The sequence below is a fragment of the Paenibacillus dakarensis genome (assembly GCF_001373415.1).
In the GTDB taxonomy this organism is placed as follows: Bacteria; Bacillota; Bacilli; order Paenibacillales; family Paenibacillaceae; genus Paenibacillus_AQ; species Paenibacillus_AQ dakarensis.
Genome location: NZ_CDSE01000097.1, coordinates 1 through 57,671 on the forward strand (window position 1 = coordinate 1; position 57,671 = coordinate 57,671).

A 57,671-nucleotide genomic window follows, 5' to 3' on the forward strand; every position below is an offset into this window, starting at 1 on the left:
ATGCGAGCCCGGTTCGCTTTAGACCTCTTGTTCTGGTGGCAGCTGGAATCACATTCTACTACTATTATGCTGGCCCGTTTATTATCCTGCTGCTTCTGGAAGCTGTAGTTGCATTCGTGCTTATCCAGGCAGCAATCCAAAGAACAAGCCGGTGGATTTACGCAGCGACTATTATTGGCGTCATTCTTGTTCTGGGTTATTTCAAGTACAGCAATATGCTGATCATGACGATCAATGATTTATTAGCTTTTTTTCATCAACCATTTCTCCCAAAAGCTGAGGACATCGTATTACCACTTGGTATATCCTATTTTACCTTTGAATTAATTCATTATCTTGTTGAGCGAAAACGCGGAAACCTGCCTGAGCATAAGCCGGTCAGTTTTTTTTCGTTTTTATTCTTCTTTCCGACAATGGTGGCGGGACCAATCAAGCAATTTCAGATGTTCTACCCGCAGTTGACTGCACGTTTACATATGGAACACGTCATTACCGGGGTAACCCGAATTGGCATCGGCCTTTTTAAAAAGCTTGTCCTGGCAGGCTCCATCGACTTGTTGGCACAGCCAGTGTATTCCCGAGCAGGGATTGTCGGCTCCGATATGGAGACGCTTTGGATTTCACTCATAGCATATACCTTTGTCATTTACTTTGATTTCTCCGGTTATTCAGACATTGCAATTGGTACGGCACGATTATTCGGCATCGTGGTACCTGAGAACTTCCGCTTCCCGTACCTGGCGCGAAGCATAGCGGAATTCTGGAACAGATGGCATATCTCGCTTGGTTCTTGGTTGACTCGTTACATCTATTTTCCGCTGGGCGGCAGCAGAGTTCCACCGCTTCGTATTTATTTTAACCTGATGTGTACGATGACCGTTTCCGGCTTATGGCACGGTGCTGCCTGGAATTTTGTCGTGTGGGGAATGTTCCATGGTGTCATGCTATGTATTCACCGGTTCTATGCAAAAGAATTGAAGCCTAAGCTGAAACCAGTACCGAAGTGGCTGAAGCCAGGAACGACCCTGTTAGCGATTGGGGTTACTTTTTTCGGAGTGACCTTAAGCCGGGTATTCTTCGTTCTGCCCGTAATGGACGGCTGGGATTTGATGTTAAGACTGTTTGGTCTGAGATAAGGCTCAGAGAGTGAGGTAATTGAAATAATGGCTAGAAAGCTTCCCGTAAAAAGACTTATTCCAATCATGCTAATCCTTGCGATAATTGGATTAATCGTAATAACCCAATGGGCCGGCTCGGTCGTGAATACGATGAAACAAGATGTTGTATCGCATGCTGAGAAAGAACTGCGTGTCCCTCAATATGATTCTATTGTATTAACTCCGCTATGGATTGAGCATATACAAGAGCAGGGATTCGATAAGCCTGTCGTAGGTATGTTCGGCGCCTCTACTGTATTTGGAACAACGGTTAAAGAAGCACAGAACACGCCTTCCGGTATTTTGCAGGTGCATTTAAAGGACAAGCAGGTGCTTAATCTCGGATTATCCGGGGGGCGTCTCGTTGAAACCTATGCAATCCTCGCCTCGGTTATCGATAAGGTAGATTTCGTTCTGTATGAGATTAACTACGGCATACTGCCTGCAACAGATAATGATGCGGCGGTAGCTGTGTATCCGACCCTTATGAGCAAGTTAAATCAAAATATTCCTAGAGCATGGCTGGATGGGTTCAGCAGAAAAGACAAGGAATCCGTGCCAAGCAGCGTACACAATGCCGTATCAACCGGGGTCTTGAATCATTGGACCCTGTATCATGATCGCGATGCTCTCAGCTATCGCTTCTTCAAAACTCGCTCAACAACCGAGAAGATGCGCCGTGAGATTCAAAAAGCACGTGATGCCAAGCAAGGGGTTAAAGAGACATATATTCCACCGTTTCGTGCCTTTGAAAAGCTGAAGGAAGATCAACAAAAGAATGTCGTCAAGCACTATAAATCATTGTATACATGGGAACAACCTTTTGATCCCAATAACAGTTTCGGACTGTTCATGATGGAGAAGACACTGGATCTGCTAGAGAAGCATAAGAAGCAGGCTGTATTCTACACCGCTCCGCTGGACAAGCAGATGATTGCAGAGCATAACATGCTTGAGTGGCAGGACTATCACAAGGTAATGGGAGCCTATCAGACATTAATTGAATCCCGTAGTTATCCATTCATTGAGTTTAATGATGAAGAGAACAATCTCATTCCTCATGAATATTATCATGACGCATCCCATCTGATTGATGATGGAAGCACCATTTTTGGTGAAATTCTATATGAAAGGTTGAAGACATATGGAATTACAGACACGCAGCAAGGAACAAGAAAGCAGCCCTGAGGTATATTCGCTTGGCAAGCGGATCGCTCGCGTACTGTATATGGGTCTAGTTACGGTCGCAGGTGCCATTGCCATGATTGCCGTTGTCTTAGGCATTCTATTCTTCTCGGGCGAAACGTCATCATTTATTTATATGAACTTTTAATAGCGAAAAGGGAATCCTTACAGGTTCGTGGGCCTGGGGATTCCCTTTTTAGTTCGCACAACTTAACTTGCAAGATTTATTTTGTTACCGGAAACATTCTTTCGAATGATAGCCTTGAGCTGCTCCGTTCCCTGATTTACTTGGTTATCTATCATATCTATTGGAAGGACAAGCGCCCTGCCTTTCCCTGTATATAGCGCTATAATATGTTTAGATTCTGCAGCCTTATAGATTTCATTCCATTGAATATGCGCTGTACCGGAGTCAGATGACACGGATATTCCGGAATCGCTGATTTCATAGTTTTGTTTTTGCTGAAGTAATTTATCTGATCTAAAATGCTTAAAGGATTGATATTGTGTTAAGAAATACATGCAGATCAATACGATCGTACTCGTGATTATTCCACCGACAAGGCCTATGACAACTATAGCGGTCTCAAATTCAAAGTCATTTCTACTCAACATTACCGCGATAAAGAGTAATACATAGAAAAAGAAGCTAAATATAAGTGATTTCTTCTGGTGCAGCCTTATAAAGTAGGCATAATGCTTCTGTGTTAGCTGAATGACTACTGATAGGGTTTCAGAGTTGTTCATTTGAGGTTCCTCCTGCGGGTTAGTTATATGATTTGATGGATAATACGGATCAGAGCCACATTAAAGTGTCCATCCTAGTGCAACTTCAATTTAAACTGTCTTCGCCTATCTGTATTTCTTTTCTTTCCTAGGCTCTCTTTTCTTGAAGTTCCTTCCAAAATAAATATGCTTTATCAAGAATTGTCTTATCGCGTAAAATCATAAACCTAGTTGAATAATCTGTACAGGTTATTAAAGACTCATTCATTACTTCTATTGCCTCTTTAAAGGTCATCCAATTCACGCTCATTCCGAGTTGCTGTTCACTCTCGCTAAGGTTTACATCGGTAACTTTTCTTTGAGCTCTGGCTATCCAACAATATGATAACTGCATGAAATCATTTTTGCTTTTATGTTCTTCAATATACCCCAGTTCATGAACCACCTCTGCTTCATAACCTGTCTCTTCTCTTATTTCTCTAAGAAATGCCTGAACTAATGTTTCTTTACCTTCAACTCCTCCCCCAGGCAGTTTATATAGATTTAGTTTGGACATATACATCATCGCTACATTCATTTCATCATCCACCAATACACCTCTTGACGCATATCTTGATACCGCTCCCAAAAATTCAGGGGTGCCTCCTAAAATATCACGATCTGTTATTCTTCCAATCAACCTCATTTTATCCATCCTTTTTTGGTTAAAGCTAAATCACATCCAAATTCGGTTTAATGCTATTCCCTTATCTTCAACTCCAATAATATAAACATCTGGGTTACTAAGCTTGCTCCATTCCTCAAACCCTATACGATGATCAAAATACTTTAAGATTAATGACATCAAATTACCATGTGTAACGACAGCCGAATTCTTAAATGGACTATTTATTAGCTCATTTATTACTTCAATTCCTCTATTCATTGCTTCCCGGGATGTTTCTCCGCCTTCATATTTCAGGTCAAGGTTTATGTATGTATCCTTTAATTTATCCATCCAATCAGCAAGATCAACCGTACTGAGTAATCGCTCTTGCAGTCTTTCGTCGACAGAATAATTTAAGTTTAGTTTTTGACATAACGGCGATATCGTTTCAGTCGCTCGCAGGAATGGACTGGAGATAACGAATTCAATATCTTCGTGTTCTAAAAAGATTGCAAGTTCTTGTGATTGCATTTCTCCTTCTAATGTTAATCTGGCCGAGGGATCTTGTCCCTCGGCCTTACAATGTCTAATAAGAAAGATCTTTTTCATTATTTCCCCCTGCAATGTGAAGGTTATCGCAAAATATCTTATGATAAAACAATTACTAAACATAATATAAATGCAATGCTCGATAGTGGCGTCATTATAAGTCTTTCTTTCTTACTCTGGGATATTAAATTTGCTAGTGTATTTATACCGAGAAAAACGGTTATAATCCAAACTAATATGTGTGTTGGTAAATTGCTAATTCCATCAAAGACATTAGTATGCTGCAGAAAAACTAGGCCCATAAATAAGAGAATTATCGCATTTACTGCACTAACAACGCGTAATTTTGTTGGTAATACTTTATGGTACCCACCGAGTGCAAATTCACCTAATGGAAAACCAAGTGAAAGTAAGACCTGGAATACTGCTATGGAGACAAATATAATGGATACCATAATAGTTATTATGTAAACAAAGTCAGTTTCCATGCAACACCTCCTCATTTCAAACCGTATTGTTATGCCCCCCATATATGTACGACCCTGACCCTTATTAATATGATTTGCCCGTTAATTATATACTGACAGGTGTTCGGGAAGGCACTCTATTCCAATATCGCAAACTCTTCCTCTCCCTCCAAAACAGGTAAATCAATGATCGTCACATTCTTTACAGACGCCCGCTTCAATGACTTCATGCAATGGATTAAATAATCAATTTTCAACTCTTCACCTTGTATTTCTGCGTCCACACTTCCATCTTCTAAATTTCTCACCCATCCGGTTAACCCTATTTTTTGGGCAATACAATAAGTTTCGTAGCGAAACCCTACCCTTTGTACTTTACCTGTAAAAGTAACCTTTTTTCTGACTACACTACTTGATTTGACGCTCGGAAGCTTAGTGCGATTAGCATGCCATTCTACATAACTATTTCTTAATTTCTTTAAAAGTCCCATTATCCTGCAACTCTCCTTAAGATGCTGTGTTATTATTTTTCAACATAGTACACGATAAGTAAGAGAAAAATCTCTTACGATTGATTACCCGGTGTACATTCCCTCTAATATCGTTCTGGTAATTACGAAATACCCCAATTACTAATTCATCAACTCAGATATTCATGCTTTAAAATACTCATCATTATACAATCCACATACTGACCATTTTTATAAACTTCGTCTCTAAGTATGCCATCCTTCATGAAACCTGACTTTTCATAACTCCGAATACAGCATATTTCCCCCTCAGCATACCAGAATTCGTACTTATTTTTGCATATAAGGTTCTTCACGTGAATGATACATCTTCATGGGATAACTCTCTTCTTATGCCTCTGTTATTTCGATTCTTTGAAAATTTCTTAAGATCTTTAGATTATTTAGTGTAATAATCCCCTTCCATTCCTCTTTTGCCATTTCCCATTCTTCCTCGAAACGATACCAATTCCAATTTGGTTCCCATGACCCTTCATCCGTTTGTTCATCAATTAAAGCGTCAAGTTCTTTAGATATGACATCTTCATATTCAGAATAGTACCTTGCATTCGGGTGATTAATAATCTGTAATGGCGTTGCTCCATATTCCTTTCGATCAACTGTTTCTTTTGGGACACAATTCAATACAAATTGATGAAGTCTTTCTTCAATCAATCGGTATTGCAGTTCATTCAATTTTTCAGATAAACGCAAATAACAGAACAGCTCATGCATTTCCGATAGATCACAATCATGCATTAAATATTGAACTGCATATTCAACGAGTTCATCAAGCATTTCAACTGGAATTATTGAGTTATATGTTATCAAATAGCCTACAACTTCGGCACTGGGATTTCCCCAATGATTTCGAAATGCACCATAATCCCACCATACTGCTCTAGGTGAATGTTCAGCTTCTCTGGGGATAATATCCCATCCATTCCGTTTTTCATTATATGTATGCAATAAGTAATCTATAGTTTGTCTAACCATACTCTTGACATTATCATCCAATACTTTACCGTCAAGTATTTGTAATGCAACCGTTGTAGCTAAGACTGAGGATTCTGGACATCTAAGATCAGGTTCTAGTGCATTACCAAATCCCCCATCGTTATTTTGATATTGAAGCAGTGCATCAATAACAGATTGAAAAGAACCTGTTTCAAATTCATATTCAAATAATGCTTTCTCAAGTGGCCTTGCTTTGCTCTTTATAAATTCTCTGGCTTTGTTAAAGTCTATCTTTGATAGCTGCTTCATGATCGTTCCTCCTTAATTTTATAACCGTTCTCTCACAAAATTAATTACCGGGCAGTTTTATACCGCGCCAGCCGCCTACATCACATTGGCCATATGTATTATCGCCCACAGCGACCACGGTACCGTCCGATTTAAGGCCAACGGTATGGCGACGGCCCGCCGCTATCGTATTTTTAGGCCAACGTATCACTTCTATCGGTGCTTTTTTCTGTGAAGGGCAATCCTTATTTACCTCATTTCAATATAATCGATAAGTGGACTAAATAAAGTATACTGTTGAATAAGACTATTGAAATCACTTTTTTTGGCAGACCAAGTGAACCCACCCTAGTAGGTGTTAACGCTTTGTTAACTGATGCCTGTGTGCTTATGAGATACCTCTATCGTCTTACTACTCCATAAGATATCTTCATTCCAGGTGTATAAGTCAACCCTGAATTTAATTTAAAATTTTTAGAAAGGGATTCTTCTGCTTCGTACTGGGTTCGAGCCTCTTCTCGGGACAAACCCCTTGCCATTAATCTCTCAATTACTTCATTCCATTCACCTGGCTCCTGTCCAAGTCCTTCTTCTTTGAGTGCTGAATAAAGAGCTTCTTTATCCTCAAACTCTGTATTCTGATCAAAAATATTTACCTTATCACTTACTCTGCATTCTACATCTCTCAATCCCAGCTGACTAAGCATTATCGGTACACGAGGTCCAATATTTCCGTCCTTACCATTACGTTTTGAATCTGCCTCATACAGCTTTTGCAAGACCCCTAAATTCACTATTTGAGATTGTTCAATTCCATCCAAATAATAACTCGCCATATTTGATATCCAATGTGGTTCAAAACAAATCACTCTCCCTCCATCAGATACACTATCTATCATCTTCTGTATGATCTTTCGTGCGTCCGTCATATGTAACAAAAAAGCATGACACACTGCTACGCCATACTTACACTCAATGTTGATCTCTTCAATATCACCTTGAATAAAGTTTGCTTCCAAAGACGTATGGTTGAATATCTTCTTCGCTTGGCATAGGAGCTCTTCTCCTTTATCTACTCCTGTATAGGTTGAACCTTCAGGAAGCATAGGCAATAACTTAAGACCTAGAAATCCATATCCGCACCCAAAATCTATTATATTTATTGGATTAGTAATCTTCCAAACCATCTTGATCAAAAACTCTAAATAATCATCATTATAATATAATTTCCGCGTATTCCTAAGATAATCAATTTGATTATCCCAATAGTAATCAGTCATTATAGGTTCTCCTTACTTCTAAAAGACATTAACATATACTTCCATCATCACACGTTCAGTGGGTCAATTCATCGCATCTCTAGACCCTAATTTAAACACACTCAATAATTTCTTGAATTTGTTTAATATGTCTTTGCTCATGTAAGTACAGTGATTTAAGCCAATCCATTAATAACATCTCTTTGAAGACAGGATGAACATAATATCTTTTACTCAGCACAGATGGGTCTTCTATTGTATCTAATAGTTCATGCAACTTTTGTCTCGATAGCTTTAAACTCTCAATAATCTCTTGATATTCTAAGAATTCATCCGTTGGTTTAGCAATGTCGGGAGCATTTAACTTTTTAGTTCGATCAAGCAGTAAATCTACTGGTTTAGTTTCTATAAATGCATCTTCGCTGCTCTTTAATCCTCTCTTTAGTGCTACAACATATAATTCTTCAGTCTTAAATAAGTGGTAGCAAACCTGACTAATACTCCAACTATCTATGTCTTTCTGTTCGTTTAATTGATCTCCGCTCAACTCGTTAAGAATTACAAGCAATTCGTCCCTAGTCTCTTTTAATTGTTGTTTAATTTCTTGAAGTTCCATAGAAAACTCCCTTTCTTAAAAAGATAGGCTCCCATGATCCGTTGCATGATTAATGACTTTTAAGGGTTAAGTAATGCTCCGGATCCTTCTGATTCGCTGAATTCCTATAACAATTCCGTATTCACGAAACGACCCAGCCATAGATAACTTATTATCTTAGGTTGGGTCGTTAGTTGATTAAGCTTCTTCCATGATTATACATCTGCCAAGCGGAGAACGATAGCCCTATCACGCGTTTGTTGTTTAACAATAACATAATGATTAGGCAAGGATTCCCTACATTATTATGAGGCAAATGGGAAACTGGCCACCTTAAGACTTTCCGTTTTATATTCCCTTAGTGCCTATTCGCTTCGCAAGATCCGCCAAGTCATGCCCTTTAAGGGCACCTTCTACCAGCTGGGGAAGAAGCGCGGGAGTACACGCGAAGCATGGTGTACCATCACGTGTCAATAATTTGGCTACCTGTTCATCATAAAACGGTTTGCCTTCATCAGACAATGCGAGCAGACACATCGTCTTGACTCCCGCTTCCCGCAGCTCACGCATCCGCCGGATCAGACCGGCCTGATTGCCGCCTTCATAGAGATCTGAAATTATGATGAACAGTGTTTTTTTCGGTTCCTCAATAAACTGTTCGCAATAAGCAACCGATTTATGAATATCCGTACCGCCGCCAAGCTGTATGCCGAAGAGCATATCCACCGGGTCATTAGCACACTGCTCGGTCAGATCAACGACTTCCGTATCAAACACCACGACGCGGGTGTCAAGCGATGGAATGCTGGCGAAGATGGAACCGATAACCGAGGCCCAGATGACGGATTCTGCCATCGAGCCGCTCTGGTCGATATCCACGATCACCGTCCATTCCTTGCTGCGTTTGGCCCGGTCAAAATAGTAGAATCGCTCCGGCACCACCTGTCTGCGGTCAGTATCATAATTTTTCAGGTTGCGCTGGATCGTCCGCTTCCAGTCGATGCCGCTAAGCGACGGGATCGGTGTATGATGTCTGCGGTTCAGAGCTCCGGTCACAGCCCGCCGTATATCATCCTGCAGAAGCTGGATTAGCTCATCCACAACCGCCTTCACCAGCTGGCGTGCAGTGTCCTTCGTTTTCTCGGGAATTTTCCCTTTAAGTGACAAAAGTGTGCCGACCAGCTGAATATCCGGCTTGACTGCAGCCAGAATCTCCGGTTCGAACAACAGCTGCTTCCAGCCCTTTCGCTCCATAGCGTCATTCTGAATAATGGACACTACATCTTCCGGGAAATAGGTGCGCACATCACCAAGCCACTGTGCTAGCCGAGGGGCTGACTTCCCTTGCCCTGCACCACGCTGCCCGGTGGCGGCTGCACCGCTTTCTGCTGCTCCGTCCGTATTGTCATAGATCGCGGCCAGCGCACGATCCATGATCATCTCTTCCTCTGTAAGCGATAATCCTCCGGGACTATTGGACGCGAGCTGCTGCTCCGCCGACTGGCCTAGAATGAGCCTCCAGCGCGACACCATCTTTGTATCCGTCATGTCACTCATACGCTAAAAATCCTCAAAATCAAAATCGTTCAATTCGTCTATCATCTTCGTTTCTTCCTCCTTCAGCTCACCGGTCAATACTTCGGCAGCCTGTTCCGTATTCACGCCCCAGATTTCACCTAACAGCTCTGCGATCATCGTCTTCTCGCTTGCGGAGAAGGTGCTGAATGCCCGGCGCAGAAAAACAAGGGCACGTGAAAAGTCATCATCCTCAAGCGAATGGATATATTCATTGAGCTGCTCCCACAGACTCAGCCTCGACATCAGCGAATACCGGTTGCGCATCGACAAGCCTTCGAACCAGCCGGCTCCAAGGTCAGCAGGTATGCCCGGGGACAGCCTCCTTGATACTTCTTCTGCGCACTGCTGCGGAGACAGGGCGTTACGCTCCATGAGAATCGCACAAGCAAATCCGGACAAGCGCGGATTTAGATCATCCCTCTCTGACAGTTGCTCAAGCTGCTGAATCCACAGATCTTCAGGCACCTGCTCCACATGCTCCACCGCAACCGAATTCAGCTCATTCAATGCGCCAAGCATGGAACCGGCTGCTTCATCATTGCAGCGGCTTCCGTCGACGAGAAATAAGCATGCCCGCAGAAACAGCTGCTGCAGCATCGGCACCAAAGGCTCCATATTCATCCGGCGGATGCCGCCGTAACGGATCAGCACTGATAATTCCCGCGATGCGGCTGCAATCTGTACCACATCCTGGCTGTCGACCGCAAGGCGCTGCATGGTCTTACGCCCTTCTTCCATCTGGTGAATCATCCCGCATTCGTAGGCTGTGCGGATCAGCTCGGAGGCTTCGGCAATGGTGGCGCATGCAATCAGCTTCTGATGAAGAGTATAAGCTGCGGCTACCTCAATCGTCTCTCCCAGCAATGTCGATTCGACGACCTGAATTTCAATCTCCGGCGTCCATTGCAGAACCCAATGCTCCGCCCATGCCCCCTGCTCCTGCCCGCTCGGTCTATGGCTGACAAATTGAATGCCAAGCAGCTTCAATCGGTGAAACAAAAACGATCGGTTCAAATCGAGAAAAGCTGATTCTTCCGAAGCTACCCTCCGGTTCTCGCGGAGATCCAGTGCGAGGTCGTTGGCTACAACGGATTTGTACTTCTCCAGCTTCAGCTTCTTGAGCTGGCGGTTCAGGTCATCCTGAATCGGTGTTTGACTGACACCCTCGGCCAGCTCACCGATGGCTGTACCAATATCTGTACGGGCAAGCTCCTCGGCTACAACCTCCAGGTCACCCCGACCGAGTAACGTCTGGGCGGCGTCCCTTAGATCCCTGAGCACCGGAGCGGCTCCCCCGTGCAGAGCTGCGAGAGATTCCGCCAGCCGTACTGCTTCAATGATTTCCGCAGTTGATCGGTATGTCCCCTTTTCCCTCAGAAGTCCTGCAACCATAGACAAATAATGATGAGGAATATCCGATACGGAACCCGACTGCATACGCTCCCACATCATCTCGAAATACTGGGGAGCCGCATTCCCGGCGCCATAGCCAGATAAAGACGACAGCTTGTAATAGGAATACGGCATCAGTGTCAGCTTCGTCTTCCGTGAAGGAAGAGTTTTCATCTCCGCATCGCTCATGGAATCCGACAGATTGCCGAGTGCGGAGGCATGGTATGCTCCGCATACGACCACAATGCGATCCGGTTGATGACCAGCCTGTATGGCTTCCTTAATCTGCCGCCGCATATAGGATTCTCGGACTGCGTTGTAGGCATATTCCCAAGTATCCTCAAGCCGCTCCTTTTTCTCTGACAGCTCCCGCATCTCCCCGGAAAAAGCCAGTATAGACTGCAGGTAAGAGCCCGGATTCAGATTATGTTCATAGCTGCGCTCCCAGTACATATCATAGTCGCTTTCGCCTGCGATCGCGGCGATCTGCTCATAAACGGACTCTTCTGCAGGCAGACTTTCGTGATCAGGCTCTGCAATCCCCGGCTCTGAAGCTTCAGCTTCATCGGCTTCTTCTGCGGTGCGGGCAAGCTTGGCTCGCCGCATATCCTGCAGGCATACTGTTGAAGATGAAGGCAGGTCTATAAATGCAGCGTAAGCCCCGTGCTTCTGTGCCCATTTCATCGCCTGGAATTCGGGAGAATACACCGCATAAGGCCATAAAACCGTTCTGACAGGCAGGTCCTCGGTAAACGCCAGAATAGCGACAGGCGGTTTAGTCGCGATATGGGTCAGATGGCGGATTTCTTCGCTGGCGTCTGACGGGCCTTCAATAAGAACGGCCGTCGGGTGAATCTCATCCAGATAATCCAGCAGATGTTTCGCACCGGCTGGCGACAAATGCCGGACTCCGAATATATGTACGCCGCCGGCATTCACTGATTGATCTCCTTGCAGGCGTTATACAGGCCTCGCCATTCCGCGCCGCGCTTCTTCATAATATTGTCCAGGTATTCCTTCCACACCAGCCGGTCTTTATCGTCGTCCTTAACGATCGCGCCTTGAAGTCCTGCAGCCAAATCCTCATCCGTCAGCTCGCCGCTGCCGAAGCTCGCGGCAAGCGCCATGCTGTTCGTCAGAAGTGAAATAGCTTCCGCAGTTGAAATGACACCCGCAGGAGACTTTATCTTCTCCTTCTTATCCAGCGTCATGCCGCTTCGAAGCTCCCTGAATATCGTAACAACCTTCAGAAGGGCTTCATCCGCGGGGGCGGCAGCTTGAAGGTCGTAAGATGCGGCGATCTCGGAGACTCGCTTCTTGACGATTTCGATTTCCGTCTTCAGATCAGCTGGAGCTGGCAGGATGATAATATTGAAGCGTCTCTTTAAGGCCGTAGACATCTCGTTAACCCCGCGGTCCCTTGTGTTCGCTGTCGCAATGATGGAAAAACCTTTGCGGGCGTTCATTTCTTTTCCTAGCTCAGGCACCGAGATGGTTTTCTCGGACAGTATAGAAATAAGCGCATCCTGCACTTCCGAGGCGCAGCGGGAAATCTCCTCAAACCTGGCTATTCCTCCCGCTTCCATCGCGCGCATGATCGGACTCTGTACAAGCGCTTCCGGAGTTGGACCCTGTGCAAGCAGCATTGCATAATTCCAGGAATACCGGACATGCTCCTCGCTCGTTCCGGCGGTTCCCTGCACAACCAAACCGGAATTTCCGTAGATCGCTGCCGCCAGATTTTCTGAAAGCCATGACTTGGCTGTTCCGGGTTCCCCGATCAACAGCAGCGCACGGTCCGTTACCAATGTAGCGACAGCCATCTCAACTAGACGTTTGTTTCCGATATATTTAGGTGTAATTTCCGTATTTCCTGCCATGCCGCCCACAATGAATTTGAGCACCGCTTGAGGCGACATTTGCCAACCTACCGGAATTTTACCGGTATCCTCCTGCTTAAGTGCGTCCAGCTCATGACGAAACAGTACTTCCGCAGGCTGACGCAAAATATCCTGTAATTGCTCCTCGCTTGAAGCCATCCGTTCCACTCCCTCAATTAAAGTATTATTGCTCTTTCATTTGCTTCAGGATGAACCTCAGCTGATCCTCTGCGGTATCCTCGTAATTGACCAGTACGGCGCGAATGCGTTCTTCATAGATTGCAGGCATCCGGCAAAGCTGGTTAAACACAAAAGGCTCAATCATATAACAGTCCTTATTGCGCTCATCTTCCAATGCCGCAGCCAGAGCATCAAACAGCTTCTCATCCCGGATCCCGGTACGAACCAAACCCATTACAATCAGATTGGCAAACCGGTTGCGAAATTCGGGAGAATCCTTCAGCTTTCCCAGCAGATAGATTTCTGCAGCTTGATGTCCCGGACGGGCAAAAGCGCTGACCAGCGCCATCTCATCCTGCTCAATAAACAGCTCAAGCCATCTTTTATCCCAGCCAGCCTTCATCTTCTCCGGCGAAGGCATCCTCACATAATAGGTGTAGCTGTCTTTGCCGGCAAACGGCATCACTTCCTCGAATGCCTTGTAACGCCGGTCGATAACCAGATCCGATATGGTTTCAAGCAGCCTTTTCCGCTCCTTGGCGGCTTTACTGAGCGGCGAGGAGGTAAAGCCCTCAACCAATATCCCCTGATACTGCTCATATATTTGCTCAGGCGGAAGCACTTGGACCGCTTTCTGGAACACTTCCTGAACAAAAGAACTGCTGTGCTTAAAATGCTCCATATCCTGCTCGGCATTATGTCTCAGCAGCTCCCGGGCTTCACTGGAATCTACACGGCGCATGTAACTGACAGCCTCGTTCATCAGAAAAACCCATCCCAGCTTCTTCATATAAAGTGGATACTGCTCAAGCACGCTCCGGTACAGCTCCTCCAGCTCAGAGCTTTGCTTATCATGCATGGACCAAAGATATCGTTTCACCTTCGTCCAGATTTCTTCAAGCATTTCCTTGTTTTCCATAGCTTCCGGAACTTTTCTTAGCTCAGCCGCCATATCGCGTACAAGCCAATCCGTCAACAAGGCGGAACGGCAATGGGACAGAGCCGGATTTACCAGCTCCTTGTCTTTTCCTAGAGAAGCTTCATACAATCGTTTAACTGCCTCATCCGAACCGTTCTCGGCAAGTGCGCTGTAAGCAGCCTCCCGAATTACCTTCTTCTTGCTCCGGCTCCATTCGATCAGATCAGGCACATATTCCTCATAACTAGCAAGCAGCGTGATCGCTGTTGATCTTACTTCATCGCTCCCGCTCTCGGCAGCTTGACGAATCAATTCGGTCACTTCACCGCCGCCTGCTGTTGCTATAGCTCTCAGCTTTCGTGATTCTGCCTTCCCCCCGGTAGGATCAAAGCTCTCAATCAGGAGCGGAACGATCTGCGGACCATAGGCCGGCAAAATATGATTCCCCATCAGCTCTGCAATTTCAGGGTATGGATCATTCAGTGCTTCAATCGCATTATTTACCATACGAAGATCCTCGAACAAGCCTTCCTTCCATGCTTCATTAATGATTTCATATCGACCGCCGCCGGTTGTTGTCAGTGCTGTCTTAACCGCGGACAGCTTCCTGTATGAAAAACGTGAGGTCAATGTTACCGGATCATGGTCTACCGGTAATTGCTCTCCTTCCGGGGCTGTCGTACCCTGAGTGTGCAGTACGGAGCTCAGCAGCAGATTCAAGTCCTGTAGCCTCTGTGCCGAATGACTCTCCTGTCCGGATTCCGGTTCAATTAATCCGCTGATACCCTCGGCCAACCGGTTAAACACGGGTGCGCGCTCTCCCAGCTGCCGGAACTGCGGCAGCAGCCTTTTCAAGCGATAGTCGCCATAAGCCAGATCGCTGCCCGCTATATATAAACGCCTGATCTCCTGATAAAGATCCTGCAGTAACACCGTACTCATCGCTTATTCCCCTTTCATGTTCCATCCTAATACAGCAGGCGGATGATATCGTTGTCCGTGATGACCGACAGCGGCTGGGCATGCAGACGCCCCGTCATCATGTCATGCTCAAACATCACCAGCATGGAAGCACCGCTAAGCTTCTCCTCCGGAAGGTAACGGAGCAATGGTACCGTTGGTTCGATAAATACATCCTTTAATCCGATCGACTGGCCGGACCCGTCTGTGATGGCATACTGCCCTTCAGCGTTTCGGGTAATGCGGGAAACCTGAAGCAGCATAACGGGATTGGCACCGCTCAGCGGATTTTTCAGTTGATTCTTGACCTGCTTGACCGCTTCCGCATATGACCCTGCCGCAAAACGCCGAATCCATTCCATATCCTGATCCGTTACAGGCCTGGATGTCATTTCTTCATACCGTACCCGGCGGTTCATATCACCCGGATACCGGTAGAGCAGAGGAACATTAGCAGCTTCGAAAAAGCTGTCATCCTCCCGCATCATTTTTGCAGCCTTGAAGGGACGATATTGAATCGTACGTTGTATCTCCCCGCTGTCCCGCTGGATCCAGTATCCGGTGTCCACGTATTCCATACGTGCCTGATCGGCGTAGCTGAAGAAGCAGAGCTGAACCATCTCGACCTGTTCGCTCACAAGACCAAAGGCTTGCAGCTCTGTAAGCTGCCAGGCATGACCCAGCCATTCCTCGATCGTTGATTCATGATCAAGCGTCATATCGGGGTCCTCCAGCTTGGCGGTCAGATAGCTCCGGCCTTTCTTGATAAGAGCGTTCATTACGGCATATTGCTCTGCCGTATATGTATATGCCATTTCCAGATCCTCGACTTCCGTAAGCAGCAAAGACAATCGGCGCAGCTCGATCTGAGCACCCGACAAATAAAAGTTGCCCATCTGCTTCACATGGTCTTGAATGACCTTGATATCCTTCTTGTCAATGGTGCCAAGTCCCTTGCGGATCAGCGAGTGGATAAGCTTCTCGAGCACATCCAGTCCCTCCAGCTGTGCAATAATTTTCTTTTTGAGTGCGGATTTGTTGACCTTCTTAGGCTTTGGTGCAGCTCCGCTGCCCGCCTCCTTGAGCTTGCGTTCTTCCCGCTTCTCTGCTTTCTCCCGCTTCGCAGCCAAATCTTCTGGCACTTCTGCCGGTGTAAACGATGCTCCATCCGCATAAGCGTATAATAGCCCCAGCACATGCTTGCAAGGAAACTGCCGGCTAGGACAAGTACATCGCATAACAGGCTTCTCCGGTACCGCAAAATCGGCGGACGGCTGATAATTTGAACTGCCGCTGCCGGCACATGTGCCAAACAGCACCGCATGGTCCTCCGAATGATGCAGCTGAAGGAACCGGCCTTTTTTTACAAGTCCCTGTCCATTTTTAATAGCTGATCTGTTCGGTGCCTGCGAATCGATCCAAGTCTCCGTGATTTCTACCAAACTCATACCCTCCTGCCTGAAATCGCTGTTATTCGCACACAGCAAAAATATCCAACACCATTAATCATACCTAATCTGGGTCGTACACCCTACCCTTCTAAAGGCCTATTTAGGAACATTCATTCCTATTTATCCACAATGCTCATCCCTTATATGTATAATGTTGGAGCTTTATATATGTACGCTCCTCTCCAGTTAGCAGACAATGGTTTATCTGCGCCATCCATCCTTATCATGAAGTTAGAAGCTCGACTATCCGTTATTTAAAAACAAAAGGATGGAAGACAAAATCAAAAACTCGTCATTAGCTGACGATTTTTTTGTGCGAAATACTAATAAGTAAGAGAACCATCCGTATAGATTTGGTAACTTTTTTATGTGGTTTGTTTGGCTTTGATGGAGAAGCATTAAATAAAATTAAACTTTTAATTGATTTTATTAATGTTAATGTTAAAATAAAACTAAATATAATTAGAGGAGGAATATTATGGACAAAGATGAAATTCCCGGTTGGCTTTTATCATTAGACAAAGAAGATGTTGAATTTATAAAAAACTTTGTCGTTAACTCAGGCTCATTAAAGGAGGTAGCAAAATATTATAAAGTCTCTTATCCAACTGTTAGGCTGCGATTAGATAAATTGATACAAAAAATTGAAGTAAATAATAATTTAGAGAATGAAGAGTTTATAGGTTTTATCAAGAAACTCTCCATTGATGAACGAATTAGCTTGGAAGATGCAAAATTAATCATTGAAAAATACAAAAAGGAGGTAAAAAATAAATGAATGATTGGTATACGTTATTAGTGGTTCTGTTGGCTCTTGCTGTACAATATTTTTTATCTACAAGGAATAATGGGTATTGGGGTTCTCTTTTACCGGTTGCATATTTGACAATGACAATTTATGTCCATTTTTCTGGGATGTTTGATTATTCAGTGAAACAGCTAATCCTCTTCGGAATCGTAGGAGAACTATTTCTAATAGGTTATTGGATTAGCGGAAGAAAGATTGTAGAAAATAAACAAAAAAAAGAACTAACTAAGATGAAGGCTCAAGACATATAGCTTTGTTTTATACGGTCAGTGACACAAACCTCTGTTCATTTTTCAATGATTTTAGTTCGCAAATTCCTTTGACTCTCAACTGTTTAGGCGGCATTCTCCACTCCCTTTTATTGCATATAAATTATATCTTTTAAATCAAATAGCCCGCTCAATTTTTTGTGCAATCGACCAATTAGAGAATGTTACAGTATGACAATTCAATGTTGCCCAGCGGCCCGGGTGTATTGGGTCTGGATTACAGTGAAGTCCAATTCATTTACGAATTGGACTTCTTTTTATACTTTTATTTACTTTTTTGTACTCATCAACCGAACCCGTTAGTCTTTAGCTCCACCCTTGTAAATGACTTCTCTTATTTATTCATCTTCCTTAAACACAGGAACGATGCGGATACCGAAAGTGAACGACTTCTCATCCAGCCGGTATTGCTGAAGCAGCTCCGGACCACAGGAGTTCGAGCCGACGCCACTCATTTTGTAATCGACATGCACGATTGTCCTGCCGCTCTTCTGGAGCAAATGCGAATGAGTCTTCTCGGTCAGTTCTTCCGGCGTATAATGGCTCGCATTAAAGGAGAACGCTCCGCTCATCTTCTCAAACCGCAGTCCCATGCCCTGTTCATTCGATGCAACCATCCAATCCGTACCGTATCTCGATCCGTTCTCCTGAGGGAAGATATAGTTCTCGAACATGTCTTCTACCGTAGTCAGGTATATGCCTTTTCTCGAACTGCGGCGTTTATCGACGTAGCTCTCATGGGGACCATAGCCAGCGTATTCGATCTCTTCTGTAGTTTCTGCCATTTCAAGACGCAATCCAAAGCGTGGCAGGAACACAAGCTCTTCCCGAACATCAGCGGTTACGGACAGTTCTGCCGCACCGCTTCCATCGAAGCGCCATACCGCTGCACCCTTCAGAATCGGATACAGCTGATAACCACTTAATGCGAAGCTTACTTTCACTTCAACAACGGACTCATTCAACTGTGACCAGTAAGTATCGTACACTTTCATGCCAGTACGGTCATAGCCACCCGCGAGCCATTTGGCTTTCACATTTCGATCATTGTCCGTTGGCGCTCTCCAGATGGTAAAAGCAGCTGGTGCCGTCAGCATCTCGACGCCATGCTTGGATATACCCTTTATTGTTCCTCTTCGCAGGTCGAAGATATGGCGGAAGCCTTCCCCTAGCAATACAAGCAATTCATCTTCTTCTTTGGCCTGAATAGCAGGCACTGCAGAACGCAGAGTCTCAGCTTGTTGACCCTCATATTCGAACTGGGCAAACGATATTTCATACCCCGCTTCGGCCCATACGGTCTCTTCCTTCTGGCGAACGGAGAATGTCAGGATACCTTCTCCTTCTGCAATTACTTCTTTAATTTGAATTGTACCGCTCTGCTGAGGCTGGATGGCAAGCTCTGTTACTTGGCCTTGCTTCACAATGCGGCCCTCTTTGTTTTCCAGCTTCCAGTGCAGGGCAACGCCAGACAGATCTATGAAATCATACAGATTCGTTACTTTGAACAATCCTTGCTTCTGTTCTTCGGCTTCAATTACTACGGGTGCAATGACCTGCTTCAGCTCCAGCAGGCCGACATGCGGCTTCCGGTCCGGTGTTATCAACCCGTCAATACAGAAGTTGCCGTCGTTCGGCTTATCTCCAAAGTCACCGCCATAAGCATAGAACGGTGTTCCGTCAGCGGTATGTGTAAATGCCCCATGATCGTTCCATTCCCATACGCAGCCACCCATCAGATTCGGATAAGCGTAGAAGGCATCCCAATACTCCTTCAGATCTCCAGGACCGTTGCCCATCGCATGACTGTACTCACACAGGAACAGCGGTTTCGTGTTGGCCGGGTCAGCACCATATTGATGAATTTCTTCCACTGAAGCATACATTCTGCTGTTCACATCAAGCGATTCTATATTCGGATTTCCTTTGTACCCATGTGCTGCACCCTCATAATGGACAGGCCGCGATGGATCACGGCGCCGTGTCCACTTCTGCATGGCGATATGATTCTCTCCATAGCCGGATTCATTGCCCATCGACCACATTACGATACAAGCATGGTTCTTGTCCCGTTCCACCATACGCACCGCACGGTCAACAAACGCTTCTCGCCATGCCGGGTTGGTCGACAGTCTGTGGAAAGCCTCCGGCTTCCAATGCTCCGCACTCGTTATGCCATGGCATTCCAAATCCGCTTCATCAATTACGTAAAAGCCGTATTCATCGCATAGATCAAGGAATCTTGAATCGTTTGGATAATGTGAAGTACGAATCGTATTGATGTTATGGCGCTTCATCAGATTGAGATCCTTGATCATATGATTAACCGGAATCGTCTGTCCAAGCACCGGATGCGAATCATGTCGGTTCACACCCTTCAGCTTTACTGCTGCGCCATTAATGCGGAATACGCCATTCTCAATTTCAATGCGGCGGAATCCAACCTGGAAGGACAGCACCTCTTGTCCGCATTGAACAACCAATCTGTACAAATAAGGCTTCTCAGCATTCCACAGCAGCGGATTCGCAAGTTCAAGCTCAATCGTGTCTGAGCCATCAACGCTTCCTCCACCTGCAGCTACAACCTGTCCTTCAGCATTTTTCAGCTCCAGCTTGACCTGCATAGCCCCGCCTGCAGTCTCGATTGCCGCTTGAAGCACCGCTCTTGTGAAGTCTTTATTCAAATCCTGCTTCAGTTCAATATCACGGATCCGTTTCTCATCCCTGGCAAGCAGGTAGACATCACGGAAAATGCCGGTGTAGCGCCAGCAGTCCTGATCCTCGATATAAGTTCCGTCACACCATTTAAGCACGAGTACAGCAAGCTTGTTAGCTCCCGGCTTCACAAATGGCGACAGATCGAATTCCGCTGGAACACGGCTGCCTTGGCTATAACCGACAAATCGGCCGTTAGCCCACAAATAGAAGCAGGAATTCACGCCTTCGAACACAACATGCGTTGCTTTGCCATTCCAGGATTCAGGAATATGAAATTCACGCACATACGCACCGGCTGGATTCTCCTCAGGTACGAAAGGCGGATCACAAGGAATCGGGTAATTGACATTCGTATATTGCATTTGATCGTAGCCATTCGTTTGCCAGCAGGACGGAACAAGCAGGCGATCCCAGCTGTCAACGTCAGCATCGGTTTCATAGAACGGTTCTTTCACATCATATACACTTGTAAAGTAGCGGAATGCCCAGCTTCCATTCAATGTCCGATAAAACGGCGAACGTCCACGCTTGCCTGAAGCAGCCGCTTCAGCATCAGCGTACGGAATATAAGCCGTTCTCGCCGCTTCCCTGTTCAGATGCATAACCTCAAGATTTTCCCATATTTTCGGTATATGAATCATTATTCTCAGCTCCCTTTTTTCCACTGTTACTATCCTCTAGTATAAATTCTGATATACTGGTCGTAATAGAAACCAAAAGCGACATTTAATAGTACAAAAGGGACATCCAAGAGAACGGGAGACGATCATGAAAATACTTACACTTCGAATAAATGCACTGTCCGAGCATGTGGAGCAGCGGCTCCCGTTCTCTGTCTATACCGTAGGAACTGAGGAGCAGCAGCCGATGACGCGCTTGAGAGGATATTCCGCCTACCAGTTCATCGTCACCTTCTCCGGTAGAGGAAAATTCCGACTGCTCGGACAGTCTAAATGGGACATGGTCAGTACGAACCAAATCCTGTTTATTCCGGCGGATATTCCACATGAATATATTTCTGAAGGTTACGAGCCTTGGAACGTCGGCTTTGTCAGCTTTTCCGCTGAAGCCAATTCTCTCGAAGTCTGGAGACTTGGTGATGTGCCTAAGATTTTTGCAGTTCAGCAGACCCATCGTCTGTTTGAGCTCATTGAACAAATATGGAATAAATCCGGTGCAGAGCATGATTATTGGACATCATCGGAGCTTTTCCTAACTTTCTTATCCGAGATCGCCAAACAGCGCTATAACAGCTCAGCGGATCGTCTATTCTCTGGCTCAAACGCTGTCGCCCATGCAGCTGCCAGATTCCTGAGAGATCATGTCAATCGTCCTGCTACCACCATTACTGAACTAGCGGGGCAATTGGGGTACTCCCGAAAACAACTGACTCGCCTGTTCATAAACACCTATCATACGACTCCTCTACAATATTTAAAACAGCAGCGGCTTATTGGAGCAGCAAGACTGTTGAAAGCCCATCCCGAGAGAACAGCAGCAGAGATCGCGAGACAAGTCGGAATGGAGCCCGTGTATTTCTCCCGTGCCTTCCGTATGAAATTCGGGGTTACCCCGATGGAGTTTAAGAATATTTCAAATGAAATTGATTTGGAATAATGGATCATACTTGCTGCTGCCCTGACCAGTTTATGAATGGAATAACAAAAAAACGCGGGCTGACCAAAGTCAGCATCCGCGCTTCACTATGCTTATTACCTATAGATTATGGCTGTGATTATACTTCATCCCAGATGCGCCGCAGGTTTTCCAGTCCAAGACGCGTCCCCTCCCGGCACTCTTCCATTCCTTCAAACTCCAGCGTGATATACCCGTCATATCCGGATTCCTTAATCATTCTCAGCACCCGACGAACGTCAATATCTCCCTGCCCAAAAATGGACCCGCGCAGGTAGTTACCATGGGAGGTACGGAACCATTCGCCGCCACCCGGATTCTGATCGAATGGGCGATAATAAAAGTCCTTTACATGAATCAGGGAAGCATACGGCAAATTACGCTTCACGCCTACCAGCGGCTGCTCGTCAACACACAGGAAATTCCCGATATCCAAAGTTGTTTTGAAATTCGGACGGTCTACAGCCTGCAGAACACGCTGTACCCGGTCACTAGCCTGAACGCTGACTCCGTGATTCTCAATCGTTGTCGTGATGCCATATTGGGCAGCATAATCAGCAATGATCCGACAGCCCTCCACGATCTGCTCGAGGTTCGTTTCCAGGTAGTCGATACCCATCTTCTCCGGCGGAAGGGTAAAGGCCGTCACATCATGGCGTATATGCTTAATACCAAGACGGTTAGCCGTATCTACATGGCGCTTAACACGATCCATCTCTGCCTCAAAGGCTTCAGGACTTTCCTGTACAAAGTTAGCGGGCATGGAATAGTTGGACAAACTAATTCCCGCTTTCGCTGCATGCTCGCGAACTGCATCAGCAAGCTCCGGCTGGTCTTCCAGCGTAAAACCGTAAGGCACAATCTCCATATGCTCTCCGCCATGCTCAGCGATCCAATCGATCACATCAAGCACTGTCATTTCTCCAGCCTTGAGTGCGTTCAATAGGCAGTAAGTGCTGATTCCTGCTCTCATGCCTTTTCACCTCCTAGTTCACCCGTTTCACTGCTGTACAGCTCCAGTTCAATGACCGTATCCAGCTCATCCGGAAGGTCCCCCCCTGCCAGATGGATGAAGGCACCGCTGCCCGTATCCGAATACTGCTCCGCCATCCACGGCGTTTCTACCTTCAGCTCGCTTCCGTCAGCCAGGAGCCGGGCCCTCTTAATTCTGCCCTTCAGTCCTTGGAAATAGATCGGTCCAATTCCGCGGTCGAACACATGAGCGTACAACTTATTCCCCTTCTGGGTGTAGCGTCCCCATTCCGGTTTATCAAGCTCTGCAATACCGCAGCCATAGATGCTTTCTCCGTTGCGCCTCAGCCATTCACCAACTGCAGATAAAATATACAGCGATTCCTTAGGTATATCCCCTCTTGCATCCGGTCCCACATTGAGCAGCAGGTTTCCGTTCTTGCTTACACATTCAACAAGGGCTCTTACTACCTGGCGCGGTGATTTATAGGCTGAGTCGGCTGCATGATATCCCCAGTTGCCGTTCAGGGTAATGCATGCCTCCCACGGAACCGGCTCTCCCAGCTCGTTGACAATGCCGCGTGGCGGAATAATCTGCTCGGGAGAGTAAAAGTCACCAGCGTACACTTCTGGCTCTGCTGCCATTATGTTTCCGCCAAGCCGGTTATCAATAACGATATCGGGCTGCAAGGAACGGATCATCTCGATCAGTTCCGTTGCGCGCCATACCTCACCCGTCATATCATCGTAGGAGAAGTCGAACCACATAATGTCGATCTTCCCGTAATTCGTCAGCAGCTCCTTCACTTGGCCATGCATGTAATCAAGATATCTGTTAAAATCCTTCCCGGTTGTATCCTTGAAAGACTCCGCGCCTCTCATCGGATGAATCCGGTCGTTATACGCCGGATAATCAGCATGGTACCAATCGATCAGGGAGTAATAAAAACCGATGGCGATTCCTTCTTCCCGAAAAGCGTCCACGAATTCCCGGATCAAATCCCTGTCTGCCGGTGTATTGACAGCTTTATAATCCGTCAGCTTGCTGTCAAAGAGACAAAAGCCGTCATGATGTTTAGTTGTAATGACCACATATTTCTGCCCTGCCGCTTTTGCAGCCTTCGCCCAGCTTCGAGGATCGTACAGAGAAGGATTGAATTCTTCAAAATACGTCTGATATTGCTCGTTGGAAATTCTCTCCTGGCTGCGTACCCATTCCCCTCTTGCCGGTATCGCGTACAATCCCCAGTGAATAAACAGGCCGAAACGGTCCTCCATAAGTGTGGCGGTTCGTTCAAATCTCGGATTCATGTTGAAGCTCCCTCCATCGTCAGCTGTTATTTGTATTATCGTCATAAGCCTTCTGGTAAATTTCCAAATAGCGCGCAAGATTCATGGCTTCCAGCTGCTGGACATAACCGTCCCATTCACTGTCCAAATCGGCATCCCCGATGACGAACCGGGCGATCATTTCATCGACATAATCGTTTACCGTCTTGGCAAGATCCGCGACCTCCGATGCCTGCTCGTTAGTCAAAAATAGAGGTGGAACCGTGGAAACATCCTTTGGCGCATAAGGCTCATATTTATTCTTCGTTTCGTTGTACAGAATAACCTCTAAATCATCGTCTCCCTTGGCAACGGCGCTCAATCGGAACTCATTCGATCTCATGGCCGGTCCGGTCTGAGCCCAGTTCACATTCTGAACGGTACCGAAGGATTTCAACTCCGACCATACCGCAGGCTCTCCGTTAATTCCTTTCTCTCCATCCTTCGCATCGCGCCACTCCTGATCCGGACGTCCATAGACGCTGCGAAGCGTATGTTCCTTCTCATATAAACCGTCAGCCCAGCGTAAAGCGAGCTCCGGATTTTTTGCTTTTTTAGTAATGACAAATGCGCCAGGTGTAAAGGAGGTGGTATCATTCGCTGCATACTGAACGCCGCCCGGCCCTTTCAGCGGAGGAACCGCCTTGTACTCACTCCATCGGCCGCTCTCACCTAAAAGCTGGGTAAACACGCCCTGATGGCCGCCTGTTGAAGCGCCCAGAATAACCGTATCCGGATTTTCTCCGAGCTGAATCAGCTGGTTCTCGTCCTGGGTAAAGGATTCCGGTGCGATCAGACCGTCTTCGTACAGTTTGTTCAAATAGCGAAGCCCTTCCCTCCATTCCGGTTTGTTGTAGGCTACATCGATCTTGCCGTCCTTGACAAACATATGCTTATAACTTGATCCGTAAATCGGATTATAAATAAAGGAGTTCATGAGAAACCCGTCTATCGAGGATCTCCACGATTTTTGGGTGATGGACAGCGGAATTTCATCTGCCTTTCCGTTTCCGTTCGGATCCTGCTCCTTGAAGGCCTTCAGCACATTATAAAGATCGTCCGTTGTCTTGGGCATTTCAAGATTCAGCTTGGTTAACCACGGCTCGTATATCCACATTTTTTGGCTCATGGAGCAGTGATAGCAATCATTGATTTCCGGAAGTGCGTATATATTGCCATCCAGAGCGGTGATCGATGACTTGATATCCGGGTTTTCTTCGAACAGCTTTTTAGTCTGAGTTCCCTGCTTCTCAATCAGATCATTAAGCGGAATAAAAGCACCTTGCGATCCGTAAATCATCTGCTGTGAGGGTGAAATATTGAGTCCAAAGATAACATCCGGGTAATCCTCACTCGCAAGCACGAGATTCAGCTTCTCCTGCATGCTCTGTTCCGGAACAACCTCCCATTCAATATGAACGTTTGTTTTTTCTTCGTACCATTTCGTAAATTCATTCGTGGTAAAATTTTCGACCAGCGGGTTGCCTCTGACCATCACTTTAAGCGTCTGCTTCTCGTTAACAAGAGGATAGGTTCCGGGTTCCGTTAGTGCCACGCTTTCGACATTGCTGTTCTTATCCGGATCTGCCTTGGCCTTTTCCGTTCCTCCTGAGCATCCGGCAAGCATCATACTGAGCGCTATCCATGCGCTGAATGCAGTCTTTACTGTCTTCTTCATAGTGACCCTCCCATATTTTTTAAAATTAAGCCTAGCCTTTGATGGAACCGATCATGACACCTTTTACGAAAAACTTTTGAAGAAACGGATATACCACCAGCAAGGGAACCGAGGTGACAACAATCAAGGAATATTTCAATAATTCCCTCAAGCCCTGTCTTGCCGCAGCCGTCTTGGCGTCACCGAGCATCTCGATATTGACCTCATTCTGGACAAGGATATCGCGCAGCACAAGCTGCAGCGGATACAGATCCGACCGCTTCAAATAAATCATGGCATTGAAATACTGATTCCAATGTCCGACCGCGTAGAAAAGCGCAATTACAGCCAGAATCGGCCCTGATAAAGGCAGCACGATACTTCGAAGAAACCGGAAATCCGAGCATCCGTCCAGCTGTGACGCCTCCAGAAGCTCGTCGGGTATGGTGGTCTGGAAGTAGGTCCGCATGATGATCACATTCCATACAGACAACGCTGCAGGAATCAGCATGGACCAGACCGTATCAATCATTCCCAGATTCTTCACGATCAGGTACGTCGGAATCAATCCTCCGTTAAACAGCATGGTGAACACAAACAGCAGCATGAAGAAGTTTCTACCCCGAAAATCCTTGCGCGAGAGCGGATAGGCAGCCATCACACTTAATATCAGATTTATGGCCGTACCGGCCAGGGTGTAGAAAATCGTATTCATGAATCCCTTGACCACCATCTTGTTCTTGAACACCGCCTGGTAGCCTTCAAGCGTCGGCTCAACGGGCCAGAGCCATACTTTTCCCGAGAGCACCGCACTGCTCGAGCTGAATGAAGCGCTTACAACATAAATGAGCGGATAGAGCACAATAATGAGAACAATGGTTAGCATGACATAATTAAATACAGTAAACAGTCGGTCGGAGCCGGATTCCTTATAAGTCTTTGATGTCATATAGAGCCTCCTCCTACCATAAGCTTTCCTGCTTTAGACGCTTGGCCGTCTGATTGACGATGAGCAGAAGCACAAAGCCGATCACTGCTTTAAACAGGCCGATTGCCGTTGCGTACGAGAAATTCATCGCCTGGGACACCAATCCGACTTTATATACATAAGTGTCAATGACTTCTGACGAACGCAAATTCAGCGAATTTTGCATAAGCAGTATTTTTTCAAATCCGGTTTCGAGCATCGATCCCGTGTTCAGGATCAGCAGGATAACTGCAATCGGCATAATGCCGGGTAAATCGATGTGGCGCATCCGCTGTACCTTGGTAGCCCCGTCAATAACAGCCGCTTCATGCAGCGCCGGATCGATTCCTGCAAGCGTTGCCAGAAAGATGATGCAGGAAAAGCCGACGTTCTGCCATATATGGGACCAGACATAAATCGACTGGAACCACGATGCCTCCGCCATGAAATGGAACGGTCCAAGCCCGAACCAGCCGAGAAGCGTGTTGATCAATCCGGTACGTGGATCCAAAAATTGCAGAAGGAGACCGACCAGAACGACAAGTGATATGAAATAGGGTGCGTACGTCACCATCTGAACCATATTTTTGAATCTCTTGTTTCTGACGTAATTCAAGCCCAGCGCCAGCATGATCGGAAACGGAAAGCTCGCAACCAGCGTATAGAAGCTGATCGAAAGCGTATTCCGCAGCAGCCTCCAGAATTCATGCGATTTAAAAAAACGTTCAAAATGTGCCAGTCCCGCCCACTCGCTTCCGCCGATGCCTTTGGTAACATTAAAATCTTTAAATGCAATCTGAGCCCCGTACATCGGCATGTATTTAAAGATAATAATGTACAGCAGCGGCAGAGAGAAGAGCGCGTAAAGCTGCCATCCAGCGCGAATATTTTTCCATCCCTTCATCCTATCACCCCAATCGTTCATTATGTACTGGTGCAACCGACCGGTTCGGTGATTTGAATTATAGATGAGACCGAAAAGCCGTGTAAATCTTCCGATCTTGGATGTTATTCCGTTCTTTAGAAAGGCCATTATTCAGCATTCAAGCATTTAACAATTATTTAGAATCCGTCTATCCCGCTTCATGAGTTCTCCTGTATTCCGTAGCACTGACGCCGTTCGCCCGCTTGAATGCCCGGCTAAAGGTATTGAGCGACAAATAGCCAACCAGAGCTGCAATCTCACTGACTGGCTTCCCGCTCGTCAGGAGCAGCCGCTTGGCCTCTCGCATCCGTATGTTTTCCAAATAGTCCGAGAAATTGAGGCCGGTTTGTTCCTTGAAGAAATAGGAGACATAAGCCTCTGATGCCCGCGCTTCCTGGGCCAGAACGCTCAAGCACAGATCGCTCTCCGGGTAATGCTCATCTATGTAATGAATCAATCGTTTCGTCAAGTCATCGTTATGGCTCTTCTTCCGCTCATCGTTCTTGCGGCATAGGTTCATAAACGAGGCCGACAGCATTTGAACGGCTTCAGCTGGGGAAAGAGCAGAGTCAGCTGTCTTTAAGGCGGTTTCGACCTCCTCTGTCATATCCAGCCCCGCCGCCTGCTCACAGCATTTGATCAATGTTCCGCTCAGTTCAAAAACGAGCAGTCTATCAACCGCCATCGGGTTTTTACTTGCCCGCCCGTTATGGTCTACAAGCTGTTCGATGAGACGGCTGGTCTCGGCCTGATTGCCCGATTTCACCAGTTGGATCAGCCTTGCCTCCACATCTGACGGATAAAAGTATCCAGGGACCGTGATTTCCACATCCTCCGGGTAGAGAATCGGACTGCATTCGCTCCAACGGGCATGTCTCAGGACGAACTGGGCTTCACTAAAAGAACGGTAGACCTCTGTCAACCGTGACTGACAGCCGCCTGCCGCCATATACAATCCCGCACCTGTCTCTCCTGTCAAACGGCTGTACATTTCCTCAAGCAGAGGTTTTACTCGTGATGTGAACTCCTCAGGGGATTCTTCTTCCCCGTAAAGCAGCACGGCCATTAAGTTCTCCCCTAAATCATGCACAACACCCTGTATACATAATTCTCCGATCCGGTCACGGATACCGAGCTTGGTGATATCCATTTCCGTCAATATCTCTTCATTGTAGGGTGCGTGATAACCTCGCAGCCTTAATATAACGACAGTATAATGCAAGCCGGCCAAATCCAGGCGTGAATGCTCCATCGCAGCCTCAACATCGCGCATTGACGTGTATCCGCCCTTCAACAGCCTGTCCATAAATACGCCTCTCATTTGCGGCAGCTGGGCTTCCAGCCTGTCTTTCATGGCATCATGCCTTGCAATCAGCTCAGATACCGAGCTGCGGATATCATCCACCGTATTGCGAAGAATTGTCGGTTTTTTTCCGGATCGGGATAACGGAAGTATCTGCATCAGCTTAAAGAACGGACGGCTGCTCAGGTAAGCAAAATAAGCGGCGATGATGACCCCGAGAATAAGCGCAGCTAAAAATACGCTGAGTGTAAGTTCTTTAATGTAATAAGCTTTCTCCAGCACAACCCCTTTCGGCTGTGCGGATACATAAGTCCAGTTGTTGTAAGAAGAGGTGGTTTCCGTAACGAGCATTTCACGGCCGTTCCAATTGATTTGGGAGAAGCCCCCAGTTGTGGGAAGCGCTTTCATTTCATCCCCTTTATCCTCCAGCCCGATATGGCTGATAAGGTTGCCGTTCTCATCAGCTATGTAGGCAAAGCCGCCCTGCTCTGAGTCAATGTTACGAAGCATCTCTTGAATTTGAGCGTTGTTAATAAGTACGGTAATGACACCGCCTCCGTCCTTGTGGCCAAACGACTGCATAAAGCTGACGGCGGAATATGGCTTACCTTCATATTTAATCTCGCTTCCCGGCAAATAGGTCTTGTAATGATAGGTGTTAAAGAGCTGGCTGCGCCACTCCTCCAGTGTCAGGTCTTCATAATGCAGCTGCATGTCGTAAAATTGATTCATCGTGTAGACCTTTCGAGGGGACACGAACATTTCACTGTTTCGAAAAGCAACATAATAATCCACGATGAAATGATTGAACATCCGATAGTCAAACAGACTTTTTTCCAAATCCCACAGTCCGTAGGGGTTTTTGCCTCCAAATGGGTCTTTAACGAATTGGAATGACGCCAGCTTGGGCTCGCTCGACATCTGTCTGACAATGGTCTCAATCTCAGCAAGGCGCCGGTCAAGCGCCTCTCGAATTTGACCCAATACGGCTTGGCTGCTCTTCATCGTCTCACTCTCAACCAGATCAGAGGTTTTTTCATAGGCAAACCAGCCGACAAGCAGCGAGCTGAACAAGATCAACACATAAGGCACAAAAAACCGGAGCAAAAGGGTCGCCTGTCTGCTGGACGCTTCTTTCACTAATTTCCCTCCTTCTCAAGTTCATTTCAAACTCAATATAGCAAAGTTGAGCGTCGCCGTCAGCAATTTTATAGGGTAGTTGATCAACGCTTTTCGCTTCCTTAAGACGGATGGGGGGCCTTTCATTTACCTCGAAGTCATCCAGCGTATTCTAGTCATCTTAGTCTACTTGCTCTTAATATAAGTCCAACACCTAAATAGAGAAGTGAAGTAATTACTCCGCTAATTGGTGAAATAAGAATTTCCTTTCCTGGAGATATACTTATAAAACCCGATATGACTAATGGATTAATCAAAGAATCTTCTACTGTATGTAATAGAACACATGGCCAAATTGATTTCGTAATCCTAAAAAGTTCGATATACATAATCGACCAGCATAGCATAGTTAAGATCGCAACAACTATAAATATGAATCGACTAACCGGCATCACCATCAGCATATCCGTCTCCGGCAAGAACACCATATAATATGGAACGTGCCATATTCCCCATACCAAACCAACGATCAAATATATTTTCCAATCTGTAAGATTTAATTTCACAAGCTGTGACGTTAGAAACCCACGCCAAACCGTCTCTTCGAAGATATTCTTTATAAACCCCACTAACAACGTGCTAAAAAAGACTCCCATAAATATTTTCAGATTAAGTTCAGATAAGTCGATCCATTTTGCAATATCACCAATTATTAAAGTGATACCGGTTACAACAGGAAAAATGAATACAGAGATTAAATACCATTTAAAATTCTTTATGAAATTGGGCTTTATCCCCACCTCTTTCCAACCCGCCTTAGATAGTAAAAGAAGTGTAAAAGCCGTTAGCATAGGGAGTATTAGCCATATCCCCATACCAAGTGAGTCTCCTTTTGGTTGTTCTGTAAGAAGTGAGTCCACAAGAACGCCTATCCATCCACTTACTATTACAATAGATACAAATACAATAATATTACGGATACCTGAATTCATCTTATCCTCTCCCTGAACAAGCCTTGTTCTAAACCAATTCATGGAAGTCTATGTCTCTATTTCCTAAAAGGAACTTAGCTAACGTTACCTTTTATATGACCTCGAGAGACAAAAGATGCATAAACTCCGAGAGCGTGAATGACAAATCCCCAAGGTCAGCCGTTAAGCCGTCTTGGGGATTTGTCGATTCCTTATATATTAACGCAATTATTGAACAGATAGACCACCATCAGCGATAAATTCTGAACCAGTGGAGTAGCTGGATTCATCAGAAGCGAGATAGAGCACAAGATTAGTTAGTTCTTCCGGTTGTGCAGCTCTTCCCAGAGGAATGGCCTTGTTAACCTCAGCAGCCATTTCCTTCGTTAAGTCATTTGTGGTCAACGGGGTTATTACGGATCCAGGATGTACAGAATTCACTCGAATACCATACTGGCTGAACTCAAGAGCAGCGGCTTTAGTCAACCCTCTGACCGCAAACTTGGAAGCAACATACGAGGACTGGTTCATGAAAGCAACCATCCCAGCGAGAGAGGAAACATTTACAATAGAACCGTTTGTTGTTTTTCTCATGGACGGTAGAACCGCTTTCATGCCAAGAAAAACAGATAACTGGTTCACATCAATGACTCTCTGATACTCTTCTATAGTCGTTTCTTCAAGACGCTTATTGGGTGCACCAATACCAGCATTGTTGACCAACACATTGACAGGTCCAAATGCAGCTTCTGCTTCCGCAACAACCTTCTCCCAGTCAAAAGCGCTAGCTACGTTTTGTTGGACAAATATAACGTTTTCTCCCAGCTCAGCGGCTAATGCTTGTCCTTCATCCACAAGGATATCTGTGAAGACTACCTTTGCACCTTCACTTACAAATCTTCTTACATGGGACGCTCCCATTCCTCGTGATCCACCCGTGATGATAGCTACTTTACCATTTAGTCTTCCCATTATTTTATCCTCCTTAATAATTAAGAATAATTCTAATCTAGAGAGCTTTCATGGAATAGTATATTTAATGAATGCGCTTGCTTCAATCAGCAGGATAATTCGAAATGTAGCTTAGTAGACATATATAAATAAAACATTGTTTAAGTTTGTATATTTCAAGAATAACTGGCTCAGTTCTGAGGAGTAAGAATAGATACCTTTAATTTATTTTCTGAATTATGGAATGGAGGCCAGGTTATTGTTTAATATATTTAAGATAGTATTTTATGGGGAAGGGAGAGGTATTATTGTTTTCAACAAAAATTAAATGGTTATATGGTTCTTCAATAATTGCGGGAATTATACTCATCATAATTGGTTTAGCACTCTTTATTCCAAGAGTAACAAGATCGGACACGCCGGATTTATATTATTATAATATATATACTTTACGTCTCCTTCTTCCTGCAGCTGGCTTACTTCTAATCGTAATGGGCATATCCGTATATTTTATATTTAATTCACTTAAAGAAGAAATTTTAATTCTCCAAGAAAATTATAGGTCATTAGATAAAAAAATCACAAAGCGATAAATCGTTTGGCAGATAGAATACAGATTTCTTAAAAAAATCCCCAAGCCGGCCAACAGCCGAACCTTGGGGATTTGTTTTTCCTTCATATATTAACGACAATCATTGAACGGAAAGACCGCCGTCAACGATAAATTCTGCCCCAGTGGAGTAACTGGATTCATCTGAAGCGAGATAGAGAACTATACTCGATATTTCTTCTGGTTGTGCAGATCTTCCTAAAGGGATACTATTTCCAACCTCAGCAGCATGCAGTTCTTTCGCTCCAGCACTTCTGGTCAATGGGGTATCTATCGATCCTGGATGTACTGAATTTACTCGAATACCATACTCACTAAACTCAAGAGCCGCGGCTTTTGATAAGCCTCTGACGGCAAACTTGGAGGCAATATACGGAGCCTGATTTTTGAATCCAATGATTCCACCGAGAGAAGATATATTTACAATCGAGCCGTTTTCCGTTTTTCGCATGGACGGTAGAACTGCTTTCATACCAAGAAAAACGGATAGCTGGTTTACATCAACAACTTTCTGGTATTCTTCCTCAGTGGTTTCTGTAAGACCCTTAATTGGCCCCATAATACCTGCATTATTTACCAATATACTGACAGGTCCAAACGCAGCCTCAGCTTCAACAACAACCTTCTCCCAGTCAGACGCACTCGATACATCTTGTTTCATAAATCTTGCATTTTCTCCAAGTTCAGCGGCTAATGCTTGTCCTTCATTCACGAGGATATCAGTGAAAACTACCTTAGCGCCTTCACTTATAAATCTTCGTACGTGAGAAGCTCCCATTCCTCTTGATCCACCCGTGATGATCGCTACTTTACCATCTAGTCTTCCCATAAACTTATCCTCCTCTGTATTCAAGAATTATTCCAATCTAGACAACACGATGTCCATGAACTAGTATATTTACTGGATACTATAACTTCAATCAACAAAAGAAATTGAAATGCAGCTTAGTAGTTAAAATGGAAGTCGATGTCTAGAAAATAGAAAAATGAGGGGGATTTGAAATGCAAAAATCAATTGATCCACGAGTTATTCGTACGCGGCGGTTACTTATGAACGCTTTGACGGAACTCATTGTAGAAGAGGGTGTTAACGCCGTTACTATTCGCGAAATCGTGCGGAAAGCGGAGGTTAACCGCTCAACCTTCTACCTTCATTTTTTCGATAAGCAGGACATATTGACCCAAATGCAAGACGAGATCTTGAACGAACTGGCGGAATCATTGAAATTCCCGGCATTTACATATGAAGCAGCATTACATGATTATCAAAACTCAAAAATACCAATCAAATCCCTTGTTTCCCTGATCCAGCATATTCAGAAGCACGCTTCTCTTTATCAAACGATGTTAAATGAAAGAGACTTCCGTGAACGGTTCACGGAAGTTATTAGAACAGAAGCATTTCGATTACAAAATAGCTTCTGGGAAGCAGCGTTTGTGTCGAACGGAGCTGTCGGAGTCATTCTTTACTGGTTAGAGAGCGGCATGAAGGAATCCATCATGGAAATGAGTTTATGGCTCACTCGAGTTAGTTTGGTTCCATTAGGAAAGTTCGCATGACCTGCTGCTCTGTCATCGTGCTTAGATATAGGTTTAATTAACTTACATCCTTGGATATGAATTTTATTTCCTTCCACTCTTTATCTGTCATTATAAATATTAGTTCAACTATTCCCTTGAACCTTTTGTCAGCTGGGTTAAAACTAATCATTCCTATTCTATTTTATATATCTTTTATTCCATAGATTAGTCTATCAATTCTTTGGGCCTTCATCTTGATGATAAAAACACCTTCAAGATTACCACCACTTATTACCATATAGTGGCATTCTCTTGAAGGTGTTTTACTGGTCTCAAGTTGGAGGGTCAATCCCGAATATCCTAGCTGCCTGTTCATCTTGTCGGATCAGACATGACTACCCAAAAAAAGCTATCCTTCCGTTATTAACAAAAGGATAGCCCGCTTGGAACATTATATATTCGTATTCGAACTTAAGCCGTTTGAGTAGAGGCATGCTTTTTCAGCTCATGTTCAACCATTTCGGCATGATGCAGCACGGTGTCAACCGGTGTATCGAATTGATATTCCAGAATGCTCCGGAAGGAATGCGGCAAACTGCCGAGAGCTTCCCAAATCGGAGTCCATTCCATATCTCCCTCTCCAACAGGCTGATGAAGGTCGTCCTTGCCATCGTTATCATGCAGGTGTACCGCACTCAGGCGCTTCCCTAATTGGCGGATAACCAGCGGTGTATCCCAGCCGTTAATAAAAGCATGACCCACATCAACCAGGGCGCTGATCGTAGGAATCTCTTCAAACAGCCTTACGAATTCTTCACTATTAAACAGAGCCGTCTCTCCAAAGCCGACATTTTCAACAGCCAGATCAATGCCGAGACGCTGTGCCTCATCTCCTAACCGCTTCAGGTTCTCTTTGGCTCGATCTTGGGATTCCTTCCGGAGGAACAGCGGTGTAGAATAGAGGCTCGGGTGCAGCACCATTTGTTCTGCTCCGATATGTGCGGACCAGGCGAGACACTCTTTATATACTTCATACGAGTAATTTCGGATCACTTCGAAACGGGCGGAAGCCAGGTTCAGCTCCCAGATCGGAGAATGAACACTAAGAGGTCCTGAATGCTGTTTAAAGCGGCTGAATTCCGAGCTCCAGTTCAGCGGCTCCAGCCAGTTCGGACCATCCATCGAAATTTCCAAGCCCCCGGACCATCTCTCAAGCAACTCCTGACAGTCGTCAATCCTGTTCATGTAAGGAAGCATATTAATAAAAATAGCCATATGTCTCACCCTTTACGATTTATTAATTTCCCCTATAATCCTCTTATTCTTTCAGCGATCCGAGCATGGCGGATTCGTTCAGTTGAGAACGCAAGCGCATTGCGGGCAGTAGATCATTCACGGTCATCAACTTGATACCGCAATCCCAGGAAAACTGCACCTCTTCTTCCGTGTCCGGGCAATAGCACCATACCAACTTCCCTGCTTCTCTATAGGGCTCTATATCCTCCGGAAACAACAGCTTCATACTAAATGCAACAGCCCACATCTTCGAGATTGTCCCTTCTTCTCCATGAACATAATTGGACATTAACCTGGCAGGAAAACCCTGTGTCTTCATGTGATAGCGATCATGAATATAACCAAGCACCTCGGCATCGAAGCAAGTAAACACACACCGGGACAGATAGCCGTATTCCCCAAGAAGCGCAACAGCAGCATCCACTGCCTCCTTGGCATCCTCGCTAGACTTGATCTCTACGTTAAGCAGCACATCCGGGTATGAGGAAAGTAGTTCGCACAGCTCATCCAGTGTAGGTATCTTCAAACCTTCAAACGTCGGGCTGAACCAGCCTCCGGCATCCAGCTGCTTCAGCTCCGCCAGCGTATAGTCTCTCACTCGTCCCATTCCGTTTGTTGTCCGGTCCACGGTTTCGTCATGGATAACCATTAAACATTTGTCCTTCGAGAGCCGCAGGTCGAACTCTATCATCTGAACCCCAAGCTCCAGCGCCATATAAAATGATAGCAGTGTGTTCTCCGGATACGCAGACTTCCAGCCACGATGTCCGGCTATCGTAAGTGTTGACTGTCCTTCAAGCTGTTCAATCATATATTTTCTCCCCTCTCCCGCTCTAAAGCTATTGCTTCAGGATGCGCTCCGTCTCCTTCTTGAAGGTATCCATCGTCGTCTCGATGTCCTTATTGTCGTACATGATCGCCTGTATTGCTTTGAAGAACTCCTGCATGACCTGGGACCATCCGATATGCATATTTGTATCGACTGCATATTCCAGCTGGTCATATGCAACTTTCCGGTTTGGTTCCTTCGCCCACAGGTCCTGAATCGCCTGGGATTCGATCATAGTTGTTGTAAACGGCAGGTAACCGGAATCCAGAATAAACTGCAGCCCACCCTGCGGATCCGTCATAACCCAGTGAATGAACGTCCAAGCCGCTTCCTTATTATTAGAATCAGCTAGCATCGCAATATTGGCGCCTCCAGTCGGATTCGCAAACACCTTATCCTTCGGCAGTAATGCCGTTACATACTCGAACTTGGAGTTCTCTGATAAACTTCCCATAGTCCCCGTAGATTGGTACATCATACCAATTTTCCCGCTCGTAAACATCTGGTTTACAATATTGCCGGAGTCTTGTGCAGGTGGATAATACAGCGCACCCGATGCCTGCATCTCTTTCAGGAATTGAAATGTTTTTATTCCTTCCTCATTGAACCCGAGCGTAGTCGCCTCCTCATTGAAGAATCGCCCTCCAGCCTGCGAGATCATAGCGATTGGATACCAGGTATCGTAAGGCATGCTATAGCCGTAGCGCGTAATCTCATTGTTCTCTTTCTTCACAAGCGCTTCGGCGACTTTCCTTAATTCGTCCCATGTCTGGGGTACGGAAAGGCCTTCCTCATCGAGCATCGTTTTGTTAACATGCAGGATCGGAGTAGATCGGTTGAGTGGCAGGGAGACAAGCATCTCGTCAAAAATCGAATGCCCCAGCAAACCCTGTGTGAAGTCATCCAGACTCAAGCCTGACTTCTCCATGTAGGGGTTCATATCCTCCAGCACTTGCGATTCAGAGAACATCTGAACGTAAGCTCGCTCCAGCATGGTTATATCCGGCGCAGTCTTAGCCGCAATAGACTGCTGAAGCTTCGTTACCGTCTCATCATAGGAGCCCTGGAAGGTTCCGACTACCTCAATGCTATCCTGTGAAGCATTGAAACGTTCGATCATTCCGCTGATGTATTCTCCGTTCTTGCCTCCAAGCGAATGCCAGAACTGAACCTTCGTCTTCCCTTCCTTTCCAGACGCCTGTTCAGTGCCAGCCTCCTTCTTCGGGGGAGCTTCCGGCTTAGCCGTATTGCCGTCGACCGTATTACCGCCTCCTGAGCAGCCTGCAAGCACCAATGCGTATAAACAGACTGCAAGCAAGATGGCTGAAAATCTTTGTCTCATGAATAACCCTCCAACTCATGTATTAGATTTACTAACATTAGCCGGCTACTTGATGCCGGAATAGACGAATGCTTTGACAATCTGCTTGGATGCAAAAACATACACGATCAGTATCGGAACCACTAACACGACGTTACCCGCCATAATGATATGCCAATTGCTGATTCCTTCCGTTTCCCTCAGCATCGCTATCCCCATCGTAAGCGGCCTAACCGAGGCCGAATCGGTCATAACCAGCGGCCAGAAGTAATCGTTCCAGTGGCTAACAAAGCTGAACAGTGCTATTGTCGCCAAGGCAGGCATGGACATCGGCACCATAATTTTCCGAATGATCTTAAACTCACTCGCGTTATCCAATCTTGCCGATTCGATAATCTCCTGCGGGATCTGCATAAAGTATTGGCGCAGCAAGAAGATTCCGAATGCATTCGACATGAATGGAATGATCTGCGGCAGCAGTGACTTGATCATGCCGAAATCCGCCAGCATGAGATAGACAGGGATAAACGTAACCTGTCCCGGAATCATGAATGCAAGCAGCACCAGACCGAACAGCAGCTTCTTGCCTTTAAATTTGTAAACTGCAAATGCGTATGCGGCGGGAATCATTACAACCATCTGTATTACAATAATCGAACTGGTCACGATAACTGAATTTTTCGCATAGGTCAGGAATGGACCGGCATTCATCGCCTCCGCAAAATTGTTCCATTGCGGGTTGGACGGCAGCCATGTCGGCGGAAAGGTCATCGTCTCCTCGAACGTTTGCAGTGAAGTGGATATCATCCACAGAAACGGGAAGACGAACACTGCCAGAAGTGCCATTTTCAATAACAAGCCCAGCACCCATCGCACCGATTGCAGATTGAGAGAAGAACGGGTCCTGACATAAGCCTCGCCCGCCAGCTTCTTGTTACGTTGCACGATCACCGATTGTCACCTCCTCATATCGGCCGGTATCACGCGTCTATTGATAATGGACTTTGTTGGATAAGAGCTTGAAGTAGACAAAGGTCAGCACTGCGATAATCGCCATTAAGATCACGCCTGTAGCAGAAGCATATCCTATGCTGTTCGTTCTGAATTCATAGATGTAGTAGACCAGCGTCGTTGTCGATCCGTTCGGCCCGCCGCCCGTCATAATCTTGACTGTGTCAAACACTTTGAAGGAACCGATTGTCATAATGATCAGGATGAAAAATAGCTGTGGTGAGATGAGCGGGAGAGTGATCTTGTAGAACACCTTAAACCTGCTCGCATTATCCAGCGCAGCCGCCTCGTAAATTGTTGGAGAAATGCTTTGAAGGGCTGCTACAATGATCAAAGTAAAATAGCCAATATTTTGCCAAACCGAGACGATGATGATCGCCATCATGGATGTGCTGGAGCTCTGCAGCCAGGTTGAAGGCGGCATGCCAAACAGCTTAAGTACATAATTGAGCACTCCGTGGCTCGGTTCCATCAGCCACATCCAGACCAACGCCACCGAAACGATGGATATGATATGAGGTGTAAAGATCCCTGCCTGTACCAGAGCGTTTATCCGGGACCTGCGGTTCAGCCATACCGCAATCACAAGCGACAGAAGCATGGTGATGGCAACGACACCAACGGTGTATATGACCGTATTCCCAAGAGCAACGTAGAAATCTTCCCGGGAAAATAACTGTGTATAGTTGTCCGTGCCGATAAACTTGCTCTTATCCTTGTTCATCAGGTTGTATTTATAGAAACTTAATTTGAACAAATACAGGGACGGATAAATGACAAATAGAATAATGCCAGCCATCGCGGGCAAGATCATTACATAGGGACGGATCGCTTCCCAAACTCTTCGCTTATCCATCGCTTCGGCTCCTCATTCGCTCTAGACATTCACCGTATAATGGATCACTTTTGCCGATACGGTTGCCGTCCGCCCCGAAGAAATAAAGCTTGGAAGCTTCAACTCCCACATGCACCTCTTGATCAACCGCGAATAAATCCTCTGTGCATTTAATCATGAAGGATTGCTCTTGGCATTTGACCTGATAGATCGTCTCTGAGCCGAGCATTTCCCTGATAACAATCGTTCCACGCAGTCGATAATGGGCGTCTATCGGATCTAAAGACAACTGTCCGGCTTCGGGACGAAAGCCGAATTGTGCACCGTCTATGCCGAGCCCACCGATATTCATCGGCGGAACACCAATAAATTGGGCAGCAAACAAGTTGCTGGGTTCATGGTAGATCACTTCCGGCGCTGCTTCCTGCTGGATCTCACCGCCATTCATCAGGACGATGGTGTCTGCCATTGACATAGCCTCAACCTGGTCATGCGTCACATAGACGAAGGTTGTGCCCAGCTTATTATGCATTTCGATCAGCTCAATGCGCATCTGGACTCTCAGCTTTGCATCCAGATTGGATAACGGTTCATCCATAAGGAATACAGAAGGCTTCTTAACCATAGCCCTAGCCAACGCCACGCGCTGTCGCTGGCCACCGGATAAGGTGGACGGCTTACGGTCCAGATAAGGGGCGAGCCCGACCGTCTCACTGATGCTCTCTACCAGGCGAATCCGTTCTGCTTTGCTCACCTTGTTATTTTTCAAGCCGAACTCAATATTCTCTCTTACTGACATGGTCGGATAGATGGCGTAGTTCTGAAACACCATTGCAACGCCTCGCTGCCCGGGTGCGATTCGCGAGACATCCTCGCCATTGATGAGCACCGAGCCGGAAGACTGTGGATCCAAGCCTGCGATCATTCGCAGCAGGGTTGTCTTACCGCATCCGGACGGCCCTACCAGTACCGTGAATTTGCCGTCTTCAATCTTCAGATTTAAGTCTTGAATAATGACATTCTTATCAAACGCTTGTGTAACCTGTACGAATTCGATGGATGCCAACTCGATACCTCCTAGTCAATCATCTTTCCTCTCCTCTTTGTTTGCGCTTACATTCCGCTGTATAAGAACGGATTCTACTCCGTTCTGGCCAACATTGTTACCAACCGCCATTACCATCCCCTCTGACATATGATACAATCTCCCTAAGACTTTCACTGCGTCACCAGTGAAAGTTGAGGATTGTTTTTTTCCAACCTTTGTGAGCCAGTGCAGATTCCATAGCGCCAGCAAAGTCTTCTGCCTGGCTCACCACCGTATAAGAATCCGGCAGCAAACGCCGCAGCGTAAGCTGGCAATCCGGTTCAGCCATTACCTCTAGCACTGCCCTGAAATCACTGTCGGAGCTTCGACTGCTGCCATAGATTGTAATTCCCTTCTCCAGCATGTCACGCGTATTGATAGGAACACGTTCTTCACTGACTCCCATGGCTATAAGGCAGCCACCCGGCTTCAAGATATCGATCCCTTGATTGATAGCGCTTTCGCTAAAGTTCCCTCCAGTGCACTCTACAACGATTTCATTTGTATGTCCTGCTGTAAAATCATAATTCTGAACCATCTCTGTCTTCGCGAATGAAAACTGTTCCAGCTTTCCCTGGTCTGCTCCGAATACAGTCAGACGTTCCCTGTCTACCTGAAAAGCATGGTGGAGCATAGCTGCCGTCAGATAACCAACCGGTCCGTCTCCGAACACGGCTACATTAGAATCGGATAACCGGTGACTCACCTTCTTCAGTGCGCGGTAAGAAACACTGCACAGCTCGGCAAGCACTGCAACCTCATCCGGTATTCCCGCCGGAATCGGAATCGCATATCGCTCCGGTAGGACGAGCCTGTGTTGGGCAATTCCATCCATGTTACTGCCAAGAAAGCTTGCATCGCTGCAATAGTTATCCTCGATATCACCACGGCATGCCGGACAGCATTGTTCAGGCGGCATAGCCCGAAGCGCATGTCCAGGAAGATAAGGGACAATAATAACCCTCTGTCCTTCCTGAAGCGTTTCTTCGTTCCCTCGAACAATGACACCAATTCCTTCATGCAGCAAAGCCATCGGCAGCTTGCGGGCAAGCACCTCCTGCTTTCTTAATCCGCCGTAATAGCGCAGATCGGCGTGACAGATGCTGGCCATTGTCGGCTGAACGACTACAAAGCCTTCCGGGATAACTCTTTCAATCAGCTGTTCTTCTACGACATGGGGCTGTAACAGACGAAACGTTCGCGAACTTACGGTTCCTATTGTTGTGGATCCCACTAACCGTAACACCTCCATATACTCATTATCGTTATATATGAATATCCCAGCTTCGTGTGGCAGCCGGGATAGATTCATCCCCTGGCTAGACCGTAACTACTTTGATCCCGTGCTCCTGAAACAGAGTAATATGATAATCCGGTACCTCGATGCCTGTAATCAGCATATTAAGGCTGCTGATCGGAGCTACCTTGTGCAGGGACAGCTTGCCGATCTTGGAGTCGTCTGCAACGACAATAACCTCCTGCGCGGAAGCGATCATACTCTGCTTGGCCGGAACGAGCTGCGCTTCGGGGTGCATCAGCCCATGGGACGGGTGAATGGCCGGTGTTCCGATGAATGCCTTCGAAACGTGCAGGGAACGAAGCACATGCTCCGTAAACATTCCATTCAGCATATAACTTGAAGGATACAGTTCTCCTCCTGTCACGGTAACCTTTACCCCCGGGGCATCCCGCAATTCCGCAGCCACATTGATGTCATTCGTCACAACCGTAAGATTGGAATGATGAATCAGATTTCTGGCAATGTGCAGTGTGGTCGTTCCGGAATCGATGATGATGTGATCTCCGTCCTCTACCAAACTTGCAGCCATCTTACCGATGCGCATCTTCTGCTCGAGTTGGACATTCGTGCGTTCATTGAAGGAAGGCTCATTGTTCGTGAGCTGCTCAATAATGACCCCTCCATGGGTTCGCTTCAGCATACCTTCCTGTTCAATCTCGGCAAGGTCCCGGCGGATCGTCGCTTCATGAACGGCAAATTCCTGCGCCAATACAGCCACCGAAGCAGATCGGTGCTGCCTGACGTATTCAATGATTCTTAGTTTTCTCTCTACCGCCAACAAAGGTGACACGTCCTTTCGCTTTCACTCTTGCTCGAATTCATTTCCCGCTGCATTCTTCCCACATTTATGTATTATTTTGCTCGATGTTATTCATTTATGTTCACTTACGCTTGTTTTGAGAAATTTTAACATGTGAATTCAAACAATTCAATACATTTTGTTTTAAATTTTTAGTTCTGCTCCTACAAGGCTTTGGACAACAAAAAAAGAGCTGCGAACTTTGTTCGTCAGCTCAATCTCATTTTTATATACCTAACAGTAAATCAGTTCCGTCCCCCGTGATATACTTTAATCCAGCCTTTGGTCGGAACTTCTCTATAGTTATAAAAGCCTTTTTCACGCGGCCTATTTACTTTTTGGTATCCGATTTTTTTCAAAATTTGATCTACCTCGTTCTCTTTATCTGTGTAATCCTCATTATTACATTGGGCTCTTAGAATCTCAGCTTTTAACTGATGAAGCCTTTTATGTAATCGATCTTTCTCGGCTAATTCTTCATACTTCATCATAATTTCTTCCACATTCTTCATTGGTATTTCAGCTAGTTGTTTTACTAAACTCGATTTTTTAGCCTTAAAGACCTTGTATAACATGACGACTGAAGAATCCTTTAACCCCTTAGGACGCCCAATTTGAATCGTATTATCCTCATCTGCAGAATAACTTTTTATTTGTGCCAGAATCAATGTTTCTTCCTTCATATTCAGGATTACTGCCGGAATTATTTTTTGCTTGGCATCTTTCACTAAATAAATATGACCAATCATTTTCCAACTTCTTTCTTATGCTTCGCATTTGCTGCAAAATATGAGTATAAAATAAAAAAATAGCCCTAACTCATCCTATCAGGCCAGTTGTCATTTATATATGTTGTGCACCGCATAAAGGTTACAACCTTTACCAGCATTAACCTTTATTATAACGCCAATATATTAGGAAGCTCCATAGCTTTGATCTTTTATAACCTACCTTACTTTTAGTGCCAATTTACATTGCGTACCACTCTCGTTTCTAATATGTCTGTTGAATTTGTTAATGAGAATTTCTTGGCATAAGATAAACATTCCTCGTAATTTTCCCATACAGCTTCTTTAAATGAATTATAAATATTGCCTGGCCTATAAATCGTATTTGTATGGACTATTTCTTTGCCTACGTACAGCTTTATTTCCTGTGAAGCAGCCGAGAATAACATAAAAATGGATTGATTTAAATTCTCTGCTAACCAATCTTTAACTACCTCTCCAGCTTCAATTAACGTTAATCTCTCTGCAATGATTAGGGTTTTATATCCCATAGGGATTACTTTGGCAATCGCATCGAGGTCTATCACATTAAATAGATAAGTGAAGCCCGAAGCATAAATAAAGTACTTAGCTTCAGCATCTATATCAAAAGGGTTTTTCTTCTCTCCTTCTGAAAAATCATACGTAACTATCGGATATTTACTCACTTAACTACCTCCAGGGTTTTGTTTACTGGTATCTCGAGCAATAGACTGATTAATCTCATCTATGTGTATATAAATGTCTAATATATAATGACTCAGCTTATGGTTCGAAGGTAGTTGAAGCATACTCTCCATTGCCTGTTTGGCGGCTACCCATTCTTCCTTCGTATTAGGACCATTTACTTCGCGATCTCCGATAAAATACAAGAAAACTAAAAATCCGTTAAGCCAGGGATCCCTTCTAACAAAATCAACTTTTTCATTGAATCGTCCCTTTTAGTAAATGCTTCAGCAGACCAGGGATCGCTCAAAACAGCAGCGTTGAAACATTGTTATATGCAGAGCGACCTAACCGCGTTTTTTAATAGCTAGTTCTTCTATTTCAATGAAAATTCTTGAGTAAAGCCCTTTTATGTTTTCATCGGTTTTTTCATCATTATATAAACTTAATCCCCAGTTTTTTAATGAATCATCTTCGATCGATTTATAAACCCCGACAGCATAGCTATTCCCTGGAGACCACTCCCAAGCCTCTTCATATTCAATATTTTTTTCAGTAAAAGGAATATGACTTGTAGTTGAAATAAAAAAGAATGGTATCAGTGAATTTGTATAGATGTCTGAATACCGTCTTTCTGCGGCTTGTTTAAGGTTTTCACTCATAACCAAAACAGCATCATACTTATCTAGGTCTCCTTTATTCAAATCATTAAAGGAAATTTCTTTGAAGTTAACCTGTTCTTCTTTTATTTGTGGCGGTACTCCAATTACTGCGATATTTAATAACTTTCCTTCATACAAATCAAATTTTGTACTCGTACAAGCTGATATGACAAACAATATAATTAACAGAATAATATATCGCCTTCTTACATTCGCCATATAACTCATCCTTCACTTTGAAATCCGCCTTATAATAACATGCTTCTCTTTTTAAGTTCTCCGATCTTTTAATAGGTGAGTTTTTTTTGTCCAATCCGTCAGCCCTTCATTAATTGGTATATATTCTCACCAGTATTGACACGTTTGCTTATCAAATATTACTACATTACTGTCATTAGCCCTTTTGAACTCATATCTATCATAATTTTGATCTTTTAACGATCCTTGAATAAGACCAAAAATTAAAAACCCAAGGATTTTGTATTCATGGTTTCCCCTCCTATCTCCATCATAATTTGTACTTAACTAGTCATCGGCTTGCCCGGATTTGCGTCTGTATACATTGTTTTCTGAAGCTGTTGAGTTCTTTGAGCTACATCATATCGTTGCCACTTGTCTGCCTTGTTTTTTTATTGAACCAGCCCTTTATCAAATTACTTAATCCCCAGAAGAATATTGATAGACTTACCAACATAAAGTATGTGTTACAATTGAAAAACTGGTTATTAATATGAATTGTAAACCCCGTTGTAATACTATTTATGTACTCCCAATCAACAACTCCAAACCGCTCCTTATATACTGTTGCTAAGACATCCCTATACTTACTGTGCATTATAACTTGATAATAGATCCCCACTGTAAAGTGAATGACAATTGAAATAAGAAGAATTGTAAATGTCCTTAAACTAAATATCATATTCTTTAGTAGGTGTACCCATTGTAATATCAAAATGATGAATAACATAAAAATGGGAATAAGTAATAAAATAGCCGGGTTGCCATTTCCGGAACTTGCCCCTGGTGTTGTTGTCATGGAATTTCCGAACAAAAACAGCATGAAAATAATTGCCATATTACTAAGCAGTAATAGCTTGTTCTTCATTTTTACCTCCTCGAGATCACCTCTGAATAACCACCCACCAAGGAGTATCCTTTTGCAACTAAATAAAGGCTTTATAAACAAGTTTAGATCATATCTTGTATATAAAGCCTTATCATTATGGATATATTTTTTTAATTTGGGACCCACGATGAATCCATTATCAATGTCCAACCAAAACATGACACTGATTCCGCACTATTGCTTGGCGCAATCTAAATTCATTACTATGCTAACTTGCCTTCCTTTCTCTTATTGGCGAACTCTGCAGTAGCGGTGAAAAGCGCATCCGAAGAAGAATTCAGCGCTGTTTCAAAAGAATCCTGCACCACGCCTATAATGAACCCTACACCCACAACCTGCATGGCGATATCATTTGATATACCAAACAAGCTGCACGCTAATGGAATTAACAGAAGCGAGCCACCTGCCACTCCAGAAGCACCCATGGCAGAAACTGCAGACAGAATGGAGAGAATCAACGCCGTACCAAAATCGACCTGAATGCCAAGTGTGTGAACAGCTGCCATTGTAAGTGTGGAAATGGTAATCGCTGCTCCCGCCATGTTAATGGTGGCACCTAAGGGAATGGAGACTGCATATGTATCTTTATCCAGTCCCAGCTTTTCGCATAGTCTCATATTAACCGGAATGTTCGCAGCTGAACTTCGGGTGAAGAATGCAGTTATCCCACTTTCCTTTAAAGACTGGAGCACAAGAGGATATGGATTTTTGCGAATATTCAAGTACACGATGAGCGGATTAACGGCCAGCGCTGTAAACAGCATGCATCCAACCAACACAAGTATTAAGCTGCCATAGTCAAGCAAGGAAGAGAGTCCACTAGACGTGATCGAATCAAAGATCAAACCCATAATTCCAAGTGGTGCAAATTGGATCACCCATTTGACGATTTGCGATATGGCATCCGAGGCTTGAGTGAGTAAGCTCTTCATATGGTCATTGGCATTTCTTAGAGCCAAACCCAGCAGAATGGACCAAGCCAAAATACCGATAAAATTGGCGTTGATCAGGGCGTTTACCGGATTATCTACCACCTGAAATAACAAACTCTTCAGCACATCTACAATGCCTTCCGGCGGGGTTACATCTTGTGCCCCGGTAACAAGCGACAACTGAATTGGAAAAATAAAACTGGCCCCAACCGCAATTACTCCTGCAAGAAAGGTACTGACGCCATAAAGAACAAGGATTCTTTTTATATTTGTTTGGCTGCCCTGTTTGTGATTAGATATAGCAGCCATGACCAGGAGTAATACAAGTATGGGTGCTACCGCTTTTAAAGCAGACACAAATAAGGACCCCAAGATCGTTATACCGGATGCACCGGGAACGGTCAGAGCCAGAATAACCCCAAAGACAATTCCCAGGAAGATTCTTTTAACAAGACTTATTTGGTTCCACTTCTGTAATGCGATTCTCATGATAGTCCCCCCCGATGTTAATATCGAATACTCATTACATTATTACCTCAACGCTGTAGCGTGGAGTAGCGTAAGTGTATCATAAAAACGCCCGTTTGTGTGTTACTGTAAAAATATGTACATAACTCTTCTTGATTTTTATCCAATCGTTGTTCAATACATTTTTATCCAAAACATTTCGTTAGTTACTCGACATATATAACTTGCTATTGTATGATTAGTCCATACAAAATATTAAGCACACCATGATCACAATATATTCAGAATAATCGGGAGGTAAGAACAGTGTCCAAATTGAATATCGGTATTATTTTAGGCAGTACACGTCAAGGCCGTTTAAGTCCACAAGTAGGTGAATGGGTTAAACGGATCGGTGACGAGCGCGGAGATGCGAACTACGAAATCGTAGATATCGCAGATTACAAGCTTCCGCTTTTAGGCGAGGCCGACGCGACTGAACAAGCAGCAGCCTGGAATACCAAACTGGCAAGTTTGGACGGCTTCGTATTTATTGTTCAAGAGTACAACCACAGTATTTCTGGCTCATTGAAGAATGCTCTCGATTATGCGCGTGAACCATGGAACAATAAAGCTGCTGGTATCGTGAGTTACGGCTCCGTAGGTGGTGCCCGCGCTGCCGAGCATCTGCGTGGAATCCTGGGCGAGTTGTCCGTAGCCGATGTGCGCATACATCCCGCTCTCTCGTTGTTCACCGATTTCGAGAATTACTCTGTCTTTAAACCAGCGGATCTTCATCTCATTAACCTGAATGGAATGCTTGACCAGGTGCTTGCCTGGAGCGGTGCCTTGAAGACGATTCGCTAATTATTAAAAAGTCGCAGCCAGTTGCCAATAATAATCGGCGGCTGGTTGTTTTGTTTGAATGCGAACCGCAATCCTTCCGGTCCAAAGGCAGCATACCTTGATTGAATATGGTGTGTTTACCAATGGAATCCTGAACATCGCATTTTGTCAAATTTGATATGCAATATGAATACATATATTTGTTTCTGTTCCTCACCAAAGAACCGTGTATATCTAATTTACTTCTGTTTTTTCAAATTGTATTCTTCAATAATTTCAATATTTCTCTTGTTTTTAACATAGTCCTTTATTTGTTCTTTAATGTTTGGATAAAGTACTATTTCTTCTAACTTGTCTAATTCAATCCATCTGACATTTGTTTGATTAGGATCTGGATTCTTAGGCAAGGATGGCTTACCATTCACGATTTTACATTCAAACATTAAACTCAAACTGTGTCTTGCTCCATAAATAGAAGCATTTAAATACGGGGCATACTCATAAACAAAAGCCAAGGGACCAACTTCAACTTCCACATTCGTTTCTTCACGAACCTCTCGTTTTACTGCTTCAATGATTGATTCGCCTGGTTCAGCTCCACCCGTAGGCAGATTATAATGAAGTCCATTTTCATCATCGAATTCCACTAATAAAATCGAATTTTCTTCTATGATTAGCGCACATGCCCTTACTCTAATATGATACATTGTCCATCTCCATATTTAAGATTTATCACTTTGGAGTTTCCGATAATGATTCTTCATGTTTTAAAACCAACAGCACTTGAATGATTATCCTATTACTTCGTTATGTTCTTCGACTAATTGTAAAACTTCGATGTCTTGAAATCTCTCTTGAATCTTGTGCGCAAGTGATCTTACTCCGAAAATCTCGGTAAATGTATGACTTCCAATAATAATATTCATATTTATAAATTTGGCATATTGAATGGTGTATAGTGTCTTTTCGCCCGTTATATAAACATCACAGTTTCTATTCAAAGCTTCCCTCAATTGATTTGTTCCATTGCCTGCCCCAGTCACCATACCGATTCTTTTAATTTCTTTATTGTTATTTTGTTGAAAAAAGACCCTTTCACCTAATAAATCACTCACTATATCTACTAGTTTCTCTATTGTTATTGGAGTATCAAATTCGCCAATTCCTATTGTGCTTTGGCCTTCGACATGACGAGATTGTTGAATTATTGTACTGGCACCTAATAATCTAAGCAATGAATTACATGTACCAAATTCAGCATAATCCAATGGCAAATGAATATAAAAGTGTGCAATATTATGTTCTTTTAATAACTCTACACAACGTTCCTTCATTCCATAAACAAATTCCCACGCATCATGGTGGGTAACAATAAAATCAACATTCTTATCTCTAGCCTGCAAGACTATTTCAGGAGTTAAGTTTGTTGCGTAGCCTAGTTTTTTGTAATTAGCTGATGAAAAATTACAATAACCATACTCATCAAATTCATTAAATTCGTTGAGTAATTGACCAAATAACTCTTCAATATGCAACCTGAATTGTTGAACAATCATCTATGTGTCCCCCAGAATAATTATTTCATGTAGCATGACCGAGAGCGCACAACCAATAATAAGGATGTTGCCGCTTCATTGAATTACAAACCTTATACTGTTTGAATGGGTGACTTCCAAAATTCATATGGACTTGTAGTAGTTATTCTTATGTTAGTTCCTTTTTCAGATTTCGTGTTATTGAGCTCTAAAGGTATAAAGTGATCGGGAAGTAAAATATAATAGGTTTTATTTATTACTGACTCTTCAAAATTAAAAGTGCTATTCTGGGGAGTTATAAACCAAAATAGATTCTTTGCCATGTAACCTTTATAGAATTTTGTCCAGTCTGTTTCTTCTGGATTTCCATTGACCCAAACAGGTTGACTATTTCTAAGCCGTTCACGGAATTCTTGTAAGCCAAGCAAATTGCCAGAATCATCGGTTACATATACGTTCCAGGAGGGATCTAAATAAATCCATTTATTCATGGATTCAAGAAATACGGAGGTCACAACATGACTGTCCAGGTCATATGCATCATAAGAGCGGCAATGTAGTCTTCGAGAGTAGAACCCTAATGATAACAGCATTTCATTTAATATGGTGGCTAATACATAACAGTTCATCTTGATGCGTTTATCATGCGCAAGATCTAATATATGAATTGCATTACATATTTTCGGCGGAGCTACGTTATCATGCTTAATTTTCTCATGTAACCAACCCATTATATTTAATAATTGGGATATATCACTACTATTCCCTGCAACTTTCGTTAATTCATATTTATTTCTTATGTAACTTAACTCTTTTTTGTTCTTGTCATACAGGAATTCCAGTGAGTCATTACAATGTTGAGTATTATATTCGGTGAATTTCAATAAGTTAATATAATGATCTTTGAATTCTGGAATATAACCGAACAACTTTATCCCCTCCAGCGTTATAAATATATCCCACCACGTTAAAATAACCTAGAATTTCACTAGTCTATTAATCCCAAGCTTCTTAAATAATTCTCTATTTCCAGCTTGGTTTCATGAAAATACCTATTCTCATGTTTTCCATAGTTGAAGAAACCATGTTCCATGTCTTGATATGTTTTTAAAGTAATGTCGTTACCAATTTCAACCATCTTATTTATGAATTCTTTATTCTGTTGATAGTCAACATCTGCCGTCCCACATATCCATAATGTTCGTGGCAAGCATAACTTTATATTATGCAATGGTGACAATTCCTCCGCTATATCGATTAGTTCAGGAAACCTCCTTCTCATGATGTCGATACCGTCCATTACAGCTGCGAACATGATTAAGGCATTGGGAACATAGTCTTCTGTCGGATCGATATCATCGTCTATATCCTTAAACATAAGTGATGCAATTGCCATATATCCCCCTGCAGATGCTCCACATACTACAATCTTATTTTTATCAATATTTAGTTAATCCGCATGTTTTCGAACCCAACGCACTGCCGATTTAGTATCACATATTGCTTGAATCGGACTAAATCCATCATCATAGCTGTTTCGATAATCCGTACATATCGCGGTAACTCCTAAGGTTGAGAAATAGTGAGCTTGATGCTGAAATTGCAATGGTGAGAGAGATCCCTTGTGGAAGCTGCCTCCATTAAAAAAGAGAATCGCTGCTCTCTTTTCTTCTCGAATTTCCGGTTCAAATACATACAGCTTAAGTTTCCGCGACTCAACAATCTTATAATCCAGTTCTCTTACTGGATATTCAAATTCAATCGCTCTCATTTAGATACTCCCCCTCTGCCTCCTATGAACAACATCCCTAAAATCATTTGACTGCGTAAATTGATAACCATTGAGGAAATGCAGCCATTGGATTGTACTGCCATTGATATAGCTTTTCTACTTCTTCTGGTGACATCTTTTCTCTTTCGCCACTTACCTCAAACCAAAAGGTATTGTGCTCTGCATACATTTCTTCAATATGTTTTATATTCATTTCTGATGAAACAATCGCATTTATTATATCTTGCATACGCCATGTAAACGTTGGAATCTCTCCAAAAGGACCAAGAGAATCGTATGGCTTAAATACAGTTAATTTCGTAGTGTCGTTCCCGAATGGACGAGTAAAAGGATGAACCTCATACATGATATAAGCACCATTGTCTTTAAGAATTCTATGTATATTTTGATACATGGCATTTAAATCATTGATCCATACATGAACGCCATTTGAGGTATATACAAAATCATATTCATTGCTCTTTATTTGATTTAAAGCCATAGTATCATCGCAAATAAATTGAATATCCCACCCATTTTTAGCAGCTATTGATGCAGCATTTTCTAATTGTCGTTCCGAAATATCGACCGATGTTACGTCTGCTCCCATTAAATAGAATGCAAAAACAGCGTGGTTATCGCCACTAGAAGGTACACATATTTTCTTGCCCTCTAAATTTGGATAAACATCTTTAATCATCGAATACGTTGTATGATGAAATGCAGATTCGGGATGTGCTATTAACCTTGAAATTCTTTCATCAGAACGATATTTAGCAAAATCCGTATCCGACCACTCATTCCAAGCATCCTTTATTAGGGATTCCTTACCCATTTTAAAAACCTCCATTAAATTCCTTCCCTTATTTACTTTCATTAAATTAACTTAGATATTCATGTGCCAACCCCAAATCAAAAAGCTCACTTTCTTTAATGAAAATTAAAACGCCCCAACCTCAGATAGCAGTTATCTTAGGCTGTGGCGTTGTTGTCTGAGCTTATTCCGTGATTATACATCTGACATCCTAAGGGCGATACTCCTCTTGCGTAAAAACCATGTTATCGGATGCCATGGCATCATTATAATATCCAACATGTATTTATAAGAAGCCTTTTTCTTTTAGTAGTTTTATTTTTTCAAATGGTGGTCATATCAATACCACAATCCTTTAAATGATTTATAATGTTTTCATATGAATGATCGTTCCAGATAATAAGATAATATTTTTCCCTGTTTAACTTCTGTAATGCACCGAGCCGATGATTACCGTCATGTAATCTAAAATTACCGTTTTTAATTTCTGCAATTAATGGCGGCATATCCCACCCAGACTCTAATCTATTGCATATTTGATCAATGTTATAGTTCCACCATTTAATATCTTCTACATATTCCAAATCTTCCTCTGGCCCAACTATTCGCTCCAAAATGTTTTATGTCAATTTCAATAGGTCCTACCCAATATCGATTTTTCTTTTTTAAGCCCTCTGACATGACTATATTGTCGCCTTCTCCATTTAAAAATAAATGCACCCACGTTTCTATATCATTGGCCAGAGCATATTCTTTAGCGGCGCTTAATGTAAAAGTATTCATCAGTTTTCCCCACTTTTGTATATTGTTAAATGTATAACTTTATTCAATCCACTTCCTTGGTCCAATTTCATGAAATTGCTTCTTCCTATTATTGTTTAGGGCGTCAAGAATGCGATTATATGTAAAGTCACTCATAGGTTTAGGCAAATCATGTATACTGAAAAATCCACATTCTAATATTTCCGGCGAACTTGGGGTTGGTATTAAACCTTGTTCTATTCGAGCAAGAAATACAAAATGATGCATATCGTATATCGGATCGTAATAAATACCTGATATCTCACCGACAGTAATTTGTACTCCAATCTCTTCTAATGCCTCTCTAGCTGCAGTCTCTTCTGCTGATTCATTTAATTCTGCTTTACCTCCAGGGAGATCCCAATTATTTCTTCCATAACTGTGTTTGACTAACAGTATTCTTTCTTCAGAATCAAAGATAATTGAAGCGGCACCAATCAATTTAGAAGACATAATAGTGCTCCTTTTCATTTTTTTTAGAATCATCTTGCTATGTTACAAGATATATATCGTAATTTTTTCACTCTGGCAACTAAAAAAAGGGACCCTCCATTTACCGGAGCGTCCCTCTTCGAATCCCGTTATTTTTTTTGTTCCTTTAAAATTCGATTAATGATGAGAACATCAGCACTAGAGATTTTCCCGTCCTTGTTCAGATCATACTGCTTATATTCTTTTGCATCCTTATTCAGATGTCTGGAGATCAGGACTTTATCCTGGATGTCAACAACATTGTCGCCGTTTACATCACCGAATAATGGCTCCTCTGGAGAAGTAACCGGCCCGTCGCTGACCTTGATGCGTTTGAGTTTAGCACCTTCAGCGTAGTAAATATGCCCATCGCGGCCAAGCGTCATCAGCTGTGTGGAAATATCAAGTGCCTTGTGATCCAGCGTTACCGGGTCCAAAATCGTAATCTTGCCGTACAGGTCGGTATACAAGAGACCGTCTGCACCGACACGGATATGAATTGGACGCCACATGCCGTAATCAGTAACATTCGGATAAATCACTTTGCTGTCGATCACTTTTTGCTCTTCCATATCGATGGAGAACAGTATTCCGTCCGCAGCCGCCCATAGTTTACCTGAAGCATCAAACGTAAGGCCGCTGATCATAATCGGCGCTTTCACGGCACCTGGAATGTTCGGGGTGAATTCGGCGATTTTCTGCTCTTTTTCCACGTCCCAGATGAACATTTTGGCCTCGGTCGCTGTCGAGTCAATGCCGAGTCCGCCGCGGACAGTGGTGGAGCCGTAAATTTTTCCATCCTTATATGCGAGTCCAACAACACTCTGGTCCTGAACCACATTCCGGTATACCTTGAATGAATTCGTTCCGGCAGCCGGGTCATACACCGTAAGAGCACCGCCCAAATGGCCGTAATCCGGAATGGATCCAAAGAAAATCTTGCCGTCGCCCGTTGTGCTTACATATGGCCGATCCTGATTCTCTCCCAATTTGAACAGATTTTTCGGATTCTGACCAGCCGTCACAGGTTTGGTGGTGTCAAATTCCCGGATCTCGCCGCCGGCGTATACGCCAAAATACAGCTTCTCATTCAACTGGCCAATAGATTCCGCCTGCCCCATCGGGAAGGTCATAATGCTTCCGTTAGCCGGGTCGTACTTGGAAGCGATCGCTGCGGTGTATCCGCTCATGTACATAGCACCGTCCGGCCCCATTTCAAGCGCATGAATCTGGGTTGGCTGGCCTTCAACACCGACCGGAACCGCCTTGGTTTTACCGGTCTGGGGATTGAAATAGGATACGAGCCCTCCGTACTGAATCGTCACTAGCGACTTGCCCGGGAAGTCCGCATCGCCCTGTTCGGTAACCCAGCCCGAGCTTCTCAGCCCCGAGCCGTAGCTCATGCCTGTATCGGTTACCTGAGCCGTTGCCAGGTCAAACGCCATAATCTTCTTATTTTGCACAAAATAAACGTGTCCCTGATGCTCTGGTGAAATATGCAGTCCACCGTAGCCGGTATAAATCTCATCCAGCCACTCGTTCTGCACCATATCATAAACAATAAGGGAGGCAATGCCGCCACCGCTCAGGTAGGCAAACATATAATCGCCCCGGATATCCAGTCCGTAAACGAACGGAAGCTCGGTTACTCCAGGAACGTCACGGATCGGCAGCTCGGATTTCTCTCCAGTCTGCGGATTCAGACGAATAATATGTCCGGTCGAGCCTACACCCGCATACACAATACCGTCCTTGTAATCAATAGATCTTACATACTGCTGTCCCGCAACCATGGAGCCGTAGTCCTTAAATAAACCGGTAACAGGGTTATACTGAAAAACTTTGCCGCTTGGAAAAGTGCCGCCGTACACATTGCCCTGCTCATCCACAGTCAAAGCCCAGATCGAGGATTCACTGGACAACGCTTTCCCAAGGTCTATCAGTTCCTTGCTGACCGGGGAGTATTGGAACAGCTTGTCGCCGCCCCCTATGTATACCGTACCGTCCGGCGCAACGATGTGCGACCAGGCGTTCACAGCGCCCGGCAGGGAAAAGGAGCGCAGCATTTGCTTGTTGTTCAAATCAATGACATTAAACTTCGCAGGATCTCCGTTTACAGTCGTGTACATTACGTCCTTGCCGTCTTCTGTTCCGTAAGCGCTGTCAAAAACAGCGATCTGTTGAATAGGCGCTGCCAGTGTTTCAGGATCGCCAAATACCTTGTTAATGCTTCCGGATCCGTCTGCAGCAGCAGCTGTCTGAGGTGCCAGCGGAAGCATCGTGAGGGTCAGCATAAGCGACAGGGTGACCACCATCATTTTCTTGAGCATGTCCAGTCTGAGCTGGCCAAAATTCATTAATCATCTCACCTTTCACTAATGGGATTTGAAATTCAGCTTAAATGCTATATAACTACCATATAAATGTAAATTAAGCGTTTTCATTTATTTTATAATTTTCCACTTCGCCTCCCAGATGCGGCTCTTACTGCCCTTCCTAGACAGCAGCCAACCCGTGTGGAAATTATGCGGGAAGGGGAAAATGATAACACCGATGATCTGATACTCTTCAGGCCTCTCATTACATGTGCGCTTCAATTCCCCAAATAATTGTAAGTTGCTTGTAAACGTTATCTGCAAGATCTGCCACTAAGAGAAAAGAAACCTATTTTTTTCTTCCAATGTACATGAGGTGCTCAGCAAGGCTAAGAAAATCTTCGCGTTCACATACTTGTTCTGCTAAATCCAACCATGCTGATACCACATCAAGTGGTTGGTTAAGCAGCTCTGCTTCGCGCATGTATAAGAAACTCTCACAGTTTATTAAATGTAACTTTTCAAGCTCGAATTTTTCAAAAAAAGGAAGAATATCATGAGGTCGGATAAAATAATTGTCTGACCACCCATGCCCGGCAAAATTCTGATCATTTATCATAAATTCTAGATCAGATTTTCTTTTTTTATCTAATATCAATGCCGGATTCTGTATTAAGTAATCCCAAACGAAAGAATAGGAAGATACAAATGCCACAAAATAAGTTCCATTCTGTTTTAATTTCTTAAGGCATTCCTTTACTGTCTTTATCCTGTCCTTTTCATTTAAGAGATGATACATCGGCCCCATACAAAGAACATGATCATATTGTTCGTCCCCAATACTAGAAAGGTCACGACTATCGACTATCAAGCCTTCTAATGGCAATCCAAGTTTTTGAGCTTTATTCATCGCATAAGTAACATTATTGTGTGAAAGATCTGCTAATGTTACATCACAACCAAGTTCCGAAAGAAACAGAGAATATCGTCCTGGTCCACCGCCTAGATCCAATACTCTGTCATTAGGTTTCAAATAACGTTTAATGTATCGCTTTGTTAGTTCGAACTCCACTTTATGCCGTTCCAATCGATCCCATTCATAGTTAACGGTTTGATCATAAAACTGTCGTACATTCTCTAAATTTTCGATATCAATCACCCCTAGATATGCAGTTTTTCGCTTAATTTATTTGCACTGATTTTTTAAATGCAATTGTATTTACCAATCATCATTCTCTTAAGGTCCGAAAGGGCTGACTAACGTGGTTAGGAAGTACAGGGTTGCCCCGGCAATCGCTTCCTTGCTCTGTGGTTCCGGGACCCAGGGGTTAAGTTGGATAGTTTGAATATGTTGTTATCTGTAATTAACACCTTTATCTAATAAACTTATGTCACCCGTTTGTATAAGAATCTATTCCTACAGTAGATACGAACTCCAAGCACTGTTCAACAGATTTGTTAATATAATCAGTAATCTCACTTTTGTCATCCTTAAAAAGCTCCAAAGTCTCATTCATAAGACCCTCATCAATTTGAAAATCCTTGCGCATCTCATCGAGTAATGCAGGTATAAAATCTGCGTTATAA

The 57,671-nt window shown here is 44.2% G+C and carries 56 protein-coding genes (1 of these 56 running past the window's edge); 8 read left to right on the forward strand and 48 right to left on the reverse strand.

Annotated elements, in window-relative coordinates:
- The 3 genes from BN1234_RS20340 to BN1234_RS22040 form a co-directional block, all read left to right on the forward strand.
- On the forward strand, nucleotides 1–1,136 hold a 1,136-nt coding region (locus tag BN1234_RS20340), incomplete at its 5' end, for an MBOAT family O-acyltransferase (RefSeq protein WP_054958464.1).
- A 27-nt stretch (nucleotides 1,137–1,163) separates the two neighbouring features.
- The gene (locus BN1234_RS20345) at nucleotides 1,164–2,345 is read left to right on the forward strand and encodes a hypothetical protein (RefSeq protein WP_054958465.1); all 1,182 of its coding nucleotides are present in this window, start codon (nucleotides 1,164–1,166) and stop codon (nucleotides 2,343–2,345) included.
- Nucleotides 2,302–2,490: a hypothetical protein gene (locus BN1234_RS22040; protein WP_082423303.1), complete on the forward strand. Its 189-nt coding sequence runs from the start codon at nucleotides 2,302–2,304 to the stop codon at nucleotides 2,488–2,490. Before BN1234_RS20345 ends, BN1234_RS22040 begins: the two co-directional genes overlap by 44 nt.
- Nucleotides 2,491–2,552: 62 nt before the next feature.
- On the opposite strand, the gene BN1234_RS20350 is transcribed toward BN1234_RS22040, so the two are convergent.
- The 14 genes from BN1234_RS20350 to BN1234_RS20410 all read right to left on the reverse strand — a co-directional run bounded on the left by BN1234_RS20350 (nucleotide 2,553) and on the right by BN1234_RS20410 (nucleotide 16,689).
- Nucleotides 2,553–3,089 (reverse strand): YcxB family protein, encoded by a 537-nt coding sequence (locus tag BN1234_RS20350; protein WP_054958466.1) that lies wholly within the window; start codon nucleotides 3,087–3,089, stop codon nucleotides 2,553–2,555.
- Between the two features lie 127 nt (nucleotides 3,090–3,216).
- On the reverse strand, nucleotides 3,217–3,753 hold the full coding sequence (locus tag BN1234_RS20355) for an NUDIX hydrolase (RefSeq protein ID WP_054958467.1): 537 nt from the start codon (nucleotides 3,751–3,753) through the stop codon (nucleotides 3,217–3,219).
- A 30-nt stretch (nucleotides 3,754–3,783) separates the two neighbouring features.
- Nucleotides 3,784–4,323, reverse strand: a complete 540-nt coding sequence (locus tag BN1234_RS20360) for a histidine phosphatase family protein (RefSeq protein ID WP_054958468.1) — start codon at nucleotides 4,321–4,323, stop codon at nucleotides 3,784–3,786.
- A gap of 38 nt (nucleotides 4,324–4,361) precedes the next feature.
- Nucleotides 4,362–4,751: a hypothetical protein gene (locus BN1234_RS20365; protein WP_054958469.1), complete on the reverse strand. Its 390-nt coding sequence runs from the start codon at nucleotides 4,749–4,751 to the stop codon at nucleotides 4,362–4,364.
- 116 nt (nucleotides 4,752–4,867) lie between these two features.
- Nucleotides 4,868–5,221 (reverse strand): acylphosphatase, encoded by a 354-nt coding sequence (locus BN1234_RS20370; RefSeq protein WP_054958470.1) that lies wholly within the window; start codon nucleotides 5,219–5,221, stop codon nucleotides 4,868–4,870.
- A 369-nt stretch (nucleotides 5,222–5,590) separates the two neighbouring features.
- Nucleotides 5,591–6,505: a hypothetical protein gene (locus tag BN1234_RS20375; protein ID WP_054958471.1), complete on the reverse strand. Its 915-nt coding sequence runs from the start codon at nucleotides 6,503–6,505 to the stop codon at nucleotides 5,591–5,593.
- A 40-nt stretch (nucleotides 6,506–6,545) separates the two neighbouring features.
- On the reverse strand, nucleotides 6,546–6,695 hold the full coding sequence (locus BN1234_RS22050) for an RCC1-like domain-containing protein (protein ID WP_370734263.1): 150 nt from the start codon (nucleotides 6,693–6,695) through the stop codon (nucleotides 6,546–6,548).
- A 190-nt stretch (nucleotides 6,696–6,885) separates the two neighbouring features.
- Nucleotides 6,886–7,764, reverse strand: a complete 879-nt coding sequence (locus tag BN1234_RS20380) for a class I SAM-dependent methyltransferase (protein WP_054958472.1) — start codon at nucleotides 7,762–7,764, stop codon at nucleotides 6,886–6,888.
- 91 nt (nucleotides 7,765–7,855) lie between these two features.
- Nucleotides 7,856–8,359, reverse strand: a complete 504-nt coding sequence (locus tag BN1234_RS20385) for a DinB family protein (RefSeq protein WP_054958473.1) — start codon at nucleotides 8,357–8,359, stop codon at nucleotides 7,856–7,858.
- A gap of 327 nt (nucleotides 8,360–8,686) precedes the next feature.
- The gene (locus tag BN1234_RS20390; RefSeq protein ID WP_054958474.1) at nucleotides 8,687–9,895 is read right to left on the reverse strand and encodes a VWA domain-containing protein; all 1,209 of its coding nucleotides are present in this window, start codon (nucleotides 9,893–9,895) and stop codon (nucleotides 8,687–8,689) included.
- 3 nt (nucleotides 9,896–9,898) lie between these two features.
- Complete coding sequence (locus BN1234_RS20395; protein WP_054958475.1) at nucleotides 9,899–12,247, reverse strand: DUF5682 family protein; 2,349 nt, start codon at nucleotides 12,245–12,247, stop codon at nucleotides 9,899–9,901.
- Entirely contained in the window at nucleotides 12,244–13,347 is a 1,104-nt protein-coding gene (locus BN1234_RS20400) for an ATP-binding protein (protein WP_054958476.1), read from the reverse strand. Before BN1234_RS20400 ends, BN1234_RS20395 begins: the two co-directional genes overlap by 4 nt.
- Before the next feature lie 25 nt (nucleotides 13,348–13,372).
- Nucleotides 13,373–15,229, reverse strand: coding sequence for a HEAT repeat domain-containing protein (locus tag BN1234_RS20405; RefSeq protein WP_054958477.1), 1,857 nt, complete (start codon nucleotides 15,227–15,229; stop codon nucleotides 13,373–13,375).
- Nucleotides 15,230–15,255: 26 nt separating this feature from the next.
- On the reverse strand, nucleotides 15,256–16,689 hold the full coding sequence (locus tag BN1234_RS20410) for an SWIM zinc finger family protein (protein ID WP_054958478.1): 1,434 nt from the start codon (nucleotides 16,687–16,689) through the stop codon (nucleotides 15,256–15,258).
- Nucleotides 16,690–17,176: 487 nt separating this feature from the next.
- On the opposite strand from BN1234_RS20410, the gene BN1234_RS20415 reads away from it, so the two are divergent.
- Together BN1234_RS20415 and BN1234_RS20420 are read left to right on the forward strand one after the other, a co-directional pair.
- The gene (locus tag BN1234_RS20415) at nucleotides 17,177–17,476 is read left to right on the forward strand and encodes a DUF2089 family protein (protein WP_054958479.1); all 300 of its coding nucleotides are present in this window, start codon (nucleotides 17,177–17,179) and stop codon (nucleotides 17,474–17,476) included.
- Entirely contained in the window at nucleotides 17,473–17,757 is a 285-nt protein-coding gene (locus BN1234_RS20420) for a hypothetical protein (protein ID WP_054958480.1), read from the forward strand. Before BN1234_RS20415 ends, BN1234_RS20420 begins: the two co-directional genes overlap by 4 nt.
- A 356-nt stretch (nucleotides 17,758–18,113) precedes the next feature.
- Here BN1234_RS20420 and BN1234_RS20425 read toward each other — a convergent pair whose 3' ends face one another.
- On the reverse strand, nucleotides 18,114–21,134 hold the full coding sequence (locus BN1234_RS20425; RefSeq protein WP_054958481.1) for a glycoside hydrolase family 2 TIM barrel-domain containing protein: 3,021 nt from the start codon (nucleotides 21,132–21,134) through the stop codon (nucleotides 18,114–18,116).
- A 127-nt stretch (nucleotides 21,135–21,261) separates the two neighbouring features.
- On the opposite strand from BN1234_RS20425, the gene BN1234_RS20430 reads away from it, so the two are divergent.
- Entirely contained in the window at nucleotides 21,262–22,110 is an 849-nt protein-coding gene (locus BN1234_RS20430) for an AraC family transcriptional regulator (RefSeq protein WP_054958482.1), read from the forward strand.
- A gap of 118 nt (nucleotides 22,111–22,228) precedes the next feature.
- Here the strand turns inward: BN1234_RS20430 and BN1234_RS20435 are convergent, their stop codons facing one another.
- The 9 genes from BN1234_RS20435 to BN1234_RS20480 all read right to left on the reverse strand — a co-directional run bounded on the left by BN1234_RS20435 (nucleotide 22,229) and on the right by BN1234_RS20480 (nucleotide 33,761).
- The gene (locus BN1234_RS20435; protein ID WP_054958483.1) at nucleotides 22,229–23,101 is read right to left on the reverse strand and encodes a sugar phosphate isomerase/epimerase family protein; all 873 of its coding nucleotides are present in this window, start codon (nucleotides 23,099–23,101) and stop codon (nucleotides 22,229–22,231) included.
- Nucleotides 23,098–24,411 carry an alpha-L-fucosidase gene (locus BN1234_RS20440; protein WP_054958484.1) on the reverse strand — a complete coding sequence of 438 codons (1,314 nt, stop codon included), beginning with the start codon at nucleotides 24,409–24,411 and terminating at the stop codon, nucleotides 23,098–23,100. Before BN1234_RS20440 ends, BN1234_RS20435 begins: the two co-directional genes overlap by 4 nt.
- Nucleotides 24,412–24,430: 19 nt before the next feature.
- A complete protein-coding gene (locus BN1234_RS20445; RefSeq protein ID WP_054958485.1) occupies nucleotides 24,431–26,107 on the reverse strand; it encodes an ABC transporter substrate-binding protein in 1,677 nt (558 codons plus the stop codon).
- A 31-nt stretch (nucleotides 26,108–26,138) separates the two neighbouring features.
- On the reverse strand, nucleotides 26,139–27,035 hold the full coding sequence (locus BN1234_RS20450; protein ID WP_054958486.1) for a carbohydrate ABC transporter permease: 897 nt from the start codon (nucleotides 27,033–27,035) through the stop codon (nucleotides 26,139–26,141).
- Nucleotides 27,036–27,048: 13 nt separating this feature from the next.
- Nucleotides 27,049–27,957, reverse strand: coding sequence for an ABC transporter permease (locus BN1234_RS20455; protein ID WP_054958487.1), 909 nt, complete (start codon nucleotides 27,955–27,957; stop codon nucleotides 27,049–27,051).
- Nucleotides 27,958–28,126: 169 nt separating this feature from the next.
- Nucleotides 28,127–30,421, reverse strand: a complete 2,295-nt coding sequence (locus BN1234_RS20460; protein ID WP_054958488.1) for a helix-turn-helix domain-containing protein — start codon at nucleotides 30,419–30,421, stop codon at nucleotides 28,127–28,129.
- 155 nt (nucleotides 30,422–30,576) lie between these two features.
- Complete coding sequence (locus tag BN1234_RS20465) at nucleotides 30,577–31,392, reverse strand: CPBP family intramembrane glutamic endopeptidase (RefSeq protein WP_054958489.1); 816 nt, start codon at nucleotides 31,390–31,392, stop codon at nucleotides 30,577–30,579.
- Between the two features lie 207 nt (nucleotides 31,393–31,599).
- On the reverse strand, nucleotides 31,600–32,343 hold the full coding sequence (locus BN1234_RS20470) for a glucose 1-dehydrogenase (RefSeq protein WP_054958490.1): 744 nt from the start codon (nucleotides 32,341–32,343) through the stop codon (nucleotides 31,600–31,602).
- 671 nt (nucleotides 32,344–33,014) lie between these two features.
- Nucleotides 33,015–33,761 (reverse strand): glucose 1-dehydrogenase, encoded by a 747-nt coding sequence (locus BN1234_RS20480; RefSeq protein ID WP_054958492.1) that lies wholly within the window; start codon nucleotides 33,759–33,761, stop codon nucleotides 33,015–33,017.
- Nucleotides 33,762–33,934: 173 nt separating this feature from the next.
- Between BN1234_RS20480 and BN1234_RS20485 the strand changes: the two genes are divergently transcribed.
- Nucleotides 33,935–34,492, forward strand: a complete 558-nt coding sequence (locus tag BN1234_RS20485; RefSeq protein WP_054958493.1) for a TetR/AcrR family transcriptional regulator — start codon at nucleotides 33,935–33,937, stop codon at nucleotides 34,490–34,492.
- Between the two features lie 432 nt (nucleotides 34,493–34,924).
- On the opposite strand, the gene BN1234_RS20490 is transcribed toward BN1234_RS20485, so the two are convergent.
- The 13 genes from BN1234_RS20490 to sstT form a co-directional block, all read right to left on the reverse strand.
- Nucleotides 34,925–35,728 (reverse strand): sugar phosphate isomerase/epimerase family protein, encoded by an 804-nt coding sequence (locus BN1234_RS20490; RefSeq protein ID WP_054958494.1) that lies wholly within the window; start codon nucleotides 35,726–35,728, stop codon nucleotides 34,925–34,927.
- A gap of 43 nt (nucleotides 35,729–35,771) precedes the next feature.
- Nucleotides 35,772–36,560 (reverse strand): glycerophosphodiester phosphodiesterase family protein, encoded by a 789-nt coding sequence (locus BN1234_RS20495; RefSeq protein WP_054958495.1) that lies wholly within the window; start codon nucleotides 36,558–36,560, stop codon nucleotides 35,772–35,774.
- Nucleotides 36,561–36,588: 28 nt separating this feature from the next.
- A complete protein-coding gene (locus tag BN1234_RS20500) occupies nucleotides 36,589–37,920 on the reverse strand; it encodes an ABC transporter substrate-binding protein (protein WP_054958496.1) in 1,332 nt (443 codons plus the stop codon).
- A gap of 45 nt (nucleotides 37,921–37,965) precedes the next feature.
- Nucleotides 37,966–38,745, reverse strand: coding sequence for a carbohydrate ABC transporter permease (locus BN1234_RS20505; RefSeq protein ID WP_054958583.1), 780 nt, complete (start codon nucleotides 38,743–38,745; stop codon nucleotides 37,966–37,968).
- A 142-nt stretch (nucleotides 38,746–38,887) separates the two neighbouring features.
- A complete protein-coding gene (locus BN1234_RS20510) occupies nucleotides 38,888–39,766 on the reverse strand; it encodes a carbohydrate ABC transporter permease (protein WP_054958497.1) in 879 nt (292 codons plus the stop codon).
- Entirely contained in the window at nucleotides 39,759–40,811 is a 1,053-nt protein-coding gene (locus tag BN1234_RS20515) for an ABC transporter ATP-binding protein (protein ID WP_054958498.1), read from the reverse strand. The genes BN1234_RS20510 and BN1234_RS20515 overlap by 8 nt, the downstream gene beginning before the upstream one ends.
- Before the next feature lie 160 nt (nucleotides 40,812–40,971).
- The gene (locus BN1234_RS20520; RefSeq protein ID WP_245640239.1) at nucleotides 40,972–42,066 is read right to left on the reverse strand and encodes an alcohol dehydrogenase catalytic domain-containing protein; all 1,095 of its coding nucleotides are present in this window, start codon (nucleotides 42,064–42,066) and stop codon (nucleotides 40,972–40,974) included.
- An 85-nt stretch (nucleotides 42,067–42,151) separates the two neighbouring features.
- On the reverse strand, nucleotides 42,152–42,913 hold the full coding sequence (locus BN1234_RS20525; protein WP_054958499.1) for a DeoR/GlpR family DNA-binding transcription regulator: 762 nt from the start codon (nucleotides 42,911–42,913) through the stop codon (nucleotides 42,152–42,154).
- 263 nt (nucleotides 42,914–43,176) lie between these two features.
- Nucleotides 43,177–43,680 (reverse strand): hypothetical protein, encoded by a 504-nt coding sequence (locus tag BN1234_RS20530; protein ID WP_054958500.1) that lies wholly within the window; start codon nucleotides 43,678–43,680, stop codon nucleotides 43,177–43,179.
- A 209-nt stretch (nucleotides 43,681–43,889) separates the two neighbouring features.
- Nucleotides 43,890–44,366 (reverse strand): hypothetical protein, encoded by a 477-nt coding sequence (locus BN1234_RS20535; protein ID WP_054958501.1) that lies wholly within the window; start codon nucleotides 44,364–44,366, stop codon nucleotides 43,890–43,892.
- A gap of 345 nt (nucleotides 44,367–44,711) precedes the next feature.
- Nucleotides 44,712–45,245, reverse strand: a complete 534-nt coding sequence (locus BN1234_RS20545) for a hypothetical protein (RefSeq protein WP_054958503.1) — start codon at nucleotides 45,243–45,245, stop codon at nucleotides 44,712–44,714.
- 373 nt (nucleotides 45,246–45,618) lie between these two features.
- Nucleotides 45,619–46,131: a hypothetical protein gene (locus tag BN1234_RS20550; RefSeq protein ID WP_156337289.1), complete on the reverse strand. Its 513-nt coding sequence runs from the start codon at nucleotides 46,129–46,131 to the stop codon at nucleotides 45,619–45,621.
- A gap of 224 nt (nucleotides 46,132–46,355) precedes the next feature.
- On the reverse strand, nucleotides 46,356–47,573 hold the full coding sequence (gene sstT, locus BN1234_RS20555) for a serine/threonine transporter SstT (protein ID WP_054958505.1): 1,218 nt from the start codon (nucleotides 47,571–47,573) through the stop codon (nucleotides 46,356–46,358).
- 285 nt (nucleotides 47,574–47,858) lie between these two features.
- Between sstT and BN1234_RS20560 the strand changes: the two genes are divergently transcribed.
- On the forward strand, nucleotides 47,859–48,398 hold the full coding sequence (locus BN1234_RS20560) for an NADPH-dependent FMN reductase (RefSeq protein ID WP_054958506.1): 540 nt from the start codon (nucleotides 47,859–47,861) through the stop codon (nucleotides 48,396–48,398).
- 218 nt (nucleotides 48,399–48,616) lie between these two features.
- On the opposite strand, the gene BN1234_RS20565 is transcribed toward BN1234_RS20560, so the two are convergent.
- The 11 genes from BN1234_RS20565 to BN1234_RS20615 form a co-directional block, all read right to left on the reverse strand.
- Nucleotides 48,617–49,084, reverse strand: a complete 468-nt coding sequence (locus BN1234_RS20565; RefSeq protein WP_054958507.1) for an NUDIX domain-containing protein — start codon at nucleotides 49,082–49,084, stop codon at nucleotides 48,617–48,619.
- A gap of 84 nt (nucleotides 49,085–49,168) precedes the next feature.
- The gene (locus BN1234_RS20570; protein ID WP_054958508.1) at nucleotides 49,169–49,933 is read right to left on the reverse strand and encodes a Nif3-like dinuclear metal center hexameric protein; all 765 of its coding nucleotides are present in this window, start codon (nucleotides 49,931–49,933) and stop codon (nucleotides 49,169–49,171) included.
- Nucleotides 49,934–50,025: 92 nt separating this feature from the next.
- Complete coding sequence (locus BN1234_RS20575) at nucleotides 50,026–50,841, reverse strand: transglutaminase domain-containing protein (RefSeq protein ID WP_054958509.1); 816 nt, start codon at nucleotides 50,839–50,841, stop codon at nucleotides 50,026–50,028.
- Between the two features lie 59 nt (nucleotides 50,842–50,900).
- Nucleotides 50,901–51,308 carry an alpha/beta hydrolase family protein gene (locus BN1234_RS22870; RefSeq protein ID WP_245640240.1) on the reverse strand — a complete coding sequence of 136 codons (408 nt, stop codon included), beginning with the start codon at nucleotides 51,306–51,308 and terminating at the stop codon, nucleotides 50,901–50,903.
- A 54-nt stretch (nucleotides 51,309–51,362) separates the two neighbouring features.
- Nucleotides 51,363–51,683 (reverse strand): alpha/beta hydrolase, encoded by a 321-nt coding sequence (locus BN1234_RS22875; RefSeq protein ID WP_245640241.1) that lies wholly within the window; start codon nucleotides 51,681–51,683, stop codon nucleotides 51,363–51,365.
- Nucleotides 51,684–51,726: 43 nt separating this feature from the next.
- Nucleotides 51,727–52,518 (reverse strand): class I SAM-dependent methyltransferase, encoded by a 792-nt coding sequence (locus BN1234_RS20585; RefSeq protein ID WP_054958510.1) that lies wholly within the window; start codon nucleotides 52,516–52,518, stop codon nucleotides 51,727–51,729.
- 540 nt (nucleotides 52,519–53,058) lie between these two features.
- A complete protein-coding gene (locus tag BN1234_RS20595) occupies nucleotides 53,059–53,280 on the reverse strand; it encodes a hypothetical protein (protein WP_054958512.1) in 222 nt (73 codons plus the stop codon).
- Between the two features lie 39 nt (nucleotides 53,281–53,319).
- Nucleotides 53,320–53,751 (reverse strand): NUDIX hydrolase, encoded by a 432-nt coding sequence (locus BN1234_RS20600; RefSeq protein WP_054958513.1) that lies wholly within the window; start codon nucleotides 53,749–53,751, stop codon nucleotides 53,320–53,322.
- A 128-nt stretch (nucleotides 53,752–53,879) separates the two neighbouring features.
- Nucleotides 53,880–56,126: a dockerin type I domain-containing protein gene (locus BN1234_RS20605; RefSeq protein ID WP_054958514.1), complete on the reverse strand. Its 2,247-nt coding sequence runs from the start codon at nucleotides 56,124–56,126 to the stop codon at nucleotides 53,880–53,882.
- Nucleotides 56,127–56,433: 307 nt separating this feature from the next.
- On the reverse strand, nucleotides 56,434–57,243 hold the full coding sequence (locus BN1234_RS20610; RefSeq protein ID WP_170308096.1) for a class I SAM-dependent methyltransferase: 810 nt from the start codon (nucleotides 57,241–57,243) through the stop codon (nucleotides 56,434–56,436).
- 232 nt (nucleotides 57,244–57,475) lie between these two features.
- On the reverse strand, nucleotides 57,476–57,671 hold the 3' end of the coding sequence (locus tag BN1234_RS20615; protein ID WP_054958516.1) for a zinc dependent phospholipase C family protein. It continues 437 nt past the right edge of the window; only the last 196 of its 633 coding nucleotides appear in the window; its start codon lies off the right edge, out of view; it ends in the stop codon at nucleotides 57,476–57,478.

Coding starts and splice junctions, on each gene's coding strand:
- BN1234_RS20440 (WP_054958484.1), bottom strand. CDS start 24,411: ATGAATCCGAGATTTGAACGAACCGCCACACTTATGGAGGACCGTTTC.
- BN1234_RS20530 (WP_054958500.1), bottom strand. CDS start 43,680: ATGATTGGTCATATTTATTTAGTGAAAGATGCCAAGCAAAAAATAATT.
- BN1234_RS20355 (WP_054958467.1), bottom strand. CDS start 3,753: ATGAGGTTGATTGGAAGAATAACAGATCGTGATATTTTAGGAGGCACC.
- BN1234_RS20405 (WP_054958477.1), bottom strand. CDS start 15,229: ATGAGTACGGTGTTACTGCAGGATCTTTATCAGGAGATCAGGCGTTTA.
- BN1234_RS20365 (WP_054958469.1), bottom strand. CDS start 4,751: ATGGAAACTGACTTTGTTTACATAATAACTATTATGGTATCCATTATA.
- BN1234_RS20585 (WP_054958510.1), bottom strand. CDS start 52,518: ATGGGTAAGGAATCCCTAATAAAGGATGCTTGGAATGAGTGGTCGGAT.
- BN1234_RS20380 (WP_054958472.1), bottom strand. CDS start 7,764: ATGACTGATTACTATTGGGATAATCAAATTGATTATCTTAGGAATACG.
- BN1234_RS22040 (WP_082423303.1), top strand. CDS start 2,302: ATGGAATTACAGACACGCAGCAAGGAACAAGAAAGCAGCCCTGAGGTA.
- BN1234_RS20490 (WP_054958494.1), bottom strand. CDS start 35,728: ATGGCTATTTTTATTAATATGCTTCCTTACATGAACAGGATTGACGAC.
- BN1234_RS20450 (WP_054958486.1), bottom strand. CDS start 27,035: ATGACATCAAAGACTTATAAGGAATCCGGCTCCGACCGACTGTTTACT.
- BN1234_RS22870 (WP_245640240.1), bottom strand. CDS start 51,308: ATGGCAATTGCATCACTTATGTTTAAGGATATAGACGATGATATCGAT.
- BN1234_RS20505 (WP_054958583.1), bottom strand. CDS start 38,745: ATGGCACTTCTGGCAGTGTTCGTCTTCCCGTTTCTGTGGATGATATCC.
- BN1234_RS20605 (WP_054958514.1), bottom strand. CDS start 56,126: ATGAATTTTGGCCAGCTCAGACTGGACATGCTCAAGAAAATGATGGTG.
- BN1234_RS20400 (WP_054958476.1), bottom strand. CDS start 13,347: ATGGCTTCAAGCGAGGAGCAATTACAGGATATTTTGCGTCAGCCTGCG.
- BN1234_RS20550 (WP_156337289.1), bottom strand. CDS start 46,131: ATGAAGAACAAGCTATTACTGCTTAGTAATATGGCAATTATTTTCATG.
- BN1234_RS20430 (WP_054958482.1), top strand. CDS start 21,262: ATGAAAATACTTACACTTCGAATAAATGCACTGTCCGAGCATGTGGAG.
- BN1234_RS20465 (WP_054958489.1), bottom strand. CDS start 31,392: ATGAATTCAGGTATCCGTAATATTATTGTATTTGTATCTATTGTAATA.
- BN1234_RS20600 (WP_054958513.1), bottom strand. CDS start 53,751: ATGTCTTCTAAATTGATTGGTGCCGCTTCAATTATCTTTGATTCTGAA.
- BN1234_RS20495 (WP_054958495.1), bottom strand. CDS start 36,560: ATGATTGAACAGCTTGAAGGACAGTCAACACTTACGATAGCCGGACAT.
- sstT (WP_054958505.1), bottom strand. CDS start 47,573: ATGAGAATCGCATTACAGAAGTGGAACCAAATAAGTCTTGTTAAAAGA.
- BN1234_RS20350 (WP_054958466.1), bottom strand. CDS start 3,089: ATGAACAACTCTGAAACCCTATCAGTAGTCATTCAGCTAACACAGAAG.
- BN1234_RS20510 (WP_054958497.1), bottom strand. CDS start 39,766: ATGGATAAGCGAAGAGTTTGGGAAGCGATCCGTCCCTATGTAATGATC.
- BN1234_RS20595 (WP_054958512.1), bottom strand. CDS start 53,280: ATGAATACTTTTACATTAAGCGCCGCTAAAGAATATGCTCTGGCCAAT.
- BN1234_RS20480 (WP_054958492.1), bottom strand. CDS start 33,761: ATGGGAAGACTAGATGGTAAAGTAGCGATCATCACGGGTGGATCAAGA.
- BN1234_RS20385 (WP_054958473.1), bottom strand. CDS start 8,359: ATGGAACTTCAAGAAATTAAACAACAATTAAAAGAGACTAGGGACGAA.
- BN1234_RS20455 (WP_054958487.1), bottom strand. CDS start 27,957: ATGAAGGGATGGAAAAATATTCGCGCTGGATGGCAGCTTTACGCGCTC.
- BN1234_RS20565 (WP_054958507.1), bottom strand. CDS start 49,084: ATGTATCATATTAGAGTAAGGGCATGTGCGCTAATCATAGAAGAAAAT.
- BN1234_RS20445 (WP_054958485.1), bottom strand. CDS start 26,107: ATGAAGAAGACAGTAAAGACTGCATTCAGCGCATGGATAGCGCTCAGT.
- BN1234_RS20435 (WP_054958483.1), bottom strand. CDS start 23,101: ATGAGAGCAGGAATCAGCACTTACTGCCTATTGAACGCACTCAAGGCT.
- BN1234_RS20415 (WP_054958479.1), top strand. CDS start 17,177: ATGGACAAAGATGAAATTCCCGGTTGGCTTTTATCATTAGACAAAGAA.
- BN1234_RS20360 (WP_054958468.1), bottom strand. CDS start 4,323: ATGAAAAAGATCTTTCTTATTAGACATTGTAAGGCCGAGGGACAAGAT.
- BN1234_RS22875 (WP_245640241.1), bottom strand. CDS start 51,683: ATGAGAGCGATTGAATTTGAATATCCAGTAAGAGAACTGGATTATAAG.
- BN1234_RS20425 (WP_054958481.1), bottom strand. CDS start 21,134: ATGATTCATATACCGAAAATATGGGAAAATCTTGAGGTTATGCATCTG.
- BN1234_RS20345 (WP_054958465.1), top strand. CDS start 1,164: ATGGCTAGAAAGCTTCCCGTAAAAAGACTTATTCCAATCATGCTAATC.
- BN1234_RS20470 (WP_054958490.1), bottom strand. CDS start 32,343: ATGGGAAGACTAAATGGTAAAGTAGCTATCATCACGGGTGGATCACGA.
- BN1234_RS20390 (WP_054958474.1), bottom strand. CDS start 9,895: ATGAGTGACATGACGGATACAAAGATGGTGTCGCGCTGGAGGCTCATT.
- BN1234_RS20500 (WP_054958496.1), bottom strand. CDS start 37,920: ATGAGACAAAGATTTTCAGCCATCTTGCTTGCAGTCTGTTTATACGCA.
- BN1234_RS20375 (WP_054958471.1), bottom strand. CDS start 6,505: ATGAAGCAGCTATCAAAGATAGACTTTAACAAAGCCAGAGAATTTATA.
- BN1234_RS20570 (WP_054958508.1), bottom strand. CDS start 49,933: ATGATTGTTCAACAATTCAGGTTGCATATTGAAGAGTTATTTGGTCAA.
- BN1234_RS20545 (WP_054958503.1), bottom strand. CDS start 45,245: ATGGCGAATGTAAGAAGGCGATATATTATTCTGTTAATTATATTGTTT.
- BN1234_RS20370 (WP_054958470.1), bottom strand. CDS start 5,221: ATGGGACTTTTAAAGAAATTAAGAAATAGTTATGTAGAATGGCATGCT.
- BN1234_RS20485 (WP_054958493.1), top strand. CDS start 33,935: ATGCAAAAATCAATTGATCCACGAGTTATTCGTACGCGGCGGTTACTT.
- BN1234_RS20420 (WP_054958480.1), top strand. CDS start 17,473: ATGAATGATTGGTATACGTTATTAGTGGTTCTGTTGGCTCTTGCTGTA.